The following is a 57,222-nucleotide window of genomic DNA, read 5'->3' on the forward strand; positions in this document are numbered from 1 at the left end:
GCCTAATCAATAACTAACCGTTAGGTTGGTGTTCTTAGGAATCTCCCACTTCAAACAGCTCGTAAGAGTGTTAAGTGGGGGTAGTTCAAAATTTCATAACGGATACCACTAGGGGTGCCTGATAGGCTGAGAGAGGAATGAACCTTAACCCTTATGGACCTGATCTAGGTAATACTAGCGAAGGGAAGTGGAGCAATGCATATATATTTTTTTATTTGCTGTAGCCACTTCTTATATAGGAGTGGCTTTTTATTTGGATAAAAAGATATAAAGGAAGGGGAAATATATATGAAATTTTGTGAAAGATTATTTGAAGTCGTGCAGCCTGTTTGGGAAAAAAGTCATAATCATCCTTTTGTAACGGGGATGGGAGATGGCACGTTAGAAAAGGATAAGTTCCAATATTACATCATACAAGATTATTTATACTTGCTAGATTATGCAAAAATTTATGCAATTGGTGTTGTAAAAGCAACGAATCCACAAGTTATGGCAAAATTTGCGGAACAAATTGATGGCATTTTAAATGGAGAAATGACCATTCATAAGCAGTATGCAAAGCGTCTTGGAATTTCTATAAAAGAGATCGAATCAGCGAAGCCATCAGCTAAAAATTTAGCGTACACAAACTATATGATGTCAGTATCGCAAAATGGCACACTAGCTGAGCTTATTGCAGCGCTTCTTCCGTGTATGTGGAGTTATTGGGAAATTGGAAAACGTTTAAATGATATTCCAGGAGCAAGAGATCATGAGTTCTTTGGAGAGTGGATTCAAGGATATAGTTCAGAAGAGTATGGGAATCTTTGCATTTGGTTAATCGATTTATTAAACGAACTAGCTGAAGGAAAAACAGAACAAGAATTAGCCCGCTTAGAAGAGATTTTCCTATATTCCAGCCGCTTTGAATATTTATTCTGGGATATGGCATATAGCAAGGAGATGTGGGGATTTGAAGACAAAGAGCATACTACAGTTTCATAATGTTTCCTTTCATTATGATGAAAAGCCTATTATAAAGGACCTAGATGCTTCCATAAAGGAAAAAGAATTTGTTAGCATCATCGGTCCGAGTGGCTGTGGCAAAAGTACATTATTTCGCTTAATTACAGGATTAGAAGATGCAGCGGCTGGAACAATTCAACTGATGGAAACAAAGAGTCATCCTGTAGGATATATGCCACAAAAAGATATGCTCTTGCCATGGAGAACGATTATTGAAAATGCAGCTCTTCCTTTAGAATGTCAAGGAATTAAGAAAACAGAAGCTGAAAAAAGAGCGAAAGCGCTTTTAGAGCAATTTGGATTACAAGAATACGAACAAAAGTACCCGAAAGACTTGTCGGGAGGAATGCGGCAACGAGTATCGTTTATTCGAACATTACTAACAGGTGGAGATATTTTATTGTTAGATGAACCTTTTAGTGCGCTGGATGCATTAACAAAGGCAACATTGCAAGAATGGCTGTTTGAACAATGGAAACAGTGGGAAAAAACAATTTTATTTATTACACATGATGTAGAGGAGGCGCTGTTTCTTTCGAATCGAATCCTCATTGTGACAACGCAGCCAATTACAACGCTAACAGAGCGTGTTGTACCACTTGGGAAAGAACGGACAAGAAAAGACTTACACAGACCAGAAGTACTAGCGTTAAAGGATGAACTACTTAGTATGTTAAAAGGGCAGGTGCTTATATGAGGAAAATGAGAGAGCTACTGCCTGCATGTATATTAAGTGGCATATTGCTTATAAGCTGGGAAGTGGGAGCTAGAATTATAGATGAGATGTATATTTTACCAGCACCGACTGCAATTATAGTGAAAATGTGGGCGCTGCATGACATACTCTTTACGGTTCATTTACCAGCGACGTTGTATGTCGTTTTTATCGGTATAGCAATTTCTATTGTCCTTGGTGTTGGGCTTGCAATGGCAATGAATGCAAGTAAATGGATGGAAAGATCTTTTTATCCGTTACTCGTTGCCTCACAAACAATACCGATTACTGCTTTGGCTCCATTATTTGTTTTATGGTTTGGATATTCCATTTGGAGCAAAGTTGTTGTGACGGTTTTAATTACCTTTTTTCCGATTGCGGTCAATATGTACGATGGATTGCGCAGTACGAAAAAGGATTGGGAAGAGCTGTTAGTTACATACGGCGCAACGAAACAAGATATTTTTTTAAAATTAAAGTTGCCATCTGCACTTCCTTATTTTTTCTCAGCACTTAAGATCGCCGTTCCGCTTAGCGTTATCGGTGCAGCAATTGGTGAGTGGCTTGGAGCACAAGCGGGCTTAGGCTACTTTAGTAAGCGAATGATGACGCAGTTAGATGGGGCTGGGGTTTTTGCACCGATTGTCCTTTTATCATTACTTGCTATTTTGTTTGTCCTACTTGTTTCTATATTAGAAAAGAAATTCATTAGTTGGAGGAAACATTCATGAAATTATTCAAATGCATCTTTGTGTTTACTTTATTCATTGCAATGATTGCGGGATGTTCTACTGATTCAGCGTCAGATAAGCAAAAAAAGGAGAAAGAAGTTACGGTGATGCTCGATTGGTATCCAAATGCGGTGCATAGTTTTATCTATGCAGCAATCGAGAAGGGATATTTTAAAGAAGAAGGTGTAAAAGTAAATATAAAATTCCCTTCTAATCCAACTGATCCTTTAACATTACCAGCAACAGGGAAAGTGACAGTGGGCTTATATTATCAACCAGATGTAATTATTGCAAAGGCAAATGAACAAATTCCTGTGAAATCAATTGGGGCGGTTGTTCGCTCACCGTTAAACCATATTGTTTCATTAAAGTCAGCAGGTATTCAGTCACCAAAAGACTTAACGGGAAAAACAGTTGGTTATTCTGGAACACCTTTAAGTGAAGCGTATTTAAAAGCAATGGTAAAAGAAGATGGTGGGAATCCAAGCGATGTAAAAGTAGTCGATGTAGGATTTGATTTAGTACCAGCATTAATTACGAAAAAAGTAGATGCTGTCACAGGGGCATACATTAACCATGAAGTTCCTGTCATGCGTCATCAAGGTCATGAGCCAGCATACTTTAATCCAGCTGACTACGGCGTGCCAAATTATCATGAGCTTGTGTTTGTCACAGGAGAGAGAACGTTGAAAAAGGATAAGGAAGCTCTGCAAGCTTTCTTACGCGGTACGAAAAAAGGATATGAATTTATGAAAAAAAATCCAGATGAGGCTCTTAACATTTTATTAGATCATCAAGAAAAGGAAAACTTCCCGCTCATCCCCGAAGTTGAGAAGGAGAGCATGAAAATTTTATTAGAAAAAATGGAAACAAAAGATGAGCCGTTTTTATCAGATTCAAAAGGGGCATGGGAAAAACAAAATAAATGGTTGAAAGAAAAAGGAATGACAAAAGAGATTGTTCCTGCTAATGAATTATTTGAAAACATTTTAAAGTAGGCGAATGTGTATGAAAAATGAACTTCATGTCATTTCAAATGGTCAAATGACATTTGAAGAGCTGACGAATGTAGCGATGCAAATGGAGAGTGAGATTGATTATTTGCATATTCGCGAACGGGAGAAAAGTACGAAAGAGTTGTATGAAGGTGTGGAAGGTCTCTTAAAAAGAGGCTTTCCTGCATCTAAACTTGTGCTTAATGACCGAATTGATATTGCAATTTTATTAAATATTCCGCGCGTACAATTAGGATACCGTAGCGTAGATGTGAAATCTGTAAAAGAGAAATTTTCTTATTTGCATGTTGGTTATTCTGTGCATTCTTTAGAAGAAGCAATCGTAGCGTTCAAAAATGGAGCGGATTCACTTGTTTATGGGCATGTATTTCCGACAAGCTGTAAGAAAGGTGTCCCAGCAAGAGGACTAGAAGAAATTTCAGATATGGCAAGGCGGTTAACAATACCGATTACAGCTATTGGAGGAATAACACCTGAAAATACAACAGAAGTTCTTAAATCTGGTGTGAGTGGTATTGCAGTTATGTCTGGAATTGTAAGCGATCGTAATCCATACGAGAAAGCAAGATTGTATAAGGAAATAATAAGAAAGTGGGCGGAAAATCATGAGTAAGAAGTATGATGTAGCTATTATTGGCGGTGGTGTAATTGGTAGTTCAGTTGCACATTTTCTAGCAGAAAGAAGTTGCCATGTTGCAATTGTTGAGAAGCAAAGGGTTGCTTCGGAAGCATCAAAAGCAGCGGTAGGACTTCTTGGAGTACAGGCGGAATGGGATGTATATAACCCGCTCTTTGAACTTGCTAGAGAAAGCCGTGCAATATTTCCGCAACTTGCAAAGGCGTTACGAGAAAAAACGGGAATTGATATTGGATATGAAGAGAAAGGGATATATCGGATTGCTCAAAATGAAGAGGAGAAAACAAGAATACGAAATATAATGAACTGGCAACAAGAAACAGGTGAGGAATCTTATTTTCTAACAGGAGATGAGCTTCGCCAAAAGGAACCGTTTCTTTCTTCCTCCATTATCGGCGCTGTCTATTATCCCAAAGATGGTCATGTTATTGCGCCAGAACTAACGAAAGCGTTCGCACACTCTGCGGCCATTTCTGGTACTGATATATATGAACAAACAGAAGTATTTGATATTCGAGTTGAAAAAAATAGAGTGTGCGGAATTGTTACGAGCGAAGGCTTTATTTCATGTGAAAAAGTAGTCATTGCAGGTGGTTCATGGAGTACAAAACTACTTCAATATTTTCATAGAGATTGGGGTACTTATCCTGTAAAAGGGGAAGTAGTCGCAGTAAAAAGCTATAAGCCATTAGTAAGAGCTCCGATTTTCCAAGACAGATTTTACATCGCACCAAAACGTGGTGGTCGCTATGTAATTGGAGCAACAATGAAACCTCATACGTTTAACAAATCTGTACAACCAAAAAGTATCATTTCGATATTAGAACGTGCGTATTCAATTTTACCAGCTTTAAAAGATGCGGAGTGGGAAACCGCATGGGCAGGGCTTCGTCCGCAATCCAATCATGACGTTCCTTATATGGGAGAGCATGAGGAAATAAAAGGGTTATATGCTTGTACAGGTCATTACCGAAATGGTATTTTATTAAGTCCTATTTCTGGTCAATATATGGCCGATATCATAGAAGGAAAACAAACTAATCATTTGTTAGATTCATTGTTTTCAAAGTCAGTTTAGAAGGGGGATGGAAGCTTGTATTTGAAAATTAATGGTAGGCAAGTAGAGGTGCCAGAACATATTAAAACGGTAGCGGAATTGCTTACTCACTTAGAGTTGGATACAAAGATTGTTGTGGTAGAGCGAAATAAGGAGATTCTGCAAAAAGAAGACCATCAAGACACTTCCGTTTTTGATGGCGATCAAATTGAGATTGTAACTTTCGTAGGAGGCGGTTGATTATGTTAAACATTGGACCTTTCACATTCAAATCTAGACTTTTATTAGGAACAGGAAAATTTTCTGATTATGACGTGCAAAGAAAAGCAATCGAAGTATCAGAAGCGGAAATTTTAACATTTGCAGTGCGCCGGATGGATATATTTGATGCACAGCAACCGAATTTATTAGAAAAAATTGATATAAAAAACTACACATTACTTCCAAATACAGCAGGGGCAAAAACGGCTGAAGAAGCGGTTCGTATTGCAAAGTTAGCAAAAGCATCAGGTCTATGTGACATGGTAAAAGTAGAAGTGATTGGTGATGATAAAACGTTATTGCCAGATCCAGTAGAGACGTTAAAAGCATCTGAAATGCTTCTTGAAGAAGGGTTTATTGTTCTTCCTTATACATCAGATGATGTTGTATTAGCTCGCAAACTACAAGAGCTTGGTGTGCATGCGATTATGCCTGGAGCGTCACCAATTGGTTCAGGACTTGGTATTGTAAATCCATTAAATATAAGCTTTATTATTGAACAAGCAACTGTACCAGTTATTGTAGATGCAGGTGTTGGGAGTCCAGCTGATGCAGCATTTGCGATGGAATTAGGGGCAGACGGTGTGTTATTAAATACGGCTGTATCTGGTGCGAAAGATCCTATTAAAATGGCGGAAGCAATGAAACTAGGTATTCATGCAGGACGTTTAGGATTTGAAGCAGGACGTATTGCACGGAAACGCTTTGCAACAGCAAGCAGTCCTTTAGAAGGAATGAGCGTAGTTGAATAATCGATATTCTCGTCAAGAGCTATTCTCCTCAATTGGAGAAAAAGGGCAAAAAAAGATAGGGAAAAAGCATGTATTCATTATCGGTGCAGGAGCACTTGGTAGCGCCAATGCAGAAATGCTTGTAAGAGCGGGTGTGGGAAATGTAACGATTGTAGACCGCGACTATATTGATTGGAGTAATCTGCAAAGGCAGCAACTATACGCTGAAGAAGATGTGAAGAACCATCTCCCGAAAGCGATCGCGGCAAAACAGCGTTTGAAAGCGATTAATAGTAGTGTAGTGGTAAAGGCTTTTGTCAAAGATATAACCGCAGAAGAGCTAGAAGAACTTGTTACAAATGTCGATGTCATCATCGATGCAACTGATAATTTTGAAACACGCTTTATTATAAATGATATATCACAAAAATATTCAATTCCATGGATTTACGGTGCTTGTGTAGGGAGCTATGGTCTTTCTTATACCATTTTACCAGGAAAGACACCGTGTTTATCTTGCTTACTACAATCCATCCCACTTGGCGGAGCAACATGTGATACAGCAGGCATTATTTCACCTGCTGTATCGATCGTTGTTTCGCATCAAGTAACAGAAACTCTTAAACTTTTAGTAGAAGATTATAAAGCACTTCGAGATGGTCTCGTGTCATTTGATGTATGGAAAAATGAATATTCCTGTATGAATGTACAGAAGTTGAAAAAGGATCATTGTCCATCTTGTGGTGAGAAAGCAATCTATCCATATTTAAATAAAGAGAATACGTCAAAAACGGCTGTTTTATGCGGGAGAAATACAGTTCAAATTCGTCCGCCTCATAAAGAACAACTGGACTTTCATAGATATAAAGAACTGTTACGTGACCGCGTAGCTGATTTAACAGTGAACCCATATTTATTATCATTTCGTGCAGATGGAAAACGGCTTGTTGCTTTTCAAGACGGACGAGTTCTTGTGTATGGCACGAAAGAGATAGCAGAAGCGAAAACAATATATCATCGTTATTTTGGATAAAAGGAGTGAATGAGATGAAAGTAAATAAAGCATTAACAATTGCTGGATCTGATAGCGGTGGAGGCGCTGGAATTCAAGCGGATTTGAAAACGTTCCAAGAGCTTGGTGTGTACGGGATGACGGCGATTACAGCCATTACTGCTCAAAATACACTTGGCGTTCAAGGGGTATATCCTGTTTCGCTTGAAGGAATTATAGAGCAGTTGAATTCAATTGGTGACGACTTAACACCAGATGCAGTGAAACTTGGAATGTTATTTAGTGGTGAAATTATTCAAATTGTTGCAGAGTATATTAAAAAATTTGGCTGGAATAATATTGTTCTAGATCCGGTTATGATTGCAAAAGGCGGAGCTTCACTATTACAGCAAGAAGCTGTCAATGCATTGAAAGAACATTTACTACCGATCGCCACTGTTATAACGCCAAATGTGCCAGAAGCAGAAGTGTTAACAGGTATTAAGATTCATAATATAGAAGATAGCAAAGAGGCTGCAAAAGCATTGCATACATTAGGTGTTCAGTATGTTCTTATGAAAGGTGGACATGCAGAGTATCAAGGAAGTGAAGTTATTGATTTCTTGTTCGATGGTGAGCAATTCATTGAATTTAAAAGTGAAAGAATTGCTTCAAAACAAACGCACGGTAGTGGTTGTACATTTGCCTCTGCTGTAACGGCAGGACTTGCCAAAGGATACGATATGAAAGAAGCCGTTCAAGAAGCTAAACAATTTATTAGTAGTGCAATTGCAGAGCCATTAAACATTGGCAATGGCCATGGACCAACAAACCATTTTGCATATAAACGTCAAGAAGTACGCATGTAAATATTTAAGATAAAGGTGCTAGAAAACAGGAGCTAACTGGTTCCTGTTTTTTTATGACGATTAACAACTTTTTTTAAATAATATATTAAAAAACTTTATTGATTTTCGAGGATGTTCAGAAAATCGTTCACTATTTTTAATTGTTTACAATTTCCATATTTAGGAGTATGATAGCAGCCAAAATCTGTTTTTGTAACGCTGAGTCCAATGATTTGGAGCGGAGGAACCAAATGGTGCATGGTCACTAGGGGTGAATCTTTCATGATGAAAGTAGGGCTACTCTCAAAGTCCGAATCCGACAGCTAACTTCGTAAGCGTTTTGAGAGAGGGTGGTACAATGATGGATGTATCTCTTCATCAATCTGGTTAGTATAGGAGAATATCAGCTGATTCTTTTATGCTAGGGAGGATGAAATACATGGGTGAGAAACAAGGACTAACACTCATTTGTGTAGGAGAAAAGGATAAGTTAAACAGTTTAAGAGAATTAGTATCGTTTCAAAGTAAATTGATTATTGTGGCTGCTGATGAACAAATAGCAGGAGAAGCAAGAAAGTTTGGCTTTCAAACAATTTATTGTTTTGGTAAGGAGTTGAATAGAACAAGTATTTGTACAGGCATAAAAAAGGTTATCCTGCTCGGTGACGAATTGCCGATCGTTAGTTTTTTTACGGAATGGATTCGTTTTTCGTTTCAAGCACCTATTACAATTGTGACAAGAAATAAAAAATATCCAGTCAGGCTCTATCAAACAATGGGAGCTACATTTGTCGTGTTTACAAACTGTGATAACATTTCTTTTTTATTTCTTGAATAGAGCGGAGGAAGCGGAAATGAAAGTATTATTACTTGACGATATAGCAAATCGCTGGGCAGTATCATTAGAGAGAATTCAAGAATTAGCTGCGCTAGATCCTTTTTTTCCAAGGCCGTATATGATAGTGCTGTCAAAAGATAATTTATATTTAGAGAAGGATATTATTGAATATGAGCAGTTACATGCAGAATTGTCACAAGTTTATATTCGAGGGAGAAGTTTACGTGCATTTTTATGGAGTAAATAAATGATTGAGCACCTATGAAGTATAGTAAGATCGCCACTTCATAGGTGCTCTTTTCTTTTTTATCCCGCCATTTTCGGGCAGCCCGATTGGTGAGGGCTCATAATCAGTGAGGGATGAAGCCCCCCACTGATTAAAGTTTCACTTTATGTAACAAGCCATTTTCACGAAAAAGAAAGAAAAGATAAGAAAATAGATGATAAAATAATTATATTCAGTAATGTAAGCGTTTATATGGAAAGAAATCTTATTATTTTCAGTAATTTTATTCTTTACAAGTCAAAAATAGAGGAGTATATTTACTCTCATAAATTATTTATAAAAATTTCCAAAAATAACCTTATATCGCTGAGTCCAATGATTTGGAGCGGGGGAACCAATTTTGTGCATTGTCACTAGGGGTGAATCTTTCATGATGAAAGTAGGGCTACTCTTTAGGCCCGAATCCGACAGCTAACTTCGTAAGCGTTTGGAGAGGAGGTTTACTTTTGTGTTGTTCATTTTTGAACACTGAGTAGAGCCTCAGTGTTCTTTTTTTGGTGGTTTAATGGTAAAAAAATACATTTTGTGAGGGATAAACATGTTAGATATTCTGATGATTGGATTTTGTATTCTACTCGTATTCTCCATGATTGGTCTAGCAAAATGGTCGGATAAAGTTGTGAAAGAAGGGAAATCGAAATGACGATTATACTTTCGACCGTAGTACTCTTTCTTACAGGCTACTTAGTTTACGCGTTATTAAATCCAGAAAAGTTCTAAACTAGGAGGAAGAAGCAATGGTAACATGGGTCGCAGCTATCGTAACGATAGTATTGTTTATATTACTTGCAAAGCCAATGGGAACATATGTAGAAAAGGCGTTTCAAGGGAGTAGAACGTTAGAGAAAGTGTTTGGTCCGATAGAGAGTATCATTTTTAAAGTAGGTGGCATTCAGAAAAAGAATCAAACTTGGATCCAATACGTATTTGCGATGTTATTTACGAATGCTTGTATGATTTTGTTTGTATATCTTGTTTTTAGATTACAAGGCGTTCTACCATTAAACCCAAGTAAAGTAGAGGGAATGGAACCGACACTTGCATTTCATACAGCGATTAGCTTTATGACGAATACGAATTTACAGCATTATAGTGGTGAAAGTGGATTATCGTACTTAGCACAAATGATTGGGATTACGTTCATGATGTTTACAGCGCCAGCGACAACATTGGCATTTGCAATTGCATTTATTCGAGGATTAGCTGGAAAAGAAGTAGGAAACTTCTTTGTTGATTTTGTTCGAGCGATTATAAGGGTGTTAATGCCAATTGCATTTATTATGGCACTTATATTCGTCGCGCAAGGAATGCCGCAAACATTGAGCGGCAGCGCAGTCGCTCAAACGCTTGAAGGAGCAAAACAAGTGATTCCGCGGGGGCCAATTGCTTCGTTAGAATCTATTAAAATGCTAGGAAATAATGGTGGTGGATTTTTTGGAGTAAACTCTGCACATCCTTTTGAAAATCCAACAGCGATTACGAATGTGTTACAAATGATGCTTATGATGTTTATTACAACATCACTGCCATTCACATATGGAAGAATGATTGGTAGTAAGAAACAAGGAAGAATTTTATTTGTATCAATGCTTATAATGTTTGTCATTGGATTTGGTATGGCTGTTACAACCGAATTACAAGGAAACCCCGTTTTAAATCAATTTGGCATGGACCATGCACAAGGGAATATGGAAGGAAAAGAAGTTCGATTCGGTACAATAATGACAGCACTCTTTGCAACAGTTACGACAGCATCGGAAACAGGTGGTGTGAACGCGATGCATGATACGTTTACCCCGCTTGGAGGGATGCTTACACTTGTGAACATGCTTTTAAATACGGTGTTTGGCGGCGTTGGAGCAGGGTTTATTAATGTGATAATGTATGCGATGATTGCTGTCTTTATTTCAGGATTAATGGTTGGACGTACGCCAGAGTTTCTTGGGAAAAAGCTAGAGGGAAAAGAGATGAAACTTATTGCTGTTACATTATTATTTCAACCTTTATTAATTCTCGGAGCATCGGCAGTTGCATTTTCTACCAATTTTGGTGCAGAAGCGATTACAAATTCAGGATTTCATGGCATTACACAAGTAATCTATGAATTTACTTCATCAGCAGCAAATAATGGTTCTGGTTTTGAAGGATTGGCGGATAATACACCATTTTGGAATATTTCAACGGGACTTGTGATGTATGGAGCACGTTTCTTCAGCTTAGTAACAATGCTTGCTGTTTCGGTATCTTTAAAAGAAAAAGCAGTCGTACCAGAAACAGTCGGAACATTCAGAACAGATAATGGACTATTTGGAGGGATTTTTGTTGGCACAATCTTTATCGTCGGTGCGTTAACTTTCTTTCCAGTATTAGTATTAGGACCAATTGCAGAGTTTCTGACTCTATAAGAAAGAAGCGAGGAGAATCAATATGAGACCAGTGATAGTAAAAGGGAAGCATGTGCAGGTTATGTCATCTTCCAAAAGAGAAGATGGTGAGGTAAGAAGTGCGAAAACAATGGATCGTGATATTGTATCAAATGCTTTTAAACAAGCAGTTTTGAAATTAAATCCAAAGCAAATGATAAAGAATCCAATTATGTTTGTTGTCGAAATTGGATTTTTCATTACATTGCTTTTGTCGGTTGTACCGAGTTTATCAACAAATGTTCCGTTATGGTTCAATATAACGGTCACACTTGTTCTTTTATTCACAGTTTTCTTTGCAAATTTTGCAGAAGCATTAGCAGAAGGACGCGGGAAAGCACAAGCAGATTCATTAAAACAATCAAAAAAGGATGTTTATGCGAATATCGTAAAGGAAAATGGAGAAATTACTCAGGTTTTAGCATCTAACTTAAAAAAAGGTGATATGGTTCTTGTAAAACAAGGAGAAATGATTCCAGGTGATGGGGAAGTTATTCGTGGTTTAGCATCTGTAGATGAATCGGCAATTACAGGTGAATCGGCACCAGTAATGAAGGAAGCAGGCGGTGATTTTTGCTCTGTGACAGGCGGTACAATGGTTGTGAGTGATGAGATTACGATTCGAATTACAAGTAATCCTGGCGAATCTTTCTTAGATAAAATGATTTTATTAGTAGAAGGGGCAACGCGTCAAAAAACGCCGAATGAAATAGCGTTAAATACAGTATTAATAAGTTTAACATTAATCTTTCTCATTGTAGTTGTAACGCTTCCGTTATTTACAAATTATTTAGGATTTCAAATTGATACTTCCATTCTTGTTGCGTTACTCGTTTGTTTAATTCCAACAACAATAGGCGGACTATTATCCGCAATTGGGATTGCTGGTATGGATCGTGTAACAAAGTTTAATGTACTCGCAATGAGCGGGAAAGCAGTGGAAGCAGCAGGTGATATTAATACAATCATTTTAGATAAAACAGGTACGATTACATTTGGAAACCGGATGGCACATGCTTTACTGCCTGTCGGAAATGAAACAATAGAACAATTAGCGAAATGGGCGGCACTTAGCTCGGTGTTAGATGAAACACCGGAAGGACGTTCTGTTATGGATTACGTACAAGCAAAAGGGTTTTCTTACAATGTATCTAAGGAAGAGATAGGAGAATTCGTTCCTTTTAAAGCTGAAACGAGAATGAGCGGTATGGATCTAAAAAGCGGGGAAAAAGTAAGAAAAGGAGCAGTTGGTGCCGTAATTGATTGGGTACAATCTCAAAGAGGAAAGATTCCAACCGATTTACATCAAAAAGCCGATTTAATCGCCAAAGAGGGTGGTACACCACTTGCGGTTGCAGCGGGAAATCGTATTTTCGGTTTAATCTATTTAAAAGATACAGTAAAACCTGGTATGCGTGAGCGTTTCGAACAGCTTCGGCAAATGGGAATAAAAACAGTGATGTGTACAGGAGATAATCCGTTAACAGCGGCAACGATTGCAAAAGAAGCAGGGGTAGATGAATTTGTGGCTGAATGTAAACCAGAGGATAAAATAGCTGTTATTAAAGCAGAGCAAGAATTGGGTAAATTAGTTGCGATGACAGGTGATGGGACAAATGATGCTCCAGCGCTGGCACAAGCGGATGTTGGTCTTGCAATGAATAGTGGTACCGCAGCAGCGAAAGAAGCGGCAAATATGATTGATTTAGATTCTAATCCAACAAAAATTATTGAAGTGGTTGCGATTGGAAAGCAGCTATTAATGACGCGCGGTGCATTAACGACATTTAGTATTGCAAATGATGTAGCAAAATACTTTGCGATTATTCCAGCGATGTTTACAGTTGCAATTCCGCAAATGGAGGCACTTAATATAATGGGATTGCACTCACCGCTTTCTGCCATTCTGTCAGCGCTCATTTTTAACGCGCTCATCATCCCGATGTTGATTCCACTTGCAATGAAAGGAATTGCATATAAACCGATGAGTTCCAATACGCTACTTTTTCGTAACTTATTGATTTATGGTTTTGGTGGTGTGTTTGCACCATTTATTGGGATTAAGTTGGTCGATTTAGTCGTTGGACTATTCATTTCATAGAGAAGGGAGAGATACACATGACTGAGAAACAAAATTTGTTTGGACCTGTTGTTCGCTTAACTGGAGTACTTGTTGTTCTATGTGGTTTGATTTATCCAGCCATGGTAACGGGAATTGCACAAGGGGTAATGAAGGATCATGCAGATGGAAGTTTAATATATGAGAAAGGAGAAATCATTGGATCTAAACGAATTGGACAGGAGTTTACCTCCGCCAAATATTTTCATGGACGTATATCAAGTATTGCCTATAAAGCGGAAGGGTCTGGATCAAATAACTATGCACCTTCTAATCCGGAGTTACGACAACGTACAGAAGAAAGTATTGAAAAATGGAAGGAAGATAATCCTTCTGTCCCAGTAAGAGAAGTACCAATAGATTTAGTAACAAATTCAGGTTCAGGGCTGGATCCGGATATTAGTCCTAAAGCGGCATACGCACAAGTAGACCGCGTTGCAAAAGAAACGAAAATTTCGAAAGAGGAGTTAAAGGCTATCATTGCTTCGCATATAGAAGGTCGTGCATTTGGATTATATGGAGAAGAACGTGTGAATGTTTTACAGTTAAATATGGAACTCAAAAAACGAATACAATAAAAAATAGACTACCTCAATCCTATTTTGATTGAGGTAGCTTCCTTTTGTAAAGGAGTGAGATTATGTACGCTGAAGAATATGAGCCGAAATTTCAAAGAAGGTCACCGGAGGATTATTTAGAAGAAATACAGAGAATGAATAGAGGAAAACTAAAATTATACGTCGGGGCAGCACCTGGTGTTGGGAAAACGTATAAAATGCTACTTGATGCACATGAAATGAAGAAAGAAGGGCTAGATGTTGTTATTGGGCTGGTTGAAACACATGGGAGAAAAGAAACGGAAGCGGCTATTTTGGATTTAGAAATAATTCCTTTACAAGAAATAGAGTATAAAAGAAAGCGATTTTATGAGCTGAATGTAGAGAAAATTATAAAGCGAGCACCGCAAGTAGTCGTGGTAGATGAACTTGCTCATAGCAATATTCCAGGAGCGAAACATAAAAAAAGGTATATGGATGTAGAAGAACTATTAGAGGCGGGAATATCAGTATTATCTGCATTTAATATTCAACATTTAGAAAGTGTTCATGATATCGTAGAACAGATTACAAATATAAAAGTAAGAGAGCGTATTCCTGATTGTATTTTACAAAAAGCAAATGAGATTCAACTTGTTGATGTTACGCCAGAAGTGTTACGGAAAAGGTTAAGAGATGGAAAGATATATAAGGAAGAAAAGATTAAGCAAAGCTTGGAACACTTTTTTACTATTAATAATTTGGGGGCTTTACGAGAGTTATCGCTGAGAGAAGTTGCTGATGATATGGATGAGAAAATGAGTCAATCACTCATGGAACCGATTGGTGTAAAAGAAAAGATTCTCGTTTGTGTGCAATATAGTTTGGCGGCAGAAAAATTAATTCGGCGTGGATGGCGGATGGCGAATCGATTAAATGCTGAATTATTTGTATTAAATGTAGAAAGAGGCAACGTAGAATCTATTTCAGCAGGAAGAAGACAAATCATTGCTGAATGGAAAGCATTGACGAAACAGTTTGAGGCAACATTTCTATTAGAAGAGGCAAAGGGGAGAAAGCCAGCAGCTGTTATGATTGAAGTTGCAAAACGATTACAAGTTACACAAATTTTGCTTGGACAATCTGCAAGAACGAGGTGGGAAGAAATTTGCAAAGGTTCGATTGTGAATGAAATCATGAGAGAAACGAAGTATATAGATATTCATATTGTTGCTGATCAAAGGAAGTAAAAAAGAGAATGTTCAGAAGTAGTGAGACACTTTATCTGAACATTCCTTTTATATTATATTTCGCTATTTTTCGGTAGCTGTTTCCTTACATATAAGACGATGATGAGAAATAGCATTGCACCTATGAAGAAAATCCAAAAGTAATTTTGCGAAAAAAATAGAAAACCACCAATCATTGGACCTGTGCTCATTCCGATATACCGAATGAAATTGTACATCCCAATTGCAGTTGCTCGCTCCTTAATAAATTCTTCTGTTAACAAAGTTGTGTGAGTGGGCAGCGATATTCCCATGCTAAAACCGTATAGGGATATCGCAATAAGAAGAATGAGGATGTTTATATCATATGTGAAGGAGAATAAGAGAACACATAGGATATTGAAAAAGCTAGTAATCAGTAAAGCTTGTTTTGGCGAGAGCCATCTTTGGAAAAACTTATAGCAATAACTTCCTAGCATCATACATAAGGCCAGCGGTACAAACGTCATTCCAATTTCATGCACATTTAGATGGAATACGTTTGTAAGTATGCTAGGTAAAAAAACGAGGAAACAAAAATACATACAAAATTGCATAAAGCCAATGAGGGCAATAGAGAGACCAATTTTATGTTTGAAAAGATTCCAATAAAGACTGTGTTTTTTAGTTGTGGTAAGGATAGATGGCTTTGTTTCAGGAAGTAATATGATATTAACAATGGATAAAAATATTCCAGTTATAGATAAAAATAGAAAAACAGTTACATGCCCATTTATGTCCCCAAGATAGCCACCAATTAGTGGACCGATAGTAGGAGCGAGGGCAAGTATCGTTTGATAAATGCTCATTGCTTTTCCACGTTCTGTCCCTTCAAATAAGTCCCCAATAATGGTGGCCGCTACAATCGGAATGGCAGCAATTCCGGACGCTTGAATCGTTCTAAATATAAGGAATACATAAATATTTGTTGCAAAAGAACAGCCGATTGCGCCAATGGTTCCGATGCATAGACTAGGAATTAGGATATATTTTCTGCCTTTCATATCAATGAGTGGACCATAAACGAGCTGCATCACTGCGAGAATAAAAGTGAAAAGTGAAACGGTTAAATGAACAAGGGAGAGCGAAGTGTGAAAAGTAGTTTGAATCATTGGTAAAATAGGTGTATAAATATTTTGAGCCAAAGATCCTAATAGAGCACTCAAACAAACAGTGTATAAAATAGATTGTAATTTTATTGACGATAATGCCTGTTTCATAGTAGAACCTCCTTTTGTTTCCTGGGAAACTAAATATATTGTATCATGATTTTATTCCTTGTAAAGATGAAAAAATAAATTTAAAATGATATAGAGTTAAATTGTTTCTATGGAAACATATATAATATAACGGAGGCGAATCGATTGGATCGTGCAGAGAAGCAAAGAGAAATACTTTCGGACATTCGGACACTTTTTCATAAAAAAGAAGAATATATGAAGGATAATCATGCCCGTTTTCTTCAGGAGGCAGGTGTGGGGGAGATGTCGTTATCAGAACTACATGTCATTGAATGTATTGGAAACAAAGGTTTAATAAATGTAACAGCGATTACGGAAGAAATGGGAATGACAAAAGGAGCTATTTCTAAAATTTGTACGAAGCTGTTTAACAAAAAGTATGTTGAAAAGATGAAAATGTTGGATAATCAAAAAGAAATATTCTTTTGTTTGACAGAGAGTGGAAATGAAATCTATAGAGCTCATGAGAAGTTGCATCAACAAGTTGAGGAGAAATGGCTTTTTCTTTTGAATCAGTATACAGAGGAAGAATTGTTGTTCATCCAAAGATTTGTAAGAGATGTAGGAGCACATTTAGAGACGAGTACAAAATAAAGAATGCTGCTATTTGAACTGTCATGTGAAGAGTAAAAGAGGCTAAGTCTTTTGAATATGTTTTTTTACACCTACTCATATATAATAGAAAGAGATACTTAACAATATGAATAATTAAATAGTCTAGGTATATAAAGAGGAGAGGAAGAAATGCTTGAAAATACGGGGTTAGTATTAGAAGGCGGCGGTATGCGCGGCGTATATACTGGTGGGATACTTGAATACTTTATGGAACAAGATTTATATTTTCCGTATGTCATTGGTGTTTCCGCTGGTGCTTGTCATGCAGCGTCGTATCTTTCTAGACAAAGAAATCGAAATAAGGTAGTAAATATTGATTACGCACAACATCCAAGATATTTATCATATAAGAACTTTTTAAAAAAGCGTCAACTATTTGATATGGATTTCATTTTTCATGAAATTCCGGAGAAGCACGTTCCTTTTGATTTTGAAACATATTTTAATAGTCCAGAACGTTTCGTTGTTGGAACGACCGATTGTGAAACAGGACAGCCTGTTTATTTTGAAAAAGAAGGAACGAACGAAGATGCATTAAACTTATTGCAAGCGTCTAGTTCTTTGCCATTTATTGCACGGATTGTAAACTATCGTGGCAAGCAATTATTAGATGGAGGAATCTCTGATCCAATTCCAGTTCGTAAGGCGCAGACAGATGGATATAAAAAGTCAGTTGTGATTTTAACAAGAAATCATGGATATACAAAGAAAAAAACAAAGTTTGGATGGGTTGTAGCTAGGGCCTATAAAAAATATCCGCATCTTGTTCGTGCTATGCTTACTCGTTATGAATTATATAACGAAACACTTCATTATATTGAAAAAGAAGAGGCAGCAGGTAATTTATTTGTCATTCGCCCTGAAAGGCCATTGCAAGTAGATCGTATGGAAAAAGATGTGACAAAACTACAAGGCTTATATGAGCAAGGATATGAAGACGCAAAAAGAAAATTTGCAGATTTACAAGCATTCTTGCAAAACTAAATGTAGTTGTAATGATTGTTTCGCACCGGTGAGATGATGAAATTTGTTGGTTGGTGGCTAAGTTATTAAACTTGATAAGGAAATGAAGAATAATAAAAAACCCTTAGCTCACAATTTTGTGTGCTAAGGGTTTTTATTAATGTGGTAAGAAAATTAATTGATAAGCAAATAAAATTCCAAATATATATACAAGCGGGTGAACAGCATTGAATTTACCTTTTGCCATTTTCATAAGTGGGTATGAAATAAATCCAAGGGCAATCCCTGTTGAGATACTGGATGTAAGTGGCATGCTTAAAATCACTAAAAATGCTGGGAATGCTTCATCAAATACATCCCAATCAATGTTACGTACAGCACCCATCATTAAGCTACCAACGATAATTAATGATGGTGATGTGATTGCTGAAACGCCAGATACAGCACTTACTAAAGGACCGAAGAATGCTGCAGCTACAAACAATACAGCAACTGTAATTGTTGTTAAACCAGTGCGGCCACCAGCTGCCACGCCCGCAGAGGATTCAATGTAAGCTGTTGATGGTGTTGTTCCAAACATAGAACCAATTGTTGCTGAGAAAGAATCTGATAGAAGAGCTCGTCCTGATTTTGGAAGTTTGCCATCTTTCATAAATCCACCTTGCTGAGCTACTCCAAGTAATGTACCCGTTGTATCGAACAATGTAACAAGGAAGAATGAAAAGACAACGCCGTACAATCCGTATTGGATAACATCAGAAACAGCAGTAATTGGATTAGAAACAATAATTCCTTCAGGTAATCCAGGCATGGATGTAATGCCGTTTGAGAATGTTAATTGTCCCGTGAAGTAAGCAATTATTCCCGTTAATAACATTCCGATAAAAATAGCACCATTTATATTTAAGGACATAAGAATAAGCGTAATTCCAAGACCTGCGAACGCTAGTAACACAGGAGCAGAGTGAAGGTCACCAAGTCCTACTAAGTTAGAGTCATGTTTTGTTACGATTCCTGTCATGCGTAAGCCGATAAAAGCAATAAATAAGCCAATGCCAGCAGTGATTGCATGTTTTAAGTTATTCGGAATGACTTCCATTAATTTTGTACGGAAAGATGTGAATGATAATAAAATTAAAATCATACCTGCCACAAATACAGCAGAGAATGCAATTGTAAATGTCATGCCTTCGTGTGCTTTTACTACCGAGTATGAGAAGTAAGCATTCAGTCCCATACCTGGAGCAATGGCAATTGGTAAGTTTGTAAAGATGGCCATAAATAATGTTCCGACAATAGCAGCAATAATTGTTGCTGTAAATGCTTGCTCAAAAGGAACACCCGCATCTCCAAGGATAACAGGGTTTACGACAATAATATATGCCATTGTTAAAAAGGTGATTATACCTGCCATAATTTCAGTTTTAATAGAAGTTTTATGTTTTGAAAGGTTAAACATATAAACATCCTTTCTGTTTACGAATGATTCTAGCAACAGTTATATATAATATTCGTTTTTTGTTTTTTTTGCAAGAGTTTTGTACAAAAAAAGTTTATACCATTTTGTATTTTATGTTTTGATGTCGAATATTAGTCATAAAACGATGTATACAATTCGTGTTTTTTCCGCTATTGATGGATAGTAAGACTCCTCTTTAAAATGCAGTGAAAGTACTTGATACATAATTACTTTTAGTAGATATGTACATGATAAGAAGAAAAGAGTAAGAAGGAGTTGAAAGAACGGATGACACAGCAGAAAACATTTTTAACATTGCCACCGCAACATCAAAATAAACAACCGGGAGTAGAGTCTCTTATGAATCCACTTCCTCAATATGATAATCCGTACTATAAGGGAAGCGGGAAATTAAAAGGGAAATATGTGCTTATTACAGGGGGAGATAGTGGCATTGGAAGAGCGGTATCAGTTGCTTTTGCAAAAGAAGGGGCAAATATCGCAATTGCTTATTTAGACGAACATGAAGATGCAAATGAAACAAAAAAGTTAGTAGAGAAACATGGTGCAAAGTGTATATTGCTTCCAGGAGATGTAAGTGATGAACAACATTGTGAGCAAATTGTGAAAGAAACTGTTTCTCAATTAGGTGGTCTCAATATTCTTGTCAATAATGTCGCGCAGCAATATCCGCAGCAAAGTTTAGAATATATTACTGCGCAGCAACTTGAAAAAACATTTCGTATTAATATCTTTTCTTATTTTCATGTTACAAAAGCGGCATTAGTACATTTAAAACAGGGCGATGCTATTATTAATACAGCATCTATTGTCGCATATGAAGGAAATGAGCAACTTATTGATTATGCGGCGACAAAGGGAGCGATTGTTGCTTTTACAAGGTCGCTTGCAAAGTCATTAATGCAAAAAGGAATCCGGGTAAATGGTGTCGCACCGGGCCCTATTTGGACGCCACTTATTCCATCAAGTTTTGATAAAAAGAAAGTAGCTGAATTTGGAAGCGATGTTCCAATGAAGAGACCTGGACAGCCATATGAATTGGCACCAGCTTACGTATATTTAGCTTCAGAAGATTCAACCTATGTCTCAGGACAAATGATTCATGTCAATGGTGGAGTGATTGTAAATGGATAAAGTGAAATTTTAATCAGTGGGGGGCTTCATCCCTCACTAATCGGGCTGCTATTTCTCTAAAATAGTGGATAAAGAAAAAGGAAAGAAGAGTATTCATGTTTTATTCATAAGAATCGGCAGTATAGCAAAAGCTAATGGTACCATTGTATATGGTGGTACTGGGGGGATATAGATGAAAAAATTATGGTTAGCAGTCATCCTCTTTTTCAGCCTGCCGATTCATACGCTTGCTGAGACAGATCATCTCATATTGATTAATTTGACGACCAATCAATTATCTTTTTTTGAAAATGGGAATTATGTAAGAACATTTCCGGTAACAACAGGAAGTCCTCGTACACCAACTCCTAAAGGAAGCTTTTGCATCATTAATAAATATAAAAATAAAGAGTATCATCGAAAAAAAATTCCAGGTGGTGCTCCTAATAATCCACTTGGAACAAGATGGCTCGGCTTAAATGAAAAGGAATATGCAATTCATGGAACAAATCGTGAAGGCACGATTGGAAGGCGAGAATCCAATGGATGTATTCGCATGCATGATCGCGATATACAATGGTTGTATGATCGCGTATCCGTACAGACAAAGGTAATTATCTCAAGCTTTCATGCATCTCCAGAACAGGCAGCTCATATGTATGGGTACCGCGTTGTAAGTTGGAATGGTCGCAAAGTAGAAGAAGATCAAATTGGAATGTTGACGCTTGTAGATCGCATGAATTTATATTGGCAAGAACCAAATGGGCAATTGACAAAAATAAAGACAGTGTTGCCGAATGAGCGATATCCGGTCTATTCTCAACGAAAAAGGGGGTACTATTATATAGGTAATAATTTTTATATGATAGATGAATCAGGAGAGAAGACTCACTATGAACAATTACCTCATTCCGTTTTGAGCAATATATATAAACGAAAATATAATATTCAATAATAGCTACCGTAAATTTTTGGTAGCTTATTTGGAATGTTTCCCCAATTTGTCATATGTTGAATATAATACAGTATAGATTGGGGGGGCGGATATATGAAGAAAGGAAATAGTGAATTTGCTTTTAAAATTTTTTTAATTACAACTGGTTTATTTGTTGTGTATTTATATGCACTGCTGTTCTTTTTCCTGTATGTACCATATGTTGATCTACTTTTAATGATAGGTTTTATTTGGGCTTTTATTGAAGCAAGAGATGGCGAGGAAGGAACATATCGAGAAATTACTTTGTGGGGAACAATTGTGATTGTGATCTTATACATGATACTCATGCATGATGCTTGGCAATATGGGAGTATTATGATATGAAATAGTGCAGAAGAAAACCCCTCATCTTTCATACGATGAAGGGTTTTGATTTAATATTTTGGTTTAAAGGTTTGGCAACACGTTTCAAAGCTTGTTGTTACTGCACTTTCAAATGTTTCACCTGTTAAAGCTGCATTTGTATAGGAATTATCTCCTGGTTGATTTGCATTTTGATCATCAGGCTGAACGAAGATTGCAGTTGCTTGACAAAAGTTGCCTTGTCCCCAAAAGGAACAATTGGAAACGGAACAGCGTACTTCTGGCATAAAACCCCTCCTTATATAGTAGTGTGGGATTTTATATCCATTTCATGTATAGCGGAAGTTTCCTTTTCTTGTTACTTTTTCGTTTCTTTCAACCATTTACGAAAGGTTTCTTTGCCTGGGTCGCCGCTGATGCGACTTACTTCTTTTCCTTCTTTATAATGAATGATTGTTGGAGTCCCTTTAATGTTGAACTCGTCCCAAACAGCATCAGGTTCTTTTTCAATATCGATCACTTTCATATCAACATTCAAATCTTTCGCAAGAGGGACAACGATAGGAGACACCTTTTGACAATGTACACAATTTGTTTGATAAAAGTAAATGGTCTGGTTTTTTTTGTCTGTAATATTTTTACGAAGCTCCTCCAGGGTAATCTTGTTTGCATAGTAATCTTTTTTACTATTATCTTCCATAAATCTTACACCCCAAAGGGCCACAAATAAAACGATAACAATACCGCCAAATATAAGCAGTTTTTTCATGATTTCATCTCCTTATTTATTTTTTATGATTATAAAGCTACAAATGATGATGGTCATAAATCCGATTAATGCTAGAAATGGAATCGTGATGAAACCAAACCAGTTTATATATTCTCCTGTACAAGGGACACGTCCGCAAACTGCTCCGGCTTCTGAAAGGGCTGAGATTTTTTGGATTCCATAGTGATATAAAGAAATGCAAGCACCAATACTTGCGATTGGCAAGGAATAGGAAGCGATGCGATAGTCTTTTTTCGCTATAGCTATACCAAGCCATAAAACGAATGGATACATAAAAATACGTTGATACCAGCAAAGCACACAAGGTTCGAATTTCATAATTTCAGAAAAATATAAGCTTCCAAGTGTAGCGATAAAAGAAGCTCCCCAAGCGGTCAATAAAGCGTATTCTTGTTTCTTTTCACGGTCCATGTTTTTACCTCTCTTATAATAGTTACATACTAAATTATAGTATGAAGAGGACATGAAAATAAAGAAAAAATATTTTTATCAAGAAAATTTATCGTAGTAAAAACAAAAAACAAGGTATACCACCTTGTTTTTATGAGTTATTTACAGCTCTTGTGACGTTGAAAAAACGTTGAAGAGCTTCTTTATTTTTTTCGGGATGTATTTGTAATATGGAGCCTGCATGCTCAATAAAAGCATGATTATACTCATTCTCAAGAGGAACACGCATGGTTTCTATTTTTGGTGTTGATAATAGACTATTGCGAATTGCAAATAGCGTTTGTACATCTAAATTTGTTTGGATGTCTGGTGCGATTTTTTGTGCCATTGCTGGTATATCAAGCATTCCATCTAGAGAATGCATCTTACGAGTAAATGTTCGTTTAACTGCTTGAAGTACTTCTTGTTGCCGTCTTACACGACCAAAATCACTCTCTTTATCGTGACGAAAACGAGCATATTTTAATAATTCTTTTCCATGAAGAGCCTGCATCCCAGGTGCTACAGATAATTTCATGTCATCGATAATGGATTGCGTGACATGTACTTTAATTCCTTCTGGTGCGATTGTATCTACAATGTTAACAAACGCTTGAAAATCGATTGTTACGTAATGGGAAGTGTCAATTCCGAAATTGTGATGAATTGTTTTGCGTAACAGTTCTGGACCACCGTAGTAGTAGGCAGCGTTAATTTTATTATATTTTTTGTCATAGGTAGGAATTTCTACATAGCTATCGCGCATAATAGAAGCGAGTTTGGCTGTATGCTCTTTTTTATTATATTGAGCAATCATAATGGTATCCGCACGCCCATGTTGTTCGTCGCGTGAATCACTGCCGATAATGAGAAGATTGTATGTATATTTATCTTGTTTCTTTCCATGAAATGAATCCATGTTTTTCTTTGGTTGACAACCGGTTAAGACTGTAATGATACAAAGGAATATGTATAACAGTTTCCGCAAAGTTATCACGTCCAATTCACAATCATATATGTATTATGAACATGAATGTGGAAAAACATTCAAAAAGTTGGCGATTTCTACATGAGATAGCAACTAACCGATCAATCCCGTTACTTCATCGTTAGTAAAATTAATGCTTGTAAAAAGAGCCCGTCCAAAAATAATTCTTCTTGGACAAGCTCTTTCTTTACATTTGTAGCTGTTCAATTTCTTCCATATAGGACTTTTGTGAGGCATGGTCAATATATTGGAATAACAGTTGTAGTTGTTTATCTACTTCAGATAATTGTTTTCCATATTGATACGCATGTAAAAAGCGTTCAATTCGTTTTGAAAATATTTGATCTTTTGTTTGTACCATTAAAACAAGTAACTTATCCCAATTACAACAATATGTGTAATAGAGCGCTTTGTCGTAGTCGTTGTAGGTGTTCATTGTGTACCTCCTTACCGAGGAGTTACATATAGTGTGTGAAAGATAAGTGGAAATACACGTGAAAGAATTTGCTAATAAACAACGAGAGGATTCCTCGTTTTTAAGCTTTGGGCATTGGTGTAGGCGTCGGTTTTGCATAGCCTTCTTTATATGTATTGTCGATGTAATTTCTAATTTCAAGTAGAGACTTTCCGTTTTGCTGCATAGATGCAGATTTGACTGCAATTTCTAAACAGTTTACACATGTTGTTGCATGGGAGTCCCAAACAACTTCTCCATTTTGTTTTATTTCTTTAATAAAACAATTTTTATTACTTTTATGTCCCACATTTTCACCACATCCACAGTAACAAGGAATCCAACTTAATAATTCGGCGTTGTTTCCTGCGACTGTATAGATATCTTTTAGTTGTGGGTCTAGCTTGTCTAAAAAGGTTGGGAGTGTTTCTACTCCATTTGTTTTTTCTTGCACGTCACCTTGTGCAATGTGAGAAGCATGATCTTCTTTTGATCTTGAAACTTTCTTGTCATGTGCACTACTACATCCAGTAAGGAGTAGGCTCATGATTACAAGTAGAGAGAATATATATTTTTTTATATGCTTATCCTCCTTTAGCTACGTATTAATTGAATTGTATCAAATTCTCTACTGTTATGGAGCAGTTTTTTTCTTTTTCCATCGCCAGCGAATCGAGTGCCATATACAAAGTAAGGGAATGTATGTATATACAATATACATTCCAGTTTGAGATAAAGTGGTGTTTAATATGTTGATACTTTCTCGATTTGTAAAAAATAAAGAGGCGATGAATACAATTGTAATAAAAAAAGGGAGTGTAACTTTAAATGAGATATGGAAAGAACGCTTTACAGAACGACAAGCTGACCAGATTGTTAAGCATAGGTTGGGTAAAATAATCAGTAACCAAATAAAAATAATAATGTACTCAAATCGTTGAATAAAAGGAACTTTAATAATTTTTAACATCGTTAATGTTGGCCAGATGGTGTGATTTAGTAAGCCTTCACCAAAATACATAATAGAAACGGCCGCTAACACTCCATATACAATGGTAGTAAATAAAATACCACCATGAGCCCATTTTTTAAATGATTTTCCTTTTTCAATAAATGGATAAAAAACAAGTATGGCTTCAAATCCTAAAAATTCTAATGAAGAATCTTTAGCTGATTGTAACATTTCAATAGGTGAGTGTATGAAAATTGGTAATATGTTACGAAAATGAGCATATTGTAGTGGGAAAACTAAAAAAAGAACAACGAAAATGGGTAATACAGTTCCCCAAAAGCAGATTCCAGTTACAGAGCGGAATCCTCCTTTTAATGCATAGTAAGTAACAAGTAAAAAAAGTAAAGTCAACGTCCATCCTTTTATGGTAGGGAATACCCAAACTTGAATTACTTCAATATATGTCCGTAGAACGGTAAGACAAAATAATAGAAAATAAAAAGTGAAACATAATGTTAAGAAAGACCCAATCCATTTTCCGAAGCATGTTGTATGGATCTGAACTAAATCACCATCTTTCTCTAACATTTTTAACATACAAAATAATACAATATGAGTTGCAGCACCAGCTATAATGATAGCAATCCATGCGTCATGACCAGCGCTCTTTATAATAATTCGTTGATAACCAAGAATACCCACTCCAATTTGTAAGGAGTGTAGTAAAAAAAATATGAAATAAGGAGAAACAGTTTTTGTTTTTTCAGTGCTTTTCGTACTCATCTTATCACCTCACTATTCTCCGATGCCAGATTGTACAATATTCACATTTACATCAACATGAATATCTGTTGAAGGATACATCTTTCTAATTTCTTTTATGTTCCATTCCCTTGTTCGGCTTCTCATTTCATCACATATACCTAATGGATCTATGTTTTTTTGCTGGAATTCTTGAATGAGTTGTTCTGCTTGTTTTTTTAGCGTATTTTCTACTTGTTTTCGAATGAAAGAAATATTTTTTTTATTTGTTAAGTTCATCCAATTAGGGGAGCTTGTGATTAATCCGTTTAGCTTTAAACGAATGCGTGCTTTCGCTGTATGATCCATATTGTTAACTTGGTAGATGCTTTTGCCAGATAAATTTTGAATCACAACGAGCCCTTTATGTTTCCCTTTTCGAATAGGTACTTCATAGCGGCCATTTTTTGTTGGATTCATAAGAAGTTTGACTAAAAAGGATCCTTGGTTATCCGTATACATGACGACTTTATCTTTTTTTAAAAAGGCAAGTCCTTTCACTGAAACTGCCTGGTCTTTATCGATTGAAATATACGGCAAAAAAGGGTCACGTACTTTTGAGTAATAGTCATATAAAAACAAATTTAAAGCTGTACGAGGAATCGTTTCATTTCGTACATTTTGTTCCAGTAAATCAGCAAGATATAAGGAACCGTGTGTTTTTACATGCTGTAAAAGCTTTTTAGATGAACCATCAACAAGAGCGAGTTGTACATCGCGACCAATGTTCGGATTGCGCTGTAAATTATTCACTATTTCACCTATTCCATATGTGCCAAAAGACTTTCCAAATAAGACGACACGCATTTGTCCAACTACAATATTATGCGGAGACTTTGCGTTCAAACGAGACGTAATCGTTTCGAGTGAAATTGCTGTCGTTGTTTGCGTTTTCGGTTTCGTATTTACACCATGGGTATATTCGGGATATAAAATAGTTCCTTGAAACTCCTGTTTTTTTGACATATCAAATCCAGCTGCATGAATCATTCTTTGTGTATCTACTGTATGCATTTGTGCGCATCCGAATTGAGAGCATAGCAAAATAATGACTAAAAAAGATAATATTCTTCTCATGTTTTCTCTCCATCGTATTTTTGTTTTGCTTTTTTAGCGTCATAACGCCATTGTGACTTTGGGCGTAAGAAAGAAGGGCGATTTGCCGTTTGACTAAATGGAAGACGAAGAAATCCTTCCGCTGTACTTAAACCACGGAATGGATATAACGGCAATAAATAAGGCGATCCAAGTGATTTTAAATGAAGTAAATGAGTTAAAATGAATACAAATCCGATAATGAGACCGAGACCTCCAAATGCACCAGCTAAAAGGATAAGTAGGAATCGGAGTAAGCGAATTGTAGATGACATTTTGACAGTTGGCGTTGTGAAAGATGCAAGAGCGGATAAAGCGACCGCAATTAATAAAATGGTGCTTGTTAAAGCTGCTTCAACAGAAGCTTGTCCAATTACGATTCCACCAACAATTCCAAGGGTTTGCCCGACTTTTGTTGGTAAACGCGCACCTGCTTCACGTAATAACTCAATTGTAATTTCTAAAAAAAGTGCTTCTAAAATTGGTGGGAAAGGTACATTTGCTCGAGAAAAAATAATCGGACCTAATAAATCTGCCGGAATCATTTGATAATGATACGTTAATACTGCTGTATAAATCGCAGAAGAAAATAACGAGAAGATCGCACCAAAAAAACGTATCATCCGAAAAAAAGAGCCAATAAGCCACGGCAAATAATAATCTTCCGGTGAAATAAAGAAATCTAATAAAGTTGTTGGACCAGCTAATGCATAAGGTGATCCATTTGTTAAAATGAGCACTTGTCCATTGATTAAAGCAAATACAGATCGGTCAAGTCGCTCTGTCGGTAGTAGAACGGGAAATGGCGAATTACTATTATCACTAATAAATTGCTCAATCATTGTTGCGTCAAAAGGAACATCAAAATCAATGCCCTCTAAGCGTTGAATAGCAGTATGAATATGTTGTTTATTCGTAATGCCTTCTATATAAGCTACGGCAACTTTTGTTTTGGATATAGATCCAACCGTAATTTCTTTGAAAATTAATTGTTCTGTTACAATATTTTTGCGTAGTAAGTGAATATTGATATCAATATTTTCGACAAGCCCGATTTTAGGTCCAATGACGCTATACTCATTTTCTGTATCGTTATATGTACGAGCTCCTATTGATGTATTTTCTACACGTATAAGGACATATTGTTTTGAATGGTTTTGCATTTGAATGAGAACATATCCAGCTAATAATTTTTCACGAATATCATCAATAGAAGGAGAGACGACAATGTCTTCCATGGGAATGCTATTTGCTACATCCGTTATATTTTTCAGCTTATTTAACTGCTTTTTGAGCGGTGTTAAAATAAACTGTTCAATGAGGCGTGCATCGACTACCGTTTTGTAATAAAAAAGACAGAGTGTTTCGTCCTGTACAATAGGGTAGGAAACAAAATCAAGAGATTCTTTCATTGTATGAATAAATTCAGGAATAGAACAAGGCGTCTTTTTCTTTGTCGATCCTTGTTTTTTTGATGAAAATTTGAACATCATATCCACCTCTTTTCCTTTATAAGTTGCTTTCGTTAGTTTTTGGGGATAGCGAAATATTATACGGTAAAATAAGGAGAATGTTTATGATGAAAAACTTGTGAACATGTCAAGTTTTTTAATTCATAGTAACTCTCGCTATTTTAGGGCAGGATTTTGATGGCTTTTCAACATAAAATATTGATTAATGATAGAAAACTAAGTTATAATCGAAATTGAAAATCACTATCAATAACAAACGTATACATATAGAGTAAAATAAGGGAGAGAACAATATGACTACATATACTTCCAGTGCAAATGTCATGAAAGAAAGGCGATCGATTCGTACATTTATAGATAAAGCAGTTGAGAAAGAGCTATTAATTGAATTATTAAATGATGCGGCATGGGCACCGAACCATAAACATCGTGAGCCATGGAATTGTAAATTATTTATTGGCGAAGGGCGCAAGAAACTAGTAGATGCCGTATTAAATTCTTTTACAGAAGAAGAAAAAGCAAAGCGCGGTAAAATTTTATCCGATCGTTTCTTAAGCACACCTGCTCAAATCGTTGTTTATATGGATGAAGATCCACGTCAAATTCAGCGTGATGAAGATTATGCCGCAACATGTGCATTTATGCAAAACTTTCAATTGCTTGCGTGGGAACGCGGTTTAGGCTCTGTTTGGAAAACAGGTGGATTAATTTATAATCCATTATTTATAGAAGGAATTGGACTAACAAAGGGACAGCGCATCATTGGTATTCTTCATGTCGGTTATTTCGATAAAACGCCAGAAGGAAAAGCGCGCACACCGATTGTGGAGAAACTAGATATTATTGAAGAGTAATAAGGATAGAAAAAGTGACACTTCACATTGATAGTGTCGCTTTTTCTATCCTATTTTACAATCGAATTGTTTTGTAATTTGGGGCATTTTTTCTGTAATTGTGCAATAAAGGCTTCTTCGTTTTGTGGTGAAAGTTTCAAACTGCTAAAAAGTGAATTTCAATCCCTTCTAATGTTGCAGCTAACCGAAACCCGAGCATCATGTCATTTGTTTTATTGACCTTTGTCATATGGGGGATACGGAATGCTGCATCGAAATGGCCCACAGCGTGCATAAAGAGTTTCTTCTCTAAATTCATATCGAATATCAGACATAATCCAAAACAAAAAGAAATTAATTCGTATAATTAACGAGAGTAAAATAATAAAGTCAACAGAAGTTAATGTAGAATCTAGAAATAGTGGAAGTGCTAGCAATAAATGAGGTAGTAGTAGTCCAAGTCCCGAAACAATATAGAAAAGGGCTCGTTCTCGGCGAACAGCCCATACTTCATATCATCAGCTCCTTTATGATACATATGGAATGAGATTGTGTATATTTTAATATTCTATATTATAGTAGGAATTTCTGTTTACATTCAGGAAACGAAATGATTCCGATATGCATGAGAATTTTGTTTAGTTTTCATGAAAGCTTGTTTCCCTTCATACACTTTCTTAAGGGAGAGTGTAAGGAGGGAAAATAATGAGAGCGAGTGATGATAAAGAACTGCAATATGCGATTGCTGAAATTACAGAGATTGCGACTGGGTTTGGACTAGATTTTTATCCGATGCGCTATGAAGTATGCCCAGCGGAAATTATTTATACATTTGGTGCGTATGGCATGCCAACACGTTTTTCACATTGGAGCTTTGGAAAACAGTTCTTCAAAATGAAGCTGCATTATGATTTGGGACTTAGTAAAATATATGAACTTGTGATTAACTCGGATCCATGTTATGCATTTTTATTAGATACGAATTCTTTAATTCAAAATAAATTAATTGTGGCGCACGTATTGGCGCATTGTGATTTCTTTAAAAATAATATTCGCTTTTCGAATACGAAGCGCGATATGGTGGAAAGCATGGCTGCGACTGCTGATCGTGTTAAAGCGTATGAGCATAAATATGGAAAAGAAGAGGTCGAAAAATTTTTAGATGCTGTACTTGCAATTCAAGAGCATATTGATCCATCGCTTATGCGTCCAAAATTAGCATGGAGCATCGAGGATGTGGAAGAGGAAGAAGCAGAAAAGAAACGAGTTTCAGAATACGATGATTTATGGAGATTAGATGAACAAAATGAAAAGAAAGAACCAGCGCGAATAAGAAAAAAGAAAAAAATTCCACCAAGACCTGAAAAAGATTTGCTTTTATTTATCGAAGAGTATAGCCGAGAACTAGAAGAATGGCAGCGCGATATTTTAACGATGATGAGGGAAGAAATGCTTTATTTTTGGCCACAGCTTGAAACGAAAATCATGAATGAAGGCTGGGCTTCGTTTTGGCATCAACGCATACTCCGTGAAATGGACTTAACATCCGATGAATCGATTGAATTTGCGAAATTAAATGCAGGCGTTGTGCAACCTTCTAAAACGAACATTAATCCGTATTACCTCGGTATTAAAGTGTTTGAAGATATTGAAGAACGCTATAATAACCCGACCGAAGAGATGAAGCGTCGCGGGGTGAAGCCTGGGTCAGGTCGTGAAAAAATCTTTGAAGTACGGGAAATTGAATGGGATGTATCATTTTTAAGAAACTATTTAAATAAGGACTTAGTGATGAGAGAAGATATGTACTTATTCCAACGCCAAGGGAAAGAGTATAAAGTAGTGGATAAAGAGTGGGAACACGTTCGCGATCAGCTTGTAAATATGCGGACAAATGGCGGATTCCCATATCTAGTCGTAGAAAATGGAGATTATTTAAAGAATGGCGAGCTATATATTAAGCATTGTTATGAAGGAATTGAGCTCGATTTAAAATATTTAGAGAAAGTACTGCCATATATTTATCAACTATGGGGAAGAACGGTGCATTTAGAGTCGATTGTAGAGAGTAAAGGTGTTGTCTTTTCATATGATGGGAAGATGGTGCATCGGAAGTATGTGTGAAGAATAGTTATGTAATGAAAAGGATGGATAAACAATTGTATTTACATTTTTTGTCCATTCTTTTTCATTTATATGGATCATAAGCAATATTAGTGATTTGACATGAAATATGAACGAGCTGGTCCATCTTGCTGTTTTAAAAAGAGAAATAGAGACTGCCCACAGGTTATAGTTTTGGACGGCCCCTACATAAGTTTGTTTAGTTCCAAATTACTTTCATAATCTTTTCATACTCATCATTCGCTAATTGATATAGCATTCTCGCATGTTCGAAGACGAGCGCTGGGTTAAAATGTGGCTCTGAAAAGGCAAGGGAAGTGGAGATATCGATAATATTTCTATTGTTCAGTGTAAACTTTGCAAATCTATATGATGTGTTCAGCTCGTTTAACATATATAAAATGTCACTTTTGGATGTTGAATCAGCTAATTGTGCAACATTGAAGCAATATATATCTACAGTTGGATGGTCATTATGGAAGGCTGCGATTAGGTGTATTTTTGCGCCACTTTCTGTAGTTAAATTTACTGTGAAATGTACGGAACCATCATTTTCATCAACGATTTCTTCCATATATATATCATTGGACTTTAAATAGTCTTTAAAGTCGGAAATATTATGTTTTACGGCTGCTTTCATTTGTATGTGCCTCCTGTTAATTAAAATATTCTGCTATCTTTTATTATAATTTAAAGATATAAAAATTGATAGTTTAAAAAGTTTTAATTTTAGAAATTCTTAAATTGATAGATATATAAAGCACCAGCTTTATTTCTATAGAGCTGGGGCTTTGATTAATTGTTATGAGACTCTGTTTCTGTATCTTCTTCATTTTCATTATGATTTGAATCCTGATTTTCTTCTGCTTCAGGGTTAGATTGCTTTTTCTTATCTGACTCTTTCTTTGTATATGCAGGTAATCCAAGATGTTCACGAAGTTCATTTGTTAAGCTTTTTAAATTCTTTTCATCTGGTTTATAGTAATATGTTCTACCACCACCAGCAGATTTGCTGCATGTGTCATCACCTTTAGCCATGTAGCAGTCTGTTCCTTCAATTTGTAATTTTTCAAGTGTAGAATCAGAACCGTATTTATAAAATGATAACATATCATCAAATGTTAAGTTTGTAACGAATTGTCCGTTAATATCATCAATAATATTTCCTACTTTTGTAACGGAACCAACGCTTGTTAGTTTCTTTAAAATTGCTTCAATCACAAGTTGTTGACGTTGTCCGCGCATTGCGTCGCTATCGATATGACGCGTTCTAGCAAGTGCAAGTGCTTCCTCACTATTTAATTTTTGAACCCCTTTTTTCAAGTGAATTGCATCTGGATTATCGTTACTATCTTGTTCTGTGAATTCAACAGGAACATCCACTTTAATGCCACCTAAATCATCAACAATTTTCATAAAGGATTTGAAATTGAATTTGACAAAGTAATCGACAGGAACATGTAGTAATTTTTCTACGGCATCGATACTTGCTTGTGGTCCGCCATTTTTCCCGTTTTTCGCTGAACCGTATGCATGTGCATGTGTAATTTTATCTTTTTTCTTTTCTACGGGAATATATGTGTATGTGTCGCGCGGGATGCTCAATAGCTTGACCGTTTTACTATCTTTATTAAAAGTTGCTAGTAATAGGGCATCAGTACGGATTGCGTTACCGTATTCTTTTCCGCGGACATCGCTTTCATCAACACCCATTATTAATACAGATACATTATTTGTAATAGGTTTTACAGCTTTATCACGCAAATCTGATTTATTACCGCGCGCTAAATCGTGAGCGGCATTTCGAACAGCAGAAGATGCTTTATTGACTAAAAACCAAGTATAACCTCCTCCTATTATTAAAAATAATAAAAGGGCGCTTATAATAATTTTTGTTTTTTTCTTTCCTTTTTTCTTTGTATTACTACGTGTATTCTCTTGTAAAGATGGGTTTTGATCCATTTCATGTACTCCTTCATTTGGATTGAAATACGAAACTCATATCAACTAATTATAATGAAATTTAGTGCAAAAGAACATTACAAATTATTTACATTTCGCAAAAATTCAATTTATTTTATGGGAAGTCAGATTTATATAGCATGTCATTATTATGTTTTATGAATATATGACAAGTATAATAGGTTTTATGTGAAATGAAAATATGTAATGTGAGAAAAGCATAGGAATGTCAAATTTGTTGGAATATGTCCAAGAAGAGAAGGAACGGGGCTATTTTATATAATTCAGCAGAAAAGCGACTTTGGTAAAAACAAAAAAGACGCCTGATTCAAGCGTCTCTTTTGTCTTTATAATGTTTGTCTTAATGAGAATTTTCCTTGTTCCCCTAACACACCATCTGCAATGTTGACAGCATGGTCACCGATACGTTCTAAATTACTTACCATATCGACAAAGATAATGCTCGCATCACCGGAGCAACTGCGCTCATTTAGGCGCATCACATGGCGTTTACGCAATACGCGTTCCATTTGATCAATTTTACGTTCTTTCGTAATGACTGTTTGAGCAAGTTCGGTGTCAAAGTTTGTTAAAGCATGGATCGCATCTTGTAATGTAGAAACTGTTAACTCTAGCATTTCATTTAGTTCTTCCATGGCTTCAGTAGATAGTGTAATTCGATTGGAATTTTGAGAGTCTACAAGCTCGATTAAATTTTCAACGTGATCTCCAATGCGTTCGATATCTCCGACAACAGATGATAATGCGGAATGTTTTTCAGAATCTATTGGCGAAAGAGGCTTTTCAGACAGCAATACTAAATAGTCGGTAATTTTTCGATCTAAATTATTAATCGCCCCTTCTAGTTGAGCTGCCATATCCGCGTGCTTCTTTTCTTTCGTATTTAAAAAGCAGCGCGCTTCTTTTAGTCCGTGTAATGCAAACTCTGCCATGCGAATCGTTTCTTTTTGTGCTTCTGTTAAAGCGATAGCAGGAGATTGTTCAATGAAAATAGGATTTAAGTGCTGCGGCTTACAGTCGATAGCAGCATCATCTCCACGAATGATTTTTGTTACAATCCAAGCTAAGACAGCGATGAATGGAAACTGAATTATTGTATTTGTCACGTTAAATGTTCCGTGTGCAAAGGCAATTGTCATTTCAGGATTTAAGTTTAATGATGTTTGGAAATATTGAATTAAACTTGTAAAAGGTATTAATAAGATTGTAAAGATAATGGTTCCAACGATATTAAAGATAACATGTACGAATGCCGCACGTCTCGCCGCGATAGAAGTACCAATTGCTGCTAAAACAGCGGTAATCGTCGTTCCGATATTATCACCAAATAATACAGGAAGTGCAGCTTTTAAATCAATTGCTCCTTGCCCGAATAACTCTTGCAAGATTCCAATTGTTGCACTTGAACTTTGTACAATTAAAGTAAATACAGTACCAACAATCACACCTAAAATAGGATTATTACTCATACTTACTGTTAGCTCCTGGAATGATTCTAAAGAACGGAGTGGTTTCATACCTGTACTCATTAATTCTAAACCGAAGAATAACATCCCAAATCCGAATACGACTTGTCCAAGAGATTGTACTTTTTTATTTTTAAAGAAGAATAGGAAGATTGCTCCGATTGCCATAATAGGAAGAGCATATTCTCCAATTTTAATTCCAATAATAAATGCTGTAACAGTTGTTCCAATATTTGCCCCCATAATGACGCCGATGGCTTGTCGTAACGTCATAAAGCCAGCACTTACAAGTCCAACTGTTAAAGCGGTTGTACCAGAACTAGATTGAATAAGCACAGTAACTAACATACCAGCTAGTACACCCATCAGTGGATTTGTTGTGAAGCGATCGAGAATATCACGGAGACGATCTCCAGCTGCTTGTTGCAGTCCATCTCCCATGTATTTAATTCCGAATAAGAAAATACCTAACCCCCCAATAAATTGGAAGAGCATATCTTGAATATTAAATTCCACGAATTCCACTCCTTATATTTCATGTACGGTGTAATTATTAACTAAACCTTGATTGACTGTAAACGGATTATCGTTAAAATTTACACTAAATTTACAAAGGAATAAAAAGTTTACATTTACTTAAAGAATCTTCTGGATTTAATTGGTTTTAAAAGTAAGTTTGTAAAAAACAATGATGAAGAAGCGTTATACATATTGTGAGGTCAATATACGAAAAATATGCAGATTATGAAGAGGATATGAATGAATAAGTAATATATAAATATATTGTTACTTTGGCAATAACGTAACAACAAAATTAAAATATCATCGTAATGAATAAGAAAAGCCGCTGAACCTCTGTTATCCAGCAGCTTTTTCGTGTCTTTTCCCTAATCGTCTTTCTTTTCTTACATTTGTTATGTAAATGAAAAGGAAGACGATTAGCAACACGGATGAGTAACGATATACAGTTGCATAGTCTGTAAAATGGGCAATAAATCCGAACAGAATTGCTCCAGCACCGATGCCAAGGTCAAATGCAGAGAAGAATGTTGCAGTAGCGACACCTCGTCTGTGCGGAGAAACCCGGTCAATCATCCATGCCTGCAAGGCAGGTTGAATGGCCCCAAATCCACTACCATAACAACTAGCAGCAATAATTAAATTTGGTATCGCTGTTGTATACGATAGAAGAATAATTCCTGCAAAAGTTAGTAAAACACCAGGAATGATTACAAATATATGTCCTTTTGCATCATATAACTTTCCAGAAAAGGGACGAGTTACAGCGATTGCAAGTGCGTTAAATAAGAAGAAAAGACTAATATCAGTAATTCCGACTTGTGCAGCAAATAATGTAATAAAGCTACCAATTCCTCCATACATAAGGGTAATACATAAAATTAATAATGAAGGAAGTAAAGCTTTTTTCTCAATAAAACCATCTAAAAATGTCTCGGGTTTTTGTAGAAGTGGCTTTGCCATTTCTTTCATTTTTAATAGTTTTGTTAAAATGAGAGAAACAACAGTACAAGATAGTGCACATAAAAAAAGAATAGTAAAGTTATAGTTTTGCATAATCCATAATCCGATGAGAGGACCAAGTGCCATTGCCATCGTTCCAGACAGACCAAAATATCCCATTCCTTCCCCGCGGCGAGCAGGTGGAATTAAGTCAGAGACAATCGTCCCATATGTAGTGGTTGTCATACCGAAACCAGCTCCGTGTAAAATCCGGACAGCTAGTAGAAGAAATACTGTTGAAGCAAACAAATAACTGCCCATAGCTAGCAAACAAATGGCAGTCCCAGTCATTAAAATAATTTTTTTATCAAACTTCTGCAATGCATTTCCTGTTAAGGGGCGAATAAAAAGTGCTGCAACGGTAAATATGCCGACAACAAAACCAATATTAGAACTTGAGCCACCAATTTCTTTTACGTAAACAGGAAGCGTTGGAATTAACATTTGAAAACCTAAGAACATACATAAATTAGCGAAAATTAGCGCGATAAATTCTTTTGTCCATAAGGATTCTCGCTCTATAAGTGCAGCTTCTCCCATATATTCATCTCCTATATTATAATTTTTCTCTGTTCCTTCGAGTATATGTATTGGCCAATGTAACAGTCAAGAAAGTTGAACTGAAGTAGAGGAATGATTTTTTATATAAAAAAGATTTACAAATTTGTGTAAAGACTACACAATTCTTTGAAAAAGAGTTAAAGTATAGATGTATAGTCTGCTAGTTGTTATGATTGACAGAAGTTTTTCGGAAAAGAAAATGGATTCAAAAATGTAGTAAATGGTTAGGGGATATAGTTATTCATCTACATTTATTTGTAAAGGTTTACAATTATGATGAAGAAAGAGGCGTATACTTTATGAGACAATTAGGTATTTCTATTTATCCAGAACATTCTACAGTAGAGAAAGATAAGGAATATTTAACATTAGCACATCAGTATGGATTTACACGAGTATTTACATGTTTATTATCCGTTGATGGAGACAAAGAAACAGTTATGAAAGAATTTAAGGAAACGATTTCTCATGCAAATGAATTAGGTTTTCAAGTACTCGTTGATATAAGTCCAGCAGTGTTTAAGCAGCTTGGTATTTCTTATGATGATTTATCGTTTTTCCATAAATTAGGTGCATATGGCATTCGGCTAGATGTTGGTTTTTCAGGATTAGAAGAATCTATTATGACATATAATCCATATGGGCTAAAAATCGAGATTAATATGAGCAATGGTACAAAATATGTTGATAATATTATGAGTCATCGTCCAAACAAAGAAAATTTAATTGGTTGTCATAATTTCTATCCACATCGCTATTCGGGTCTTTCTTATGATCACTTTATGAAATGTTCAAAACAGTTTAAAGAGTATGGAATGAGAACGGCAGCATTTGTTACATCTTTTGATGCAACATATGGTCCGTGGCCGGTAACGGAAGGGTTATGTACAATCGAACAACATCGTGAATTACCAATTACAACACAAGCGAAGCATTTATTTGCAACAGGGGTCATTGATGATGTCATTATTGCAAATGCATACGCATCAGAAGCTGAGCTAAAAGCACTTGGGGCAATCAATAAAGAAAAGCAAATATTTGATGTGGAAATTTATGATACAACAACAGAGTTAGAGAGAAAGATTATATTGGAAGAACCGCATTTCTATCGTGGGGACGTATCAGAATATATGATTCGCTCAACACAAAGCCGCGTGAAATATAAAAAAGAAGAATTTAAACCGCATCATACAAGAGCGATTAAACGAGGCGATATTTTAATCGATAATGAAGAGTACGGTCAGTATAAAGGGGAATTACAAATTGCCTTAAAAGATATGGTGAATACAGGAAAGACAAACGTAGTGGGCCGTATAGTGGAAGAAGAGATTTTCTTACTCGATTATTTACAAGCATGGGATAAATTTGGATTTACATGGAAGAAATGATCATACAAAAAATGGTAGAGAGCATCTTCTCTACCATTTTTTATTCATAACGTAAACACTCGATTGGATCAAGCTTTGCCGCTTTATTAGCTGGTAGTAAACCAAATAAAATCCCAATGAGCATAGAAAGTGCGACAGAAATAATTCCTAATTTTACGGAAACGACAAGTGGCCATCCAGCAAACATAGCAACGATCCAAGCGAAGAAAATACCGAGTAGGAATCCAATGAATCCGCCTAATGCTGTTAGAATGCAAGATTCAATAAGGAATTGCAGCAATATTTTTCCACGCGTTGCCCCAATTGCTTTTCGGATTCCAATTTCACGCGTTCGCTCTGTTACAGATACGAGCATAATATTCATAACACCAATGCCGCCAACAAGTAATGAAATGGCTGCAATACCACCGAATACACTTTTTAATATACCTGTAAAGTTATCAATTTCTTTTAAAGCTTCTTGCGGATCTTGTATTTTAAATTCTCCTGTATACTCAGGCTTTTTTGCATCATTTAATGATTTTATAACCGCATCTTGCACAGTTTGTTTATCTTGAGCTGGATCTATTTTTACTGTAATGCCATCATAATTATTTTTTCCAAATAGGATAGGCCAATTTTCAACAGAAATGATACCTTCTTTGAATTTCATGCCGCCCATCATAGATTCTTTAGAGTATACACCAACTACTTTATAAGGTGTACCTTTTATGTCTATATATAAGTTTGGTTTCCATGAAGAAAATAATTTATGAAATGCTTCTTTATTTAACATAATGGAATGTTCTGGTCGATCTAAATCAGAAGCTGTTAAAAACCTTCCATGTTCGAGATGGAATTTAGAGGAATCTTCAAAATAGTCACCTTTTGCCCCGATGATATCAAGATTTAATTCTTCTTTTCCTGCATATACTTTTTCTTTTCCACTTACATCCGGGTATACATCTTGAACTCCACTGATTTTTAATACATTGTCATACATGCTTGCTGATACTTTTCCATCCATATCTGAGTAATCTTCAGTCATATAGTTTACGGAGAATTGGTCTTTCTTTTCTTTTCCAATTTGCTCGCGGAACTTTTCATTTGTTCCGTCCCCGATTGAGATGATTGTAATGATGGCACTAACCCCAATGATAATCCCAAGCATTGTTAAAACGGAGCGCATTTTATGAGCGAAGATAGAGGAAAGGGCCATACGTATATTTTCATTTGTGTTCAATGTTAACCTCTCCAATCTTGAACGATATTTCCGTCACGAATTACAATTTGGCGCGCAGCTGCCTCTCCAATCTCTCTATCATGAGTAATCATAATAATGGTTGAACCTTGTTTGTTTAATTCGTAAAAGAGATCCATAATTTGTTTGCTCGTTTTTGTATCAAGCGCACCGGTCGGTTCATCAGCGAGGATGAACTTCGGATTATTTACAATGGCACGGGCAACGGCTACACGTTGTTTTTGCCCACCAGATAATTCATTTGGTAAATGTGTGGCACGTTCTGCTAACCCAACTTTTGTGAGAGCTACCAATGCGCGTTCTCTGCGTTCTTTTTTGTCTACTCCTGCGTAAATGAGCGGGAGTTCTACATTTTGTAGAGCACTGAGACGTGGGAGTAACATGAAGTTTTGGAATACAAATCCAATCTCCTTATTGCGAACATGAGCAAGCTCTGTTTCAGACATATTTGAGATGTTTTGACCGGCCAATAAATACGTACCTGTTGTTGGTTTATCTAAGCAGCCAATCACATTCATTAACGTTGACTTACCAGAACCAGACGGTCCCATAATGGAAGTAAACTCACCTTGGTTCAGTGTGATATCAATACCGTGCAAAACTTGAACGGATTCTGCACCATTTTGAAAAGATTTCGTGATGCCTTTTAATTCAATCATTGGGTGTTGACCTCCATGCCATCTTTTAAGTCTTTATCAGGTTTAGAAACGATTTGTTCTCCTTTTTTTACACCGGAAACTTTTGCTTCGCTATCTGTTTCGAATTCAACAGTGATTGGTTGTTCTTTTACCTTTCCATCTTTCATAACAAAGACAACGTTTTTATCCCCTTTTTTCACAATGCTACTTTTGGGGATAACAGTGCCAGTTGCTGCACCGGATGTATTTGTTACATATACATGGAATCCATTTTGCAAGTCTTCGCTATTATCTAATGTAACAATAAATTGGTAATTAGAAACGGTTTTGTTTTCATCCATGCTTTTGATCGGTGTTGAAGAGAGTTCTGTTACTTTTCCAGTCCATTTTTTTCCTGGTACTGTTTTGGAAGTAATGGTCACTTCTTGCCCGACTTTGACATGAGCTAATTCGAACTCTGACAGTTGTCCTTTTACTTTTAATGGACCAGTGTGACGAATTGTAATCCCGTTTAGACCTGTTTTTTCATCCGTATTTTTGGTAATCTCATCAATGAAACCATCTACAGGGCTTGTTACCGAAAGAGTAGTTAATTTTTCTTTGTTTGTTTTTATCATTTGTTCCGCTTTTTCGACTTCAAATTTTTTTATTTCAAGTTGTGATTCAAGCTGTTGTACTTCTGTTTCTGCCGCTTTTAGCATTTCTTGAGGTGCTCCAGCGTTTTTGTTTTTTTGTAATGTTTGTTTTGCTGTATCAATTTGTTTCTTTAATAATGTTACTTCTTTTTCAGCTAATTTCTTTTGCATTTCTGCCTCTGTAACACTTAATTTCATAGTAGGGTCATTGTACGTGAAAAGAAGTTGCCCTTTTTTCACTTCATCGCCTTTTTGGACAGCTAGTTCATAAGTTCCTTTTGATGGATCGAATGCAATTGTCTCCATCCCATTTGGAATGACTTCACCGCCGAATTTTTGTGTGTTTTCAATTTGCTTTTCGGTTACTTTATAACCACTATAGGCGATTGCTACATCAGAAGAGCCTCCAGTAAAAGCAAAATAGGAACCTGCTGCGATTCCAATTGCTACTACACTCGTAATGAATACCTTATTTTTCTTTTTCATTTATTTATCACCTTTTTGTTCGTTTTTATATCTATTTTCAGTATAGAAGAGAGGGAAAAAATGACAAATCGTTTTAGCTTACAATAACATTACAATTTTGTAAGGTTATTGTATGGCTACGAATGAGTCTGAGAAATGCGACTAAAGAAGGGAAGAAGATAAATTGATTGACGGACTTTTTCTTTCTTACAATAATATTAGGTGGAAGAGAATATCATAAGTAGCAATCGGCGTCTTTTTAGCTTTCATAAAATAGAGTTTATATGTTTGAGGAATAATCTGTATATAGAGATAAAAGGAAGGAGAGGGGGATGGAAACATATTTTCGAGGAGCGCCACGAACTCTATGGGCTCCATATTCAACACAACATGTGATTGTTCGATATACGATTGCTTTTTAATCCTGCTATTTTAGGGCAGTAAGACTCCCGCCTCAAGATTCAGAAAGAAGCAAGGAAGATAGGTGGGAGTAGCCCGATTGGTGAGAGTTCATAATTAGTGGGGGATGAAGAAAACCCCCACTAATTAAAGTTTCACTTTATTTCGTAGAAAGTTCACTTTCCATTTGTGTTTGCGGAATGAAATAACCAACAATTCCACCAAGGATTGCTGGGATGAGCCAACCGACTCCTAATTTATAAAAAGGAATTGTACTGACAATTGACGTAATAGCCGCTGGAACCATTCCGATATTATCAAGAGCGTTAATACAGCTAATGAAAAACGCTGCCGTCATTGCTCCGATATAAACAGATGGTTTTCGTTTTGTATATTTATCAATAAATGATACGAAAATCAAAATAATTGTAATTGGATATAAAATAATTAATACAGGTAATGTAATTTTAATAAGCAAACTTAGGCCTAAATTTGAAACAACAAAGCTAAAGATGCAAACAGATAGAACAAGTTGTTTGTAAGAAACGTTTGTTAATACGTTTGTAAAATAGTTAGCAAATGCACTTACGACACCGATTGCTGTTGTTAAACAAGCGAATATAATAGCGATGCTTAGTAAAATATTCCCGCTTGTCCCAAATAAGTGATACATAACAGTAGCTAACAATTGACCACCATTTTCAAACTGGCCAAGATTTCCGTGTGATGCCCCAATATAGCCAAGTAAGAAATAAACAATAGTTAAAAAGAATGCTGCAATGCTTCCGCAAATAATGGTGTACTTCGCAATCGATGTTTTTTCGTTAACGCCATTTTGGCGAATGGCATTTACAACAATTGTTGATAACACAAGAGCTCCGATTGCATCGAGTGTTAAAAATCCTTCAAGAAATCCTTTGAAAAATGGCATTTCCTTATAGTCGCCGATAGGTGCTACAAAAGAGCCGGGTGTAAGAATGGCTTTTATTGCCATAATTGCAATGATTCCAAGTAAAACAGGCGTTAATATTTTTCCAATATGATCAACTAGCTTAGATGGATTTAATGATAAAAAGTAGACGATCGTAAAGAAAATAAAACTAAAAACAAGCATAGAATACCATTGAGATTGAAAAATGGGTGCAATCCCAATTTCATAAGAAACAGAACTTGTTCTTGGAATTACAAATAGCGGGCCGATTGAAAGATAAATAATAATAGCTAATATTGCTGCGAATTTTGGATGAACACGGCTCGCTAAATTTTTAAAACTGCCGCCTGCAAGAGCAACAGCAACAATTGCCAATAATGATAACCCTACATCTGTAATAATAAATCCTGAAATAGACACCCACATATTCTGTCCAGAAGAAAGTCCGAGCAGAGGTGGGAAAATCATATTGCCAGCGCCAAAGAAAACTGCAAATAGCAATAAGCTAATGGAGAAAATTTGCGATGGCTTTAACGTATTACGCATATATAGAAAATCCTCCTAAGATTTTTGTCGAAAATTCAAATAATTTGTCGAGCAACTGTTATTATTTTAAAGGTCTGATGACTAGAAAGCAATAGGAAATTTTTAAAAAATAAAAATTAATACGTTAAACTGAATAATTATACTGTTTCTGAGGAGGTTGTTTTTTCAGTAAATAAAAAATACACATACCAGTAGGGTATGTGTTGAAATCAGTTAAAAATAAATCTTTCGATCACGTTCTTCTTTTAGAATTTCTACAGCTTCACGGAAGCGTTGTGAATGGACGATTTCACGTTCTCGTAAAAAGCGTAAGCTATCATTTATATCCGGGTCATCTGATAAGTTAATGAGCCATTGATATGTTGCTCTTGCTTTTTCTTCAGCTGCAATGTCTTCATATAAATCTGCGATTGGATCCCCTTTAGCCTGAATATAAGTTGCGGTAAAAGGCACACCAGCTGCATTATGATAATGTAAAGCGCTATCATGATCTGCGTAATGTGGATCAAGGCCAGCAGCTTTCATTTGCTCAGGCGATGCGTCTTTTGTTAGTTTATAAACCATTGTAGCAATCATTTCAAGGTGAGCAAATTCTTCTGTACCGATATCTGTCAGTAATCCAATTACTTTATCGGGAATTGTATAGCGCTGATTCAAATAGCGAAGCGCAGCAGCTAATTCGCCATCAGCACCACCATATTGCTCAATTAATAATTTGGCAAGTGCAGGATTACAAGTACTTACTTTTACAGGGTATTGTAATTTTTTCTCATAAATCCACATACTCTCTCTCCTTTATATTTGCCATGGCCAAGGACCTTTGCTCCATTCCCACGGAGCATTCGAGTAACTATTTCCAAATTGCTGAAGAGGGCCATATTTCTTTTCTATTTTTTGTTGTTGCAAGCGTCTTTGGTAAGACAAATCATTAAATTGTTCAATCGCTGCAACATCATTTGGATGTGTATCTAAATACAATGTTAGTTCAACGAGAGCAAAATCCAGTGCTTGTAGTTCTTCAAGCCACTCATAATATTCTTTTGGTAATGATTCAGCCACGATTATGCTCACCGCCCTTTTCCATATGGATTTTCGTAATAATCATAAAAAACAGGCCATAAAGTTCCTTTTTTTAAAGCTTCTTGTGGGGAAAACTGTGGTAAATTGGGTGGCTGAAATCCCAAATATAGATTAGGAGGAGTAGAGTAATATTTCTTTCCAATAGGAGGACAAGGGTCTTGAGGGCTATGATAGGGAACATAAGATTTCATATATTTGTTCATGATAGAACCTCCTTCTATAAAACTAAAAAACTCATCATTACATAATGTATTCAGACATAATCCCCTTTTATGACACATATAGAAAAAAGGAAAGCGTACAGGAGGGAGAGAGCGGTGGAGGAAATTATGAATGCTGTTTTATTAGAAGTAAGAAATTTAAAAGATACATTATATTTTTATGAAGGAATTTTAGGTCTAAAGCCTAGTTCAGAAAGACCACAATTAGATGTTACGGGTGTATGGTATGATGTTGGTTCGACGAGAATTTGTATTATGATGAACCAAAACCGAACGCATGGGATAAATGCAGAGCGGATTACGTCTAAAGAGATACGGATTGTTATTTCTGATATAGAAAAGGTGAAGAAAAAGCTAGCTTTTTATCAAATATCGTTTTCTGAAAAACATAATCCGAATGGAACGGGCATTATCGTTTATGATCCTGATCAACATGAACTATACATTGAATCAAAAATAAGTTAGTTTTCATGTGAACATTTTTTCGCTAAGAGTGTGTGAAATATAGTGTGGGAGGGGAAGGAAATATGGATCGAACTTATGAAGAAAGCGCATTATTTGAACATAAATTTTGGTTAAGGGTGCTTGGAGATCATGCTCAATTTCTTTTAGATGCGTTAGCTCCAAAAGAAAAGGGAGACATTGATAAGGCGAGGCATTTTGTTTCGAAGTTTGAAAAGTATTTAAGTCGAATTCATACTGTAAACTTAGTTGCATTTGCCAAAGAGGCGAAACAAGCAGCTGAGGAAATGAGAACATTTAAGTTAAGTATTGTGCAGAAGCAGTTGGAAGGAAAAGTCACAATTCATTTTACTCCTACTTTTATTAATCATATGGTAAATGAAGTCGAAGAGTATATAACGGTATTAGAATATTTAATAAAAGGTGAGGTACCACCTATTTTTCACGAATTACATTATCACCTTGTTTGGTTAACAGATGCGGCTGGCCATGCGGGATCGATTGCCGGGGAACTTGATTTGGTGGAGAAACGTTTGAAGGAAAAAAGCGAGGAATATGCGAAGCATTTTGAACAATTTTATTTAAAAGCTGTTGAAATGACAGGGTATTTACGTACAGAACTTCATCATTTTCCAGCCTTGAAAAAATTCACGAAAGATGTCTCGTTAGAGCTCAATCTTTTCTCGCATTTTCTTCATGAGCTAGAAGAATTAGAGTTATCCGAGCAAATACTCAGCTCGCTATCCGCAAGAATGGCAGATCATATGGCAAGAGAAGAATGTTATTATTTATTGAAATTAGCCCAATCATCTGGTTTAGAGATGCCAAAATGTAATCCGCTTTAAGGATGCCTAGAAAAGCCACTTTATCGCGTGGCTTTTTATTTATGTTTTTATTATTTAAGGGAATGCTAAACAGGCATAAAAGGAGAGGTTGTATCAAATATTTGAAGGGATTTTTATAACATTTTCGATATAAAGGGGAGGAACTCTCGTCTTATTATTCTTTAGACCTTTGTCGTATTTGATAAAGGTTTTTTTATACAAAAAAGGAGGTCGTATCGATGAAAAAAATGATGAACAGATTCCGATTTATCTTTCATTTTCGCCGTTTTGGTCCATTTCTATATGAATTTTTCACTTCAAAAGACGTTGCTCTTTCCAAGAAAGTATTAACCGTCGCTCTTCTAATTGGATATGCAGCCTTTCCGTTTGATATCATCCCGGATTTTCTACTTGGATTTGGTATATTAGATGACATTGCTGTTGTGGCTTTTATTTTACAGTTTATTGTAAAAATGGCACCGCCACATTTACAAGAGAAATACAATATTAAGAAAGAGTAGAGGGGGATGCATGGACAGTTTCCTATGGAAGATTCGTTTGGAAAATAGATGAATGATACAAGCAAATGGATGAAGAGGGCATACATATATAGGGAATGTGGTAAGAGAGAGGAGATAGAGAAACTATGGCTTGTAATTGTTCTGTAACCGCTTTAACTTGTTGTCCAGATGAAAGCAACAATTTTGTACAAGATAAAGTCTGTAATCCTTGGTCTAGTTCGGAAGCTAGTACGTTTACGGTCTATGGAAATAATATTAACCAAAATATCGTAGGGACTGGTTATCTAACATATGACGTTGGGCCTGGAGTGAGTCCTGCAAATGCGATTACGGTGAATGTATTGGATTCGGGTGGAGGAATTATTCAAACGTTTACAGTGACAGAAGGAATGAGCGTTGCTTTTACGTTCCGTCGCTTTGATGTGATTCAAATTGTAACGCCGGCTACGCCAGTAGGCACGTATCAAGGAGAGTTCTGTATTACAACGCGCTATGTCATGTCATAAAGGGGGATTTGAAATGGAAAATTATAGTGCGAACCTTTCGTGTTGTGCAAATTCGCAAAAAAATATTGTACAAGATAAAGTGTGTATAAATTGGACTGCATCCGCGGCACCTGCAATTATTTATGCCGATAATATTGCACAAGATATTTATGCATCAGGGTATTTGAAAGTAGATACCGGAACAGGTCCTGTTACGCTCGTTTTCTATAGTGGTGGTATAGGCGGAACGGCTGTAGAAACGATTACGGTGGCTACTGGAAGCGGTGCATCCTTTACAGTTAGACGTTTTGATACTGTGACAATTTTGGGAACAGCATCCGCGGAAACTGGCGAGTTTTGTATGACAATCCGATATACTTTAATTTAGCGAAATATAAAAAAATCGTGTGAACAAAGAAGCTGTTCACACGATTTTTTTATAAAATGTGGGACGCACTTACATACAATCACTTTTGAATTTACAGTATGTAATTTGACAACAATAGCGGCCTTCTATATAGACAGAAGGATCACTTGGTATATTGATAAGAGAAACAGACTGTAATCCTGAACCGGTATATGAAACAGTATTGCCTGGCAAGGCGGTTAACGTATTTGTCGTTTCACCTACAATTTGTACAGTAATCGCGGTTGTACTGTTTCGATTATTGTATACAGAAATACTACCTGATAATGACGACAGTCCATCTCCTTTCCAAAGTTCGAAAGTGGAGTCTGATTGTTTTAATTGATTTGTTTCAGGAAGAAACGTGTCATTTGTAATTAGGAAATTCCCTACAAATTCATTTGTAACGAATTCAGCGTTTGATATAGGAGGGGGGGGAGGACATGGGACTTCACATATAATAGATAAAGGAGCAAAACAGCCTATTTTTTTATGCTTTTGCATCGACATTCCCTCCTTATATGATTCGTTCTTACTATTATTAAATGTTGGACTATACTTGTCTTATTAATAAAGATTCATAAATCCGTCGTCTTTTTGAAAAGAAGACAGTGATGTGTAACTTCATATAGAAATGACACTCTATTTACAGTATTGTAATAGCCTTCATAAACAGTTCGATTTAGATTAATATGCTTTCGTTACAATAATCCTTGTATTGGATAAACCAAACGAGGAGGAGTTAGGTAGGGTAGAAAATTGCATGAAAGCTAAGAAATTTAATCAGCGTATTCGCACTTATATCATTTCCATAGAATCCTTCGATTCAAGCAGAGGAGACAAAGCTTATATTTCCAGTTGTAAGTGATGTGCATATCAAAAATAGTGGTGCAGATGATATATTTCGCTGGAAGCGAGCGATTGAGCAGTTGAATATGCTTGTGCTGAAGCAAGATATATTTGTTATTGTGGGAGACTGTACAGATACAGGTTCAGGAGGGTAATATGATCGTTTTATGCAGATGATGGGCTTCTTTTTTGCTATACTAAAAGTAGAAGAAGCTTGAATAAGGGAGCGAATGACTTTGGAAGAGAAAAAACTAAAAAAAATTCTTGAATATGTATGGATCGCTGTTGTGCTCCTTGTTGGATATTATTTTTTGAAAGATAAAAGCATATGGATTTTATTTGTAATGACATTTTTATTGGCTGGGTTAGGAACGTTATTCATTAACTTTTTCTTTGACAGTGTAGCAGTATGGAAAAAGAAGAAAGACAAAAAATAATCGAATAGAAAGATATGAGAAATCGCTCGCTTTATGGCATAGTGAGCGATTTTTTTATAGTGAAAGTTTAAGTTTGTTTTGTTTGTCAGGAGATATAGTCCTATAACAAGCCAGAAGGTAAAGCTAATCCACGTTATTGCGGAAGGTTACTCATTCAATATACGCAATAGCAATGATCGGGAATATTGGGACAAAAGGAGTCCGGAATCTTCTTTTGAAATTTGGATGTGTTTTAATAAAGGAATCTTTCCTCTTTGATTAACGCGGCTCAATATATTAGAAACACGAACTTGTCCAGACATAACGACTAAAATAATAGCATTTCTGTAGTAATTCAGAGTATTTAATGAAATAAAAATGCAACAAATAAAATGGCATTAGTAAGGAGAGACTATCGTTAGGAATAGACGTATTCTATAAAGTAGGAGAAGATGCTATGCTGTTTTACTTTGAACTAGTTGTTATTTTACTTTGTACAAAACTAGCTGGTGACATTAGTGTGAGACTTGGTCAGCCATCTGTATTAGGAAAATTAATTGTTGGTATTATTATTGGTCCGGCAGTTTTAGGGATTATTGATAGTTCAGAACTCATTGATGAGCTAAGTGAAATTGGTGTGTTACTTCTTATGTTTATGGCAGGGCTAGAAACAGACTTAGAAGAACTAAATCGTAATTTAAAATCATCATTTGCAGTTGCAATCGGCGGTATTATTCTTCCTTTTCTCGGTGGTTATTTAGCAGGAATTGCGTTTGGGATGATGCAGTCACATGCCATTTTCTTAGGATTATTACTTTGTGCAACTTCCGTCAGTATTTCTGTTCAAACATTGCGTGATTTAGGGAAAATGAATACGAGGGAGAGCACAACCATTCTCGGAGCTGCCGTCTTTGATGATGTCATTGTTGTAATTTTATTAGCTTTTGTTATGAGTTTTTTAGGGACACAGGATGTGAATGTTACGCTTATGATTGCTAAAAAAGTCATCTTTTTTAGCAGTATTGTTGTAATTGGGTGGAAAGTCGTTCCGTGGATTATGCGCATGTTAGTGCCGCTTCGCGTATCAGAAGCATTAATTAGTGCAGCACTTATTATTTGTTTTTCCTTTGCTTATTATAGTGAACAAATGGGGGTTGCCGGGATTATCGGAGCTTTTGCAGCCGGAATTGCCATATCGCAAACGACATATAAGCATGAAGTAGAACATAAAATTGAACCGATTGCCTATGCTATTTTTGTACCAGTCTTTTTTGTTAGTATCGGAATGGAAATTACATTTCAAGGGATTGGAAACCAAATTTGGTTTATCGTTTTGATGACGATAATCGCAATCTTGACAAAATTAGTTGGATCAGGACTAGGAGCAAGATTAACAGGATTTAATTTGAAATCGTCGATTGGTATTGGAGCTGGTATGGTGTCACGCGGAGAAGTAGCACTTATTATCGCGGCAAATGGATTAACCGCAAATTTATTAGCAAAAGAGAATTTTACCTCAATCGTCATTGTTGTTATATTAACGACGATTATTACACCGCCATTGTTAAAGAAATATTTTGTATAAAAGGAAGGGCCTGTACTACTGGACGGGCTCTTTTTACATTTTTAGTAGCAGTGATTTGATGAAATTTGTCGATTGGTCGATATCTCATGTCGAACCGCCGATATATTTGAAAAATCGCTGATATATAATGAGTAGGATGGAACGAAAGGGGGTGATTAAGCTACAATAAAAATAAGAGTAAGGAATGGAGGATATTTGGTGAAGGCGTCAACACTATTATTTAAAATTAAAAATGATATGGATCAATTCTCACCCGCTGAAAAAAAGGTCGCGCAGTATATTATGGAACATGCTGAGATTGTTCCAAATTTAACGACGAAAGAAGTGTCTCATAATGCGGGAGCTAGTGAAGCAAGTGTCGTGCGCTTTTGTAAAACGATTGGTATTGGCAGCTTTAAAGCATTTAAACTAGCGCTTGTTCGTGAATTAACAATTGCCGATTATAATATTAATGATTTTTCCGTGCTAAATACAGAAGATGGTCCGTTTGATTTGTTTAATAAAGTGACATATGTGAATAAGGCTGCCATTGAGGCAAGTGTGACAGCAATTGATAAAAGAGAGTTAGAAAAAGCAGCAGATGCTATTTTAAAGGCGAGAACGATATTATTTTACGGAGTTGGCGGATCTGCTGCACCAGCAATGGATGGAGCATATAAATTTACAAGACTTGGGTTTACAGCAATGATGCTTTCTGATTTCCACATGATGCTTCCGCTTATTACGAATTTAAAGACAGGCGATGTCTTTGTTGCTATTTCAACATCGGGGCGTACAAAGGATGTATTAGAGGTGGTGCAGTATGCGAAGAAGCAAGGGGTAACTGTTATTGCCATTACGAAACTTGACCAATTATCGCCATTATATAAAGAAGCTGATATTCATCTTTGCATCCCAGATGTAGAGCAAGATTACCGCATTGCAAGTATTGCATCGCGAATGACACAATTAAATATCATTGATGCATTATATGTCATTACATTTAATCGGATGGGCGACCAAGTGTTGGATCGCTTTATGGAAACAAGAGCGGAAGCAGATCGGTTAAGAAAGTTAAAGTGAAACTGTACATATAGTGCTTGCTGGATTTCTTTACGAGCAGCAAAATTCTCCTCGCGAAATCTTACATAATTGTCATCTTTACGTAAGGTTTTTAAATGGTTTCATGATTATTCTTATGAAATAATAAAGACATAAGAAATCATTCTATTTTTTGAGGTGAAAGAAATGAACGGAAATCATATATTAGCTTCTTTAAGTTACTTTAGTATCTTTTTTGCACCATTTCTTCTTCCAATCATTATTTATTTTGTTGCAGAAGAAGAAGTGAAATATCATGCAAAGAAAGCTTTATGGACACATTTCATTCCGTATGTAGTTGTATTCATAGGTTTTGTAATGTCTAGTGTATTTGGACTAAGTTCAGCGAATAATGGTGCAGTTGGTATTGCTGTTATCGCTACATTTGTAATTGCGGGTATCGTAAGTATTTACTATTTCATTTGGAATATTGTAAAAGGGATTCAAGTGTTGAAATCAATTTAAATGAATGAAGAGCCTGTTCTTTTGAACGGGCTCTTTTTTATATTAGAAAGACACAATTTCGTCATGAATGAAAATGAAATTTCATAAAATGAATGGTGAATATTGATTTTAAATTTCTTAGTTATATAATAAAAGTGTGAAATAAAATTTCAAGGGGGCGAAAGAATGTTAGAGCGTTTATCGACAGAACATCGGAATAAAAACACGATGAATTTAGATGAAATGAGTATAAAAGAGGTTTTAGAGGCGATGAATCAAGAAGATCGTAAAGTCGCGATAGCAGTACACAAGGAGATGGAGCAAATTGAAAAAATCGTTCGAAATGTAATTTCATCTTTTCAAAATGGTGGACGCTTAATTTATATCGGTGCTGGGACAAGTGGCAGATTAGGTATTTTAGATGCTGTTGAATGTCCTCCTACATTTGGTACAGATGAGAGACAAATACAAGGATTTATAGCCGGAGGAATGAAAGCGTTTACTAAGGCGGTGGAAGGTGCAGAGGATTGCGAGGAATTGGCGATAGAAGATTTAAAAGGGATTCAGCTAAATGATAAAGATACAGTGATCGGAATTGCGGCGAGTGGTCGCACACCATATGTCATTGGTGGATTAAAATATGCAAATTATGTTGGGGCAAAGACAGCGAGTATTTCTTGTAATAAAGGGGCTGAAATGAGTCAGTTAGCACAAGTGAGTGTAGAAGTAGAAACGGGTGCTGAAGTGCTAACTGGATCGACACGATTAAAAGCGGGCACGGCTCAAAAGTTAGTACTCAATATGATTTCAACGGCTTCGATGATTGGTATAGGAAAGGTATATAAAAACTTAATGGTCGATGTTCAATCAACCAATCAAAAATTAGTAGAACGTTCTAAACGAATTATTATGGAAGCAACAGAGGTAGATTACAAGGAGGCAGAGGCGTATTACGAAAAGGCAAATCGGAATGTGAAAGCAGCAATCGTTATGATATTACTACAGTGTGAATATGGGGAAGCACTTGAAAAATTAAAAGATGCAAAAGGATTTGTGAAGAAGGCGCTATAGAAATGGAGAGGAGAGATTCTACCATGAAGAAAGAACAGCGGATGGCAAATGACATTACAGAGCAACTTGGGGGAATACAAAATATACGCAGCATTGCACATTGTATGACGAGATTACGTCTTACACTTCATGACGAAAGTAAAGTGAATATGGATCAATTGAAAAAAGTTGACGGTGTAATGGGCGTTATTGAAGATGAAACATTACAAGTTGTAGTTGGACCGGGAACTGTCAATAAAGTAGCGGCTGAAATGGAAGCGTTGACAGGGCTGCGAATGGGGGAAGTGGCTCATGATAACCATCTAGAAGACATTGGACAAGAAATGAAATCCGCCATTAAGAAGAAAAATAATACACCAGTGAAAAACTTTTTGCGAAAAGTAGGAAGTATCTTTATTCCGTTAATTCCTGGTCTTGTTGCTTCAGGAATTATAAATGGGGTTGCGAATTTTGCTAAAAATGCAGGGGCAGATCCGAATGCGACGTGGCTGCAAATCTTGCTTTTAATGGGTGGCGGTATTTTTACATTTTTAGGGATTTTAGTGGGGTGGAATACAGCGAAAGAATTTGGTGGTACACCAGTTCTCGGCGCAATCGCGGGTATTTTAATTTTCAACCCGGCTATGGCGGATGTGAAAGTATTTGGTGAAGCGTTAGTACCGGGGCGCGGTGGTTTATTTGCAGTAATCTTTGCAGCATGGCTCATGGTTATTGTGGAAAGACAAGTTCGAAAAGCGGTTCCAAATGCTGTTGATATTATAGTGACGCCGCTCATTACAGTATTAGTTGTCAGTTTAGTAACGATGCTAGCTATTCAGCCAGTTGCGGGATTATTATCCGATGGAATTACAAGTGGAATAAATGCAATTTTAAATATTGGAGGAGTTATTGCAGGTGCGGTGCTTGCAGGAACATTCTTGCCCCTCGTTATGGTTGGACTACATCACGGACTTACACCGATTCACATGGAATTTATTAACCAAACACATGTAACGCCACTGCTACCAGTTTTGGCAATGGCAGGAGCTGGGCAAGTAGGGGCAGCGATTGCGATTTTCGTGAAAACAAAAAATAAACGCCTTCGTAATGTCATTAAAGGGGGACTGCCAGTTGGATTTTTAGGAATTGGCGAACCGTTATTATACGGGGTGACATTACCGCTTGGGAAACCATTTATTACAGCTTGTTTAGGTGCGGCTGTTGGCGGTGCTTTTCAAGCAGTTATGAAAACGGCTTCACTTGGAATCGGCGTATCAGGGATATCGTTAATTCCGCTCATTGCCGATAATAAATATTTACTCTATTTCCTTGGCTTAGTAATCGCTTATATTTTCGGCTTTATTTTTACGTATTTCTTCGGATTTAAAGAAGAAATGGCAGAAAATATATAGAGAAAGGGTTTCCTTTCTCTTTTTCTATTAATAATAGAAAGGAAGATTTATATGCTAGGAGTTTCGATTTATCTTGCAAAAGAGGGAATAAAGAAACAAGAAGAATGGTTAAAAGTTGCGAAGGAAAATGGATTTTCATCTATTTTTACGTCTCTTCATATACCAGAAGATGACCCGAATACGTATAAAGAACTCATACAAATACTTGGAAGACAGGCACAAAAATATGAAATGGAATTAATGGTAGATGTATCTTCAAAATCATTACACCATTTAGGCGTTTCATATGAAAATGTAGAAGAGCTAGTAGGCTGGGGAATTACTGGTTTACGTATGGATTATGGGATAGAGCCAAAGCAAATTGCTCATATATCTCGTAAGATGAAAGTCGCATTAAATGCAAGTACAATCACACCATCTTTTTGGGAGGAACTTTGTAAGGAGAATATAAGAGTCGATTCCGTAGAAGCATGGCACAATTTTTACCCGCGTCCGGAAACGGGATTAGCAAAATCGTTTTTACAAAAGCGAAATCACTATCTACATCAATGCGGAATGAAAACGATGGCTTTTATTCCTGGTGATGGTGAAAAACGGGGCCCGTTATATGAAGGGCTACCAACTTTAGAAAAGCACCGATATATGCGGCCGCTTGAGGCATATTTAGAATGTGTACAAGAATGTGGTGTAGATAAAGTGTCAATCGGGGATATAAGCGGGAGTTTGCAAAGTGTACAAGACATTGCATGTGCAGAAAAAGGCGTGATTCCTATTCGTTATACACCTTGTATAAATGAGAAGAAGATAGTAGAGAGAATAGAAAGAGTACATACGAATCGGTTTGATCCAGCACGTGATGTCATTCGTTCTGTTGAATCAAGAGAAGAAAATCCGGTTAGATTACGAGCAGAGAACACAGTGGAACGAAAGTGCGGAAGCATTATAATTGATAACGAATTATATGGCCGATATGCAGGAGAGTTACAAATAACGCTTCAAGATTTACCAGAGGATGAAAAAGTGAATGTAGTTGGAAAGGTAGTAAAGGAGGATATTCCGCTATTATCTTATGTGAAGGCAGGACAAAAATTGAAACTTATAGGAGTGAAAAAAACGCCGTAACATCACGGCGTTTTCTTTAATGATTGCGCACAAGTGGTGTACGCGGCTGCAAGGTAGCAGTTTTAAAATGAGAAAATAAATAACAACCTGTCACAACAATTGCTGTTCCTAACACTTGCACCCATGTTAACGCTTCGCCTAAGAAAAGGAATGCTAATATAGCAGTGAAAATAGGATTGAAATTTAAGAAGATTCCCGACGTTGTCGCTCCTAATTTTTGCACGCCAATATTCCAAAGGACCATGCAGACGACAGTGGAAATAAGCCCAGTGTAAAGCAAAGAAGTCACAAAGGAAGCATCGATTTTCGTCACAGTAAATGTGCGGATATGAAAAGGTAATAATAGGATGACACCGAAAATTCCCGAATAGAAAGTTGCTAGCATGGGTGATATTGTTTTCGTTGCCCATTTACTACAAACGGAGTAGATGCCCCAAATACAAACGGCAGCAATCATCCATACATCTCCACTATTGAAACGTAATGAAAATAAAATGGAAAAATCCCCTTTTGACAGAACGAGAAGAACCCCAAAAAAAGATAGAATCATAGAAAGAATTTGCAGCATATTAATCTTTTCTTTTAAAAATAAAGCAGAAAATAAGGCAATTGAAATTGCATTTAATGTCGAGATGAGCCCGACATTCGTAGCGGATGTGTTCTCAAGCGCTAAAAATTGAAAAATATTAAAAAGAGCAACTCCTGTAATTCCCATTAGCACTAGCGGCAGAAGAGCAGCACGCGGCGGAAGGAGTTTCTTTTCTTTCAGCCATACAATCGGTAATAAACAAACAATCGCGATAATCCACCTTAAACTTGTAAGTGTCATCGGCGAAGCATAATCAACAAGTGATTTTCCAACGACGAAATTTCCTCCCCATAATAAGCTTGTTAGTAATAATAATAAAATATAAAAATAAGGCATGACCTCAAACCCCTTTTACAAAATAAGAATGAATTGTAAATCATTTTAGCATTTTTTCTTCAAATCTAATATGTTCTTTTGTATAATAGTGAAAATTCAATAAAATATTTCGTCAATCATCTATTTAACGAAAAAAATTCGTATTTCATATGGTTGTGATGTGTTTTTTCGAAGAATCATCGGTAAGAAAAAAGGAGGAGTTTGATGGAGTCTTCCGTTATTAAGGTATTGGATGATTTAGATGTCCAAATACTCGATATTTTACAAAAGGAATCACAAGTAAGTAATGCGGAATTAGCGCGACGTGTAAATTTATCACCATCGGCAATGCATGCGCGCATTAAAAGACTGGAGAATGAAGGATTTATTGATAGACAAGTTGCAATTTTAAATCAAGAAAAACTTGGGTTTGATTTGTTATGCTTTATTTTTATGAGTACAAACATTCATCAAGC

General features: G+C 36.2%; 64 protein-coding genes, 2 pseudogenes and 3 riboswitches (1 of these 69 only partly in view). Of the genes and pseudogenes, 40 read left to right on the top strand and 26 right to left on the bottom strand.

Annotated features, from left to right (window positions below):
• Positions 1-100: 100 nt before the first annotated feature.
• Positions 101-203, top strand: a riboswitch (TPP riboswitch).
• Between the two features lie 85 nt (positions 204-288).
• The 18 genes from tenA to kdpDN all read left to right on the top strand — a co-directional run bounded on the left by tenA (position 289) and on the right by kdpDN (position 15,444).
• Positions 289-984, top strand: a complete 696-nt coding sequence (tenA, locus tag MR056_RS14685; RefSeq protein WP_011983715.1) for a thiaminase II — start codon at positions 289-291, stop codon at positions 982-984.
• Positions 953-1,702 (top strand): ABC transporter ATP-binding protein, encoded by a 750-nt coding sequence (locus MR056_RS14690; protein ID WP_087094495.1) that lies wholly within the window; start codon positions 953-955, stop codon positions 1,700-1,702. Before tenA ends, MR056_RS14690 begins: the two co-directional genes overlap by 32 nt.
• Positions 1,699-2,451, top strand: a complete 753-nt coding sequence (locus MR056_RS14695) for an ABC transporter permease (protein ID WP_011983717.1) — start codon at positions 1,699-1,701, stop codon at positions 2,449-2,451. Before MR056_RS14690 ends, MR056_RS14695 begins: the two co-directional genes overlap by 4 nt.
• On the top strand, positions 2,448-3,449 hold the full coding sequence (locus MR056_RS14700; RefSeq protein ID WP_011983718.1) for an ABC transporter substrate-binding protein: 1,002 nt from the start codon (positions 2,448-2,450) through the stop codon (positions 3,447-3,449). The genes MR056_RS14695 and MR056_RS14700 overlap by 4 nt, the downstream gene beginning before the upstream one ends.
• Before the next feature lie 10 nt (positions 3,450-3,459).
• A complete protein-coding gene (gene tenI / locus MR056_RS14705; RefSeq protein WP_011983719.1) occupies positions 3,460-4,080 on the top strand; it encodes a thiazole tautomerase TenI in 621 nt (206 codons plus the stop codon).
• A complete protein-coding gene (gene thiO, locus MR056_RS14710; RefSeq protein ID WP_087097764.1) occupies positions 4,073-5,182 on the top strand; it encodes a glycine oxidase ThiO in 1,110 nt (369 codons plus the stop codon). The genes tenI and thiO overlap by 8 nt, the downstream gene beginning before the upstream one ends.
• A gap of 15 nt (positions 5,183-5,197) precedes the next feature.
• The gene (gene thiS / locus MR056_RS14715) at positions 5,198-5,401 is read left to right on the top strand and encodes a sulfur carrier protein ThiS (RefSeq protein ID WP_011983721.1); all 204 of its coding nucleotides are present in this window, start codon (positions 5,198-5,200) and stop codon (positions 5,399-5,401) included.
• A gap of 2 nt (positions 5,402-5,403) precedes the next feature.
• Complete coding sequence (locus MR056_RS14720; RefSeq protein ID WP_011983722.1) at positions 5,404-6,174, top strand: thiazole synthase; 771 nt, start codon at positions 5,404-5,406, stop codon at positions 6,172-6,174.
• Positions 6,167-7,186, top strand: coding sequence for a thiazole biosynthesis adenylyltransferase ThiF (locus MR056_RS14725; RefSeq protein WP_087097766.1), 1,020 nt, complete (start codon positions 6,167-6,169; stop codon positions 7,184-7,186). Before MR056_RS14720 ends, MR056_RS14725 begins: the two co-directional genes overlap by 8 nt.
• A gap of 14 nt (positions 7,187-7,200) precedes the next feature.
• On the top strand, positions 7,201-8,013 hold the full coding sequence (thiD, locus tag MR056_RS14730) for a bifunctional hydroxymethylpyrimidine kinase/phosphomethylpyrimidine kinase (RefSeq protein WP_011983724.1): 813 nt from the start codon (positions 7,201-7,203) through the stop codon (positions 8,011-8,013).
• A gap of 186 nt (positions 8,014-8,199) precedes the next feature.
• Positions 8,200-8,346, top strand: a riboswitch (cyclic di-AMP (ydaO/yuaA leader).
• An 85-nt stretch (positions 8,347-8,431) separates the two neighbouring features.
• A complete protein-coding gene (locus tag MR056_RS14735) occupies positions 8,432-8,830 on the top strand; it encodes a hypothetical protein (RefSeq protein ID WP_087097768.1) in 399 nt (132 codons plus the stop codon).
• 16 nt (positions 8,831-8,846) lie between these two features.
• On the top strand, positions 8,847-9,077 hold the full coding sequence (locus tag MR056_RS14740) for a hypothetical protein (protein ID WP_087097770.1): 231 nt from the start codon (positions 8,847-8,849) through the stop codon (positions 9,075-9,077).
• 333 nt (positions 9,078-9,410) lie between these two features.
• Positions 9,411-9,556, top strand: a riboswitch (cyclic di-AMP (ydaO/yuaA leader).
• 98 nt (positions 9,557-9,654) lie between these two features.
• On the top strand, positions 9,655-9,759 hold the full coding sequence (locus MR056_RS14745) for a hypothetical protein (RefSeq protein ID WP_041809453.1): 105 nt from the start codon (positions 9,655-9,657) through the stop codon (positions 9,757-9,759).
• Positions 9,756-9,836: a K(+)-transporting ATPase subunit F gene (kdpF, locus tag MR056_RS22715; RefSeq protein WP_081428345.1), complete on the top strand. Its 81-nt coding sequence runs from the start codon at positions 9,756-9,758 to the stop codon at positions 9,834-9,836. Before MR056_RS14745 ends, kdpF begins: the two co-directional genes overlap by 4 nt.
• A gap of 17 nt (positions 9,837-9,853) precedes the next feature.
• Entirely contained in the window at positions 9,854-11,521 is a 1,668-nt protein-coding gene (gene kdpA, locus MR056_RS14750; RefSeq protein ID WP_087097772.1) for a potassium-transporting ATPase subunit KdpA, read from the top strand.
• Positions 11,522-11,543: 22 nt separating this feature from the next.
• Positions 11,544-13,640, top strand: a complete 2,097-nt coding sequence (gene kdpB, locus MR056_RS14755; protein ID WP_087097774.1) for a potassium-transporting ATPase subunit KdpB — start codon at positions 11,544-11,546, stop codon at positions 13,638-13,640.
• A gap of 17 nt (positions 13,641-13,657) precedes the next feature.
• Positions 13,658-14,236 carry a K(+)-transporting ATPase subunit C gene (kdpC, locus tag MR056_RS14760; RefSeq protein WP_087097776.1) on the top strand — a complete coding sequence of 193 codons (579 nt, stop codon included), beginning with the start codon at positions 13,658-13,660 and terminating at the stop codon, positions 14,234-14,236.
• Positions 14,237-14,298: 62 nt separating this feature from the next.
• Complete coding sequence (gene kdpDN / locus MR056_RS14765; RefSeq protein ID WP_048721411.1) at positions 14,299-15,444, top strand: KdpD-like non-kinase potassium sensor; 1,146 nt, start codon at positions 14,299-14,301, stop codon at positions 15,442-15,444.
• 53 nt (positions 15,445-15,497) lie between these two features.
• Here the strand turns inward: kdpDN and MR056_RS14770 are convergent, their stop codons facing one another.
• Positions 15,498-16,682, bottom strand: a complete 1,185-nt coding sequence (locus tag MR056_RS14770) for an MFS transporter (protein ID WP_087097778.1) — start codon at positions 16,680-16,682, stop codon at positions 15,498-15,500.
• Positions 16,683-16,826: 144 nt separating this feature from the next.
• Here MR056_RS14770 and MR056_RS14775 point away from each other — a divergent pair, with 144 nt between their 5' ends.
• Entirely contained in the window at positions 16,827-17,297 is a 471-nt protein-coding gene (locus MR056_RS14775; protein WP_048721418.1) for a MarR family transcriptional regulator, read from the top strand.
• 150 nt (positions 17,298-17,447) lie between these two features.
• Positions 17,448-18,302: a patatin-like phospholipase family protein gene (locus MR056_RS14780; RefSeq protein ID WP_048721420.1), complete on the top strand. Its 855-nt coding sequence runs from the start codon at positions 17,448-17,450 to the stop codon at positions 18,300-18,302.
• 136 nt (positions 18,303-18,438) lie between these two features.
• Here MR056_RS14780 and MR056_RS14785 read toward each other — a convergent pair whose 3' ends face one another.
• Complete coding sequence (locus MR056_RS14785; RefSeq protein WP_011983734.1) at positions 18,439-19,740, bottom strand: NCS2 family permease; 1,302 nt, start codon at positions 19,738-19,740, stop codon at positions 18,439-18,441.
• A gap of 288 nt (positions 19,741-20,028) precedes the next feature.
• Here MR056_RS14785 and MR056_RS14790 point away from each other — a divergent pair, with 288 nt between their 5' ends.
• The 3 genes from MR056_RS14790 (at position 20,029) to MR056_RS14800 (ending at position 22,195) form a co-directional block, all read left to right on the top strand.
• Positions 20,029-20,895, top strand: a complete 867-nt coding sequence (locus tag MR056_RS14790) for an SDR family oxidoreductase (protein WP_011983735.1) — start codon at positions 20,029-20,031, stop codon at positions 20,893-20,895.
• A gap of 172 nt (positions 20,896-21,067) precedes the next feature.
• Positions 21,068-21,829, top strand: a complete 762-nt coding sequence (locus tag MR056_RS14795; RefSeq protein ID WP_242136574.1) for a L,D-transpeptidase — start codon at positions 21,068-21,070, stop codon at positions 21,827-21,829.
• A gap of 93 nt (positions 21,830-21,922) precedes the next feature.
• Positions 21,923-22,195 carry a hypothetical protein gene (locus MR056_RS14800; RefSeq protein WP_011983737.1) on the top strand — a complete coding sequence of 91 codons (273 nt, stop codon included), beginning with the start codon at positions 21,923-21,925 and terminating at the stop codon, positions 22,193-22,195.
• 50 nt (positions 22,196-22,245) lie between these two features.
• Here MR056_RS14800 and MR056_RS14805 read toward each other — a convergent pair whose 3' ends face one another.
• The 9 genes from MR056_RS14805 to MR056_RS14845 form a co-directional block, all read right to left on the bottom strand.
• On the bottom strand, positions 22,246-22,461 hold the full coding sequence (locus MR056_RS14805) for a DUF1540 domain-containing protein (protein WP_011983738.1): 216 nt from the start codon (positions 22,459-22,461) through the stop codon (positions 22,246-22,248).
• A 71-nt stretch (positions 22,462-22,532) separates the two neighbouring features.
• Positions 22,533-22,943: a thioredoxin family protein gene (locus MR056_RS14810; RefSeq protein ID WP_242136575.1), complete on the bottom strand. Its 411-nt coding sequence runs from the start codon at positions 22,941-22,943 to the stop codon at positions 22,533-22,535.
• 12 nt (positions 22,944-22,955) lie between these two features.
• Positions 22,956-23,375 (bottom strand): disulfide formation protein C, encoded by a 420-nt coding sequence (locus tag MR056_RS14815; RefSeq protein WP_048721441.1) that lies wholly within the window; start codon positions 23,373-23,375, stop codon positions 22,956-22,958.
• Positions 23,376-23,505: 130 nt separating this feature from the next.
• Positions 23,506-24,390: an LCP family protein gene (locus MR056_RS14820; protein WP_242136580.1), complete on the bottom strand. Its 885-nt coding sequence runs from the start codon at positions 24,388-24,390 to the stop codon at positions 23,506-23,508.
• 178 nt (positions 24,391-24,568) lie between these two features.
• Entirely contained in the window at positions 24,569-24,817 is a 249-nt protein-coding gene (locus MR056_RS14825; RefSeq protein ID WP_011983742.1) for a YhdB family protein, read from the bottom strand.
• Positions 24,818-24,917: 100 nt separating this feature from the next.
• Complete coding sequence (locus MR056_RS14830) at positions 24,918-25,415, bottom strand: PCYCGC motif-containing (lipo)protein (RefSeq protein ID WP_041809460.1); 498 nt, start codon at positions 25,413-25,415, stop codon at positions 24,918-24,920.
• Positions 25,416-25,469: 54 nt separating this feature from the next.
• Complete coding sequence (locus MR056_RS14835) at positions 25,470-26,570, bottom strand: GerAB/ArcD/ProY family transporter (RefSeq protein ID WP_242136576.1); 1,101 nt, start codon at positions 26,568-26,570, stop codon at positions 25,470-25,472.
• 12 nt (positions 26,571-26,582) lie between these two features.
• A complete protein-coding gene (locus MR056_RS14840; protein WP_242136577.1) occupies positions 26,583-27,665 on the bottom strand; it encodes a Ger(x)C family spore germination protein in 1,083 nt (360 codons plus the stop codon).
• Positions 27,662-29,173: a spore germination protein gene (locus MR056_RS14845; protein WP_242136581.1), complete on the bottom strand. Its 1,512-nt coding sequence runs from the start codon at positions 29,171-29,173 to the stop codon at positions 27,662-27,664. Before MR056_RS14845 ends, MR056_RS14840 begins: the two co-directional genes overlap by 4 nt.
• A 275-nt stretch (positions 29,174-29,448) precedes the next feature.
• Between MR056_RS14845 and MR056_RS14850 the strand changes: the two genes are divergently transcribed.
• A complete protein-coding gene (locus MR056_RS14850) occupies positions 29,449-30,009 on the top strand; it encodes a nitroreductase family protein (RefSeq protein ID WP_210351935.1) in 561 nt (186 codons plus the stop codon).
• 136 nt (positions 30,010-30,145) lie between these two features.
• Here MR056_RS14850 and MR056_RS14855 read toward each other — a convergent pair whose 3' ends face one another.
• A complete protein-coding gene (locus MR056_RS14855) occupies positions 30,146-30,283 on the bottom strand; it encodes a hypothetical protein (protein WP_237701317.1) in 138 nt (45 codons plus the stop codon).
• Positions 30,284-30,693: 410 nt separating this feature from the next.
• Here MR056_RS14855 and MR056_RS14860 point away from each other — a divergent pair, with 410 nt between their 5' ends.
• Entirely contained in the window at positions 30,694-32,112 is a 1,419-nt protein-coding gene (locus tag MR056_RS14860) for a SpoVR family protein (protein WP_210351936.1), read from the top strand.
• A 199-nt stretch (positions 32,113-32,311) separates the two neighbouring features.
• Here the strand turns inward: MR056_RS14860 and MR056_RS14865 are convergent, their stop codons facing one another.
• The 4 genes from MR056_RS14865 to MR056_RS14880 form a co-directional block, all read right to left on the bottom strand.
• Complete coding sequence (locus MR056_RS14865) at positions 32,312-32,752, bottom strand: hypothetical protein (protein WP_011983750.1); 441 nt, start codon at positions 32,750-32,752, stop codon at positions 32,312-32,314.
• 155 nt (positions 32,753-32,907) lie between these two features.
• Positions 32,908-34,074: an LCP family protein gene (locus MR056_RS14870; protein WP_210351937.1), complete on the bottom strand. Its 1,167-nt coding sequence runs from the start codon at positions 34,072-34,074 to the stop codon at positions 32,908-32,910.
• 347 nt (positions 34,075-34,421) lie between these two features.
• A complete protein-coding gene (locus MR056_RS14875; protein WP_242136578.1) occupies positions 34,422-36,077 on the bottom strand; it encodes a Na/Pi cotransporter family protein in 1,656 nt (551 codons plus the stop codon).
• Positions 36,078-36,419: 342 nt separating this feature from the next.
• Entirely contained in the window at positions 36,420-37,622 is a 1,203-nt protein-coding gene (locus MR056_RS14880; protein ID WP_011983753.1) for an MFS transporter, read from the bottom strand.
• Positions 37,623-37,942: 320 nt separating this feature from the next.
• Between MR056_RS14880 and MR056_RS14885 the strand changes: the two genes are divergently transcribed.
• Positions 37,943-39,031 carry a DUF871 domain-containing protein gene (locus MR056_RS14885; RefSeq protein ID WP_011983754.1) on the top strand — a complete coding sequence of 363 codons (1,089 nt, stop codon included), beginning with the start codon at positions 37,943-37,945 and terminating at the stop codon, positions 39,029-39,031.
• Between the two features lie 40 nt (positions 39,032-39,071).
• Here MR056_RS14885 and MR056_RS14890 read toward each other — a convergent pair whose 3' ends face one another.
• The 7 genes from MR056_RS14890 to MR056_RS14920 form a co-directional block, all read right to left on the bottom strand.
• Entirely contained in the window at positions 39,072-40,229 is a 1,158-nt protein-coding gene (locus tag MR056_RS14890) for an ABC transporter permease (protein ID WP_416377774.1), read from the bottom strand.
• Between the two features lie 26 nt (positions 40,230-40,255).
• A complete protein-coding gene (locus tag MR056_RS14895) occupies positions 40,256-40,930 on the bottom strand; it encodes an ABC transporter ATP-binding protein (protein WP_011983756.1) in 675 nt (224 codons plus the stop codon).
• Positions 40,927-42,030, bottom strand: a complete 1,104-nt coding sequence (locus tag MR056_RS14900; RefSeq protein WP_011983757.1) for an efflux RND transporter periplasmic adaptor subunit — start codon at positions 42,028-42,030, stop codon at positions 40,927-40,929. Before MR056_RS14900 ends, MR056_RS14895 begins: the two co-directional genes overlap by 4 nt.
• A gap of 538 nt (positions 42,031-42,568) precedes the next feature.
• A complete protein-coding gene (gene brnQ2 / locus MR056_RS14905) occupies positions 42,569-43,885 on the bottom strand; it encodes a branched-chain amino acid transport system II carrier protein BrnQ2 (RefSeq protein ID WP_011983758.1) in 1,317 nt (438 codons plus the stop codon).
• 213 nt (positions 43,886-44,098) lie between these two features.
• A complete protein-coding gene (cotJC, locus tag MR056_RS14910; RefSeq protein ID WP_011983759.1) occupies positions 44,099-44,668 on the bottom strand; it encodes a spore coat protein CotJC in 570 nt (189 codons plus the stop codon).
• 12 nt (positions 44,669-44,680) lie between these two features.
• Complete coding sequence (locus MR056_RS14915) at positions 44,681-44,944, bottom strand: spore coat protein CotJB (protein WP_011983760.1); 264 nt, start codon at positions 44,942-44,944, stop codon at positions 44,681-44,683.
• Positions 44,945-44,952: 8 nt separating this feature from the next.
• Positions 44,953-45,168: a spore coat associated protein CotJA gene (locus MR056_RS14920; RefSeq protein ID WP_011983761.1), complete on the bottom strand. Its 216-nt coding sequence runs from the start codon at positions 45,166-45,168 to the stop codon at positions 44,953-44,955.
• A gap of 114 nt (positions 45,169-45,282) precedes the next feature.
• Here MR056_RS14920 and MR056_RS14925 point away from each other — a divergent pair, with 114 nt between their 5' ends.
• The 5 genes from MR056_RS14925 (at position 45,283) to MR056_RS14945 (ending at position 47,866) form a co-directional block, all read left to right on the top strand.
• Positions 45,283-45,651, top strand: coding sequence for a VOC family protein (locus MR056_RS14925; protein ID WP_041809463.1), 369 nt, complete (start codon positions 45,283-45,285; stop codon positions 45,649-45,651).
• Positions 45,652-45,713: 62 nt separating this feature from the next.
• Positions 45,714-46,493 (top strand): DUF2935 domain-containing protein, encoded by a 780-nt coding sequence (locus MR056_RS14930; RefSeq protein WP_011983763.1) that lies wholly within the window; start codon positions 45,714-45,716, stop codon positions 46,491-46,493.
• A 218-nt stretch (positions 46,494-46,711) separates the two neighbouring features.
• A complete protein-coding gene (locus MR056_RS14935; RefSeq protein ID WP_011983764.1) occupies positions 46,712-46,993 on the top strand; it encodes a YkvA family protein in 282 nt (93 codons plus the stop codon).
• 125 nt (positions 46,994-47,118) lie between these two features.
• Positions 47,119-47,499 carry a DUF3992 domain-containing protein gene (locus tag MR056_RS14940; protein ID WP_011983765.1) on the top strand — a complete coding sequence of 127 codons (381 nt, stop codon included), beginning with the start codon at positions 47,119-47,121 and terminating at the stop codon, positions 47,497-47,499.
• A gap of 13 nt (positions 47,500-47,512) precedes the next feature.
• Positions 47,513-47,866, top strand: a complete 354-nt coding sequence (locus tag MR056_RS14945; protein WP_011983766.1) for a DUF3992 domain-containing protein — start codon at positions 47,513-47,515, stop codon at positions 47,864-47,866.
• Positions 47,867-47,935: 69 nt separating this feature from the next.
• Here MR056_RS14945 and MR056_RS14950 read toward each other — a convergent pair whose 3' ends face one another.
• Positions 47,936-48,388 (bottom strand): S-Ena type endospore appendage, encoded by a 453-nt coding sequence (locus tag MR056_RS14950; protein WP_011983767.1) that lies wholly within the window; start codon positions 48,386-48,388, stop codon positions 47,936-47,938.
• Between the two features lie 278 nt (positions 48,389-48,666).
• On the opposite strand from MR056_RS14950, the pseudogene MR056_RS14955 reads away from it, so the two are divergent.
• Together MR056_RS14955 and MR056_RS14960 are read left to right on the top strand one after the other, a co-directional pair.
• A pseudogene (locus tag MR056_RS14955) lies at positions 48,667-48,885 on the top strand (hypothetical protein); the annotation flags it as partial.
• An 84-nt stretch (positions 48,886-48,969) separates the two neighbouring features.
• Positions 48,970-49,170, top strand: coding sequence for a hypothetical protein (locus tag MR056_RS14960; RefSeq protein WP_041809466.1), 201 nt, complete (start codon positions 48,970-48,972; stop codon positions 49,168-49,170).
• Between the two features lie 71 nt (positions 49,171-49,241).
• On the opposite strand, the pseudogene MR056_RS22720 reads toward MR056_RS14960, so the two are convergent.
• Positions 49,242-49,404, bottom strand: a pseudogene (locus tag MR056_RS22720) (amino acid permease C-terminal domain-containing protein); the annotation flags it as partial.
• 202 nt (positions 49,405-49,606) lie between these two features.
• Here MR056_RS22720 and MR056_RS14965 point away from each other — a divergent pair.
• The 6 genes from MR056_RS14965 to MR056_RS14990 all read left to right on the top strand — a co-directional run bounded on the left by MR056_RS14965 (position 49,607) and on the right by MR056_RS14990 (position 55,842).
• Complete coding sequence (locus tag MR056_RS14965) at positions 49,607-50,734, top strand: cation:proton antiporter (RefSeq protein ID WP_011983770.1); 1,128 nt, start codon at positions 49,607-49,609, stop codon at positions 50,732-50,734.
• Between the two features lie 198 nt (positions 50,735-50,932).
• Positions 50,933-51,796 (top strand): MurR/RpiR family transcriptional regulator, encoded by an 864-nt coding sequence (locus MR056_RS14970; protein ID WP_011983771.1) that lies wholly within the window; start codon positions 50,933-50,935, stop codon positions 51,794-51,796.
• A 165-nt stretch (positions 51,797-51,961) separates the two neighbouring features.
• Positions 51,962-52,279, top strand: a complete 318-nt coding sequence (locus tag MR056_RS14975) for a magnetosome magnetite crystal formation protein family (protein ID WP_011983772.1) — start codon at positions 51,962-51,964, stop codon at positions 52,277-52,279.
• A gap of 165 nt (positions 52,280-52,444) precedes the next feature.
• The gene (gene murQ, locus MR056_RS14980) at positions 52,445-53,329 is read left to right on the top strand and encodes an N-acetylmuramic acid 6-phosphate etherase (RefSeq protein WP_048721477.1); all 885 of its coding nucleotides are present in this window, start codon (positions 52,445-52,447) and stop codon (positions 53,327-53,329) included.
• Positions 53,330-53,352: 23 nt separating this feature from the next.
• The gene (locus MR056_RS14985) at positions 53,353-54,720 is read left to right on the top strand and encodes a PTS transporter subunit EIIC (protein ID WP_048721481.1); all 1,368 of its coding nucleotides are present in this window, start codon (positions 53,353-53,355) and stop codon (positions 54,718-54,720) included.
• A gap of 51 nt (positions 54,721-54,771) precedes the next feature.
• On the top strand, positions 54,772-55,842 hold the full coding sequence (locus MR056_RS14990) for a DUF871 domain-containing protein (RefSeq protein ID WP_011983780.1): 1,071 nt from the start codon (positions 54,772-54,774) through the stop codon (positions 55,840-55,842).
• Positions 55,843-55,858: 16 nt separating this feature from the next.
• Here the strand turns inward: MR056_RS14990 and MR056_RS14995 are convergent, their stop codons facing one another.
• Positions 55,859-56,767 carry a DMT family transporter gene (locus tag MR056_RS14995; protein WP_011983781.1) on the bottom strand — a complete coding sequence of 303 codons (909 nt, stop codon included), beginning with the start codon at positions 56,765-56,767 and terminating at the stop codon, positions 55,859-55,861.
• A gap of 204 nt (positions 56,768-56,971) precedes the next feature.
• Between MR056_RS14995 and MR056_RS15000 the strand changes: the two genes are divergently transcribed.
• Positions 56,972-57,222 carry the 5' portion of an Lrp/AsnC family transcriptional regulator gene (locus tag MR056_RS15000; RefSeq protein ID WP_011983782.1) on the top strand. The gene runs 241 nt beyond the window's last position, so only the first 251 of its 492 coding nucleotides appear in the window; its start codon is at positions 56,972-56,974; its stop codon lies off the right edge, out of view.

This window comes from Bacillus cereus group sp. BfR-BA-01360 (assembly GCF_022663595.1).
Lineage (GTDB): Bacteria > Bacillota > Bacilli > Bacillales > Bacillaceae_G > Bacillus_A > Bacillus_A cytotoxicus.

Excerpts from the sequence above, each read along its gene's own strand:
- tenA (WP_011983715.1), top strand. The coding sequence starts at position 289 with ATGAAATTTTGTGAAAGATTATTTGAAGTCGTGCAGCCTGTTTGGGAA.
- MR056_RS14695 (WP_011983717.1), top strand. The coding sequence starts at position 1,699 with ATGAGGAAAATGAGAGAGCTACTGCCTGCATGTATATTAAGTGGCATA.
- MR056_RS14700 (WP_011983718.1), top strand. The coding sequence starts at position 2,448 with ATGAAATTATTCAAATGCATCTTTGTGTTTACTTTATTCATTGCAATG.
- tenI (WP_011983719.1), top strand. The coding sequence starts at position 3,460 with ATGAAAAATGAACTTCATGTCATTTCAAATGGTCAAATGACATTTGAA.
- thiO (WP_087097764.1), top strand. The coding sequence starts at position 4,073 with ATGAGTAAGAAGTATGATGTAGCTATTATTGGCGGTGGTGTAATTGGT.
- MR056_RS14720 (WP_011983722.1), top strand. The coding sequence starts at position 5,404 with ATGTTAAACATTGGACCTTTCACATTCAAATCTAGACTTTTATTAGGA.
- thiD (WP_011983724.1), top strand. The coding sequence starts at position 7,201 with ATGAAAGTAAATAAAGCATTAACAATTGCTGGATCTGATAGCGGTGGA.
- MR056_RS14735 (WP_087097768.1), top strand. The coding sequence starts at position 8,432 with ATGGGTGAGAAACAAGGACTAACACTCATTTGTGTAGGAGAAAAGGAT.
- MR056_RS14740 (WP_087097770.1), top strand. The coding sequence starts at position 8,847 with ATGAAAGTATTATTACTTGACGATATAGCAAATCGCTGGGCAGTATCA.
- MR056_RS14745 (WP_041809453.1), top strand. The coding sequence starts at position 9,655 with ATGTTAGATATTCTGATGATTGGATTTTGTATTCTACTCGTATTCTCC.
- kdpF (WP_081428345.1), top strand. The coding sequence starts at position 9,756 with ATGACGATTATACTTTCGACCGTAGTACTCTTTCTTACAGGCTACTTA.
- kdpA (WP_087097772.1), top strand. The coding sequence starts at position 9,854 with ATGGTAACATGGGTCGCAGCTATCGTAACGATAGTATTGTTTATATTA.
- kdpB (WP_087097774.1), top strand. The coding sequence starts at position 11,544 with ATGAGACCAGTGATAGTAAAAGGGAAGCATGTGCAGGTTATGTCATCT.
- kdpC (WP_087097776.1), top strand. The coding sequence starts at position 13,658 with ATGACTGAGAAACAAAATTTGTTTGGACCTGTTGTTCGCTTAACTGGA.
- kdpDN (WP_048721411.1), top strand. The coding sequence starts at position 14,299 with ATGTACGCTGAAGAATATGAGCCGAAATTTCAAAGAAGGTCACCGGAG.
- MR056_RS14770 (WP_087097778.1), bottom strand. The coding sequence starts at position 16,682 with ATGAAACAGGCATTATCGTCAATAAAATTACAATCTATTTTATACACT.
- MR056_RS14780 (WP_048721420.1), top strand. The coding sequence starts at position 17,448 with ATGCTTGAAAATACGGGGTTAGTATTAGAAGGCGGCGGTATGCGCGGC.
- MR056_RS14785 (WP_011983734.1), bottom strand. The coding sequence starts at position 19,740 with ATGTTTAACCTTTCAAAACATAAAACTTCTATTAAAACTGAAATTATG.
- MR056_RS14790 (WP_011983735.1), top strand. The coding sequence starts at position 20,029 with ATGACACAGCAGAAAACATTTTTAACATTGCCACCGCAACATCAAAAT.
- MR056_RS14795 (WP_242136574.1), top strand. The coding sequence starts at position 21,068 with ATGAAAAAATTATGGTTAGCAGTCATCCTCTTTTTCAGCCTGCCGATT.
- MR056_RS14800 (WP_011983737.1), top strand. The coding sequence starts at position 21,923 with ATGAAGAAAGGAAATAGTGAATTTGCTTTTAAAATTTTTTTAATTACA.
- MR056_RS14805 (WP_011983738.1), bottom strand. The coding sequence starts at position 22,461 with ATGCCAGAAGTACGCTGTTCCGTTTCCAATTGTTCCTTTTGGGGACAA.
- MR056_RS14810 (WP_242136575.1), bottom strand. The coding sequence starts at position 22,943 with ATGAAAAAACTGCTTATATTTGGCGGTATTGTTATCGTTTTATTTGTG.
- MR056_RS14815 (WP_048721441.1), bottom strand. The coding sequence starts at position 23,375 with ATGGACCGTGAAAAGAAACAAGAATACGCTTTATTGACCGCTTGGGGA.
- MR056_RS14825 (WP_011983742.1), bottom strand. The coding sequence starts at position 24,817 with ATGAACACCTACAACGACTACGACAAAGCGCTCTATTACACATATTGT.
- MR056_RS14835 (WP_242136576.1), bottom strand. The coding sequence starts at position 26,570 with ATGAGTACGAAAAGCACTGAAAAAACAAAAACTGTTTCTCCTTATTTC.
- MR056_RS14840 (WP_242136577.1), bottom strand. The coding sequence starts at position 27,665 with ATGAGAAGAATATTATCTTTTTTAGTCATTATTTTGCTATGCTCTCAA.
- MR056_RS14845 (WP_242136581.1), bottom strand. The coding sequence starts at position 29,173 with ATGTTCAAATTTTCATCAAAAAAACAAGGATCGACAAAGAAAAAGACG.
- MR056_RS14850 (WP_210351935.1), top strand. The coding sequence starts at position 29,449 with ATGACTACATATACTTCCAGTGCAAATGTCATGAAAGAAAGGCGATCG.
- MR056_RS14855 (WP_237701317.1), bottom strand. The coding sequence starts at position 30,283 with ATGCACGCTGTGGGCCATTTCGATGCAGCATTCCGTATCCCCCATATG.
- MR056_RS14860 (WP_210351936.1), top strand. The coding sequence starts at position 30,694 with ATGAGAGCGAGTGATGATAAAGAACTGCAATATGCGATTGCTGAAATT.
- MR056_RS14865 (WP_011983750.1), bottom strand. The coding sequence starts at position 32,752 with ATGAAAGCAGCCGTAAAACATAATATTTCCGACTTTAAAGACTATTTA.
- MR056_RS14870 (WP_210351937.1), bottom strand. The coding sequence starts at position 34,074 with ATGGATCAAAACCCATCTTTACAAGAGAATACACGTAGTAATACAAAG.
- MR056_RS14880 (WP_011983753.1), bottom strand. The coding sequence starts at position 37,622 with ATGGGAGAAGCTGCACTTATAGAGCGAGAATCCTTATGGACAAAAGAA.
- MR056_RS14885 (WP_011983754.1), top strand. The coding sequence starts at position 37,943 with ATGAGACAATTAGGTATTTCTATTTATCCAGAACATTCTACAGTAGAG.
- MR056_RS14890 (WP_416377774.1), bottom strand. The coding sequence starts at position 40,229 with ATGGCCCTTTCCTCTATCTTCGCTCATAAAATGCGCTCCGTTTTAACA.
- MR056_RS14895 (WP_011983756.1), bottom strand. The coding sequence starts at position 40,930 with ATGATTGAATTAAAAGGCATCACGAAATCTTTTCAAAATGGTGCAGAA.
- MR056_RS14900 (WP_011983757.1), bottom strand. The coding sequence starts at position 42,030 with ATGAAAAAGAAAAATAAGGTATTCATTACGAGTGTAGTAGCAATTGGA.
- brnQ2 (WP_011983758.1), bottom strand. The coding sequence starts at position 43,885 with ATGCGTAATACGTTAAAGCCATCGCAAATTTTCTCCATTAGCTTATTG.
- cotJC (WP_011983759.1), bottom strand. The coding sequence starts at position 44,668 with ATGTGGATTTATGAGAAAAAATTACAATACCCTGTAAAAGTAAGTACT.
- MR056_RS14920 (WP_011983761.1), bottom strand. The coding sequence starts at position 45,168 with ATGAACAAATATATGAAATCTTATGTTCCCTATCATAGCCCTCAAGAC.
- MR056_RS14930 (WP_011983763.1), top strand. The coding sequence starts at position 45,714 with ATGGATCGAACTTATGAAGAAAGCGCATTATTTGAACATAAATTTTGG.
- MR056_RS14935 (WP_011983764.1), top strand. The coding sequence starts at position 46,712 with ATGAAAAAAATGATGAACAGATTCCGATTTATCTTTCATTTTCGCCGT.
- MR056_RS14940 (WP_011983765.1), top strand. The coding sequence starts at position 47,119 with ATGGCTTGTAATTGTTCTGTAACCGCTTTAACTTGTTGTCCAGATGAA.
- MR056_RS14945 (WP_011983766.1), top strand. The coding sequence starts at position 47,513 with ATGGAAAATTATAGTGCGAACCTTTCGTGTTGTGCAAATTCGCAAAAA.
- MR056_RS14950 (WP_011983767.1), bottom strand. The coding sequence starts at position 48,388 with ATGCAAAAGCATAAAAAAATAGGCTGTTTTGCTCCTTTATCTATTATA.
- MR056_RS14965 (WP_011983770.1), top strand. The coding sequence starts at position 49,607 with ATGCTGTTTTACTTTGAACTAGTTGTTATTTTACTTTGTACAAAACTA.
- MR056_RS14975 (WP_011983772.1), top strand. The coding sequence starts at position 51,962 with ATGAACGGAAATCATATATTAGCTTCTTTAAGTTACTTTAGTATCTTT.
- murQ (WP_048721477.1), top strand. The coding sequence starts at position 52,445 with ATGTTAGAGCGTTTATCGACAGAACATCGGAATAAAAACACGATGAAT.
- MR056_RS14985 (WP_048721481.1), top strand. The coding sequence starts at position 53,353 with ATGAAGAAAGAACAGCGGATGGCAAATGACATTACAGAGCAACTTGGG.
- MR056_RS14990 (WP_011983780.1), top strand. The coding sequence starts at position 54,772 with ATGCTAGGAGTTTCGATTTATCTTGCAAAAGAGGGAATAAAGAAACAA.
- MR056_RS14995 (WP_011983781.1), bottom strand. The coding sequence starts at position 56,767 with ATGCCTTATTTTTATATTTTATTATTATTACTAACAAGCTTATTATGG.